Here is a 55,684-nt window from a genome sequence, read left to right as displayed (position 1 = left end):
GGACTAAAAGGACAGCTTGTCAGGATGGCAGCTCATGTTAGAAAGGACAGATAAACGGACTTTGTTTATACGGACATTTTTATAAAGACACTTTCTATAAGGATATAGAATAAAGGGATAACTCATCAGGATGTTGAGTCACTTCAATACGGATACTTGTTCGGGATGAACAATGCTAGGAAGCTTAAAGCGTTATCAGGTTGATATGACTTTATCGTGAGCGCGTATTTACAGGAGTATATTCATCAAGGTTGATGAGCGCGCACACCCACTTTACCTTATATTAATTACAGCAAAAAATTTTAAGGCCCCAATACGTTAACAACACCCCGCCTTACTCACAATAAAAATACAACTCAATTACAATACCAACAGAAAAGAAACAATCAAAACCTCAATACATAAAAATAGTTAAATGTATTAAATATTTAATGCTTATTATATAGGCAGACTCCCGTATTATTGATAGTATCAACTAACAGCTTTTCCCTTATATAACGGGGTTTTCCCCAAGGATTCCATCCAAATGCAACTTACTACAGCAGGTCAAGATTTAGTCAACAACCTAAGTCAAAGATACAATCTAAATACAGATAGTGTACTTCATATGTTAATTGCAGTTAATAACGGAGCCGGCAGTATGGCGCAGTTCAACTGCTACCAGTTGGGCGGTTCAGGCCAATGGATGCGAGGCGGCATGACGATGGTTGGGGATATGTTTAACAATGGTTTAAAAAATACCGTTGATAATTTATGCAACGAACTATCAAATGCGCTAGCTAACCAACAAATTTTTGTGCCGCCAGCTAAAAATTCACCATCGCATAATCAATGGTGGCCAGCAGGATTAGGCTCACCTTTTAGCAGTGGATCACAAAATAATACTCGATATGCTATTTTTCCTAATCGCTTAGCGATTGAATCAAACCAACACGTTACCGTATACGACACCTTAGATCACAATATAGGCGGCATAAGCCAGCAGCAAGGCGGAAATACCAATTTAACATTTAATAGCCAATATGGAACAATTGCGGTTAATAGCTTGCCGATAATAAACGGAAATGAAACCCAGCAACCAGAACCGATTAATACTAACTTTGCTGAAGCGCCACAGACTGAACCTGAAATAACATATCAGCAGCCTGCAGATATAACAACAGAACCCCAAGTAGACACGAATGCAAACTTGATGACCGAAAATCAAGAAAGCAGTAACGATATTATCAATTTGATTAAACAGCTTTCACAATTACACCAAGCAGGTGTATTGTCAGAACAAGAATATGGTGCTAAAAAAGCAGAATTATTAAAACGTTTATAATCACTCTCGATCAGTAGATACCTTATTTGAGCTATCTACTGATTTTTTATTCGTTACCTGATCGCTGAAGCCAATAAAGCAGTAAAATAAGCCCTCTTTAATCACCCTATTTAATAGCACCGTTATTTAATATTAATAATTTTCAAATCTTAAAGACTAATTCACTTGGTTAGTCGGTATATTTCTGCTATTTTTCAGAAAAATTAATGAGGATCCCCCATGCCAAAGGCAAGTGAAATAAAAAAGAATGCGGCAATCGAGTTTAATGGTCGCGTAATGATGGTTAGAGATATTGTGCGTTCTGTACCTCAAGGCCGTGCAGGTGGTAGTTTGTATCGCATGCGCTTATATGATGTTGTTACCGGTGGAAAAGTAGACGAGACATTTAAAGCAGAAGAAATGCTCAACTTAGCTGACTTAACCCGCCGTGATGCCACTTTTTCTTATATTGATGGTGAAGAATATGTTTTCATGGACAATGAAGACTATACGCCTTATCACTTAAATAAAGATTCAATTGCGGATGAAGTACTCTTTATTAATGAAGAGACTCAGGGATTACAAGTTATTTTAATCGAAGGTAGCCCTGTGGGTGTTGATTTACCGGCGATGGTTGAACTTGTTATTGAAGAAACAGCCCCGTCTTTAAAGGGCGCTTCAGCCAGTGCACGAACAAAACCCGCAACATTAACAACGGGTTTAGTTGTTCAAGTACCAGAACATATTTCACAAGGTGAAAAAATCAAGATTAATACTGCGGAAATTAAATTTACCGGCAGAGCTTAAATTATTAATCGTTATATTAATTTTTTCGTGTCATAAAGCAAAAAAGCGAGCATAGCTCGCTTTTTTAATACTTAAGTTAAAGATGCTTAACTTAGATATCAAACGGATTGCGTAAAACAATCGTTTCTACACGATCAGGACCCGTTGAAACAATATCAATTGGCGTTTCACAAATTTCTTCTAAACGTTTAATGTAATCACGCGCAGCTTGCGGTAATTCATCAAAAACTTTAACACCAAACGTATTATCACTCCAACCAGGCACTGACTCATATACAGGCTCAACTGCAGCATAACCTTCAGCATCTAACGGAGTCACATTAGTGATCGTTCCGTCTGCCAGTTTATAACCCGTACAAATTTTTATTTCTTCTAAACCATCAAGAACATCTAGTTTAGTTAAACAAAAACCGGTAATCGAGTTAAGCTGAATCGCACGACGCATTGCAACCGCATCAAACCAACCAGTACGACGTAAACGACCTGTTGTAGCACCAAATTCATGACCTTTGTCACCTAAATGCTTACCAACAGGGTCTTGTTTTAATAAACCATCGTATAATTCAGTCGGGAAAGGACCTTCACCCACTCGTGTTGTATAAGCTTTAACAATGCCTAACACATAATCCAAGTTACATGGACCAAAACCACAACCCGTCGCAACACCACCAGCCGTTGTATTTGAAGAGGTAACAAAAGGGTATGTACCGTGATCGATATCAAGTAATGTACCTTGAGCACCTTCAAACATAATCAACTCACCTGCACGGCGAGCTTGATCTAGTGTTTCAGTAACATCAATAACCATATCTTTTAATATAGGTGCTAGCGCCAGTGCGTCAGCTAATGTTTTTTCGTAATCAACGGCATCAACTTTATAATATTGTGTTAATGCAAAGTTATGATACTCCATAACTTCTTTTAATTTTTTCGCAAAACGTTTTTCGCAGAATAAATCGCCAACACGTAATCCGCGTCGAGCAACTTTATCTTCATACGCAGGACCAATGCCCCGACCCGTCGTTCCAATTTTATCATTACCACGTGCTTTTTCACGAGCTTGGTCTAAAGCAACATGATATGGCAAAATTAGTGGACAAGCTTCACTGATTTTCAAGCGTTCGCGAACCGGTACACCGCGCGCTTCCAGCATGGTCACTTCTTTCATTAATGCTTCAGGAGAAAGAACAACACCATTACCAATAATACAGGTTAACGAATCACGTAATACACCAGAAGGAATGAGGTGCAACACCGTTTTTTCGCCGTCAATAACCAAAGTATGTCCAGCATTGTGACCACCTTGGTAGCGAACAACGTATTTTGCTTTATCTGTAAGTAGGTCAACTACTTTACCTTTACCTTCGTCACCCCATTGGGTGCCGAGTACAACAACGTTTTTACCCATTTTTAAAAATCTTTTGTCAAAATAAGGGCGAGGATTCTATCAATTTGTTTGGATAAAATCATCAATTAAGGGCAAGAAGATCTGAATTTTTGGCGATAAAGTAGACGAAATAACGCTAGCAATTAGCTAAGCGATGTTTTTTTAGTAAAAAAACAACATTCTACTATTTATTTTTACAATTTTAACAACTGCAATCATGATGCTAAAACGCTTATTATTTTAATCTGTAAACAAAAAACGCATCAAAATTGATGCGTTTTTTAATTAATTTAGGCCTTAACCTAAATCATTTTTTACCATTTGTTTCTTTCAAGTAACGGAAGAAATCGCTATCAGGTTTAACGATCATAACGTCACTTTTATTATTAAAGCTCACTTTATAAGCGTCTAAGCTACGTAAAAATTTATAAAACTCAGGATCTTTACTGTAAGTATCAGCATAAATTTTTGCGGCTTCGGCATCACCTTGACCTCGAACAATACGCAAGTTACGTTCAGCTTCAGCAAGCATAATGGTCACTCGAGCATCGATGTCAGCTCGGATAAACTCAGCTTTCTCTCGACCTTCTGAGCGATGCTCTTTTGCAACAGCATGACGCTCTGAGCGCATACGCGCAAAGATGTAATTGCTGACTTCATTAGGTAGGTTAATACGTTTAACCCGAATATCGACAATGTTGATACCCAGATCCGAAGCGCTTTTCGACGTTTCAATTAATGCTTCTTCCATTAATTCATCACGCTCGCCCGAAACGATTTCAGCAATGGTACGACTACCAAATTCGCTACGTAAGCCATTGTTGATTTTCTTTTTAAGTAAAGCTTCGGCACGTAAGGTGTCACCACCGGTTTTCAAATAGAAAACTTCAAAGTTTTCTATTTTCCACTTTACATAAGAATCAACGATTAAATCTTTTTTCTCTGAAGTAACAAAACGATCAGCTTCATCATCCATTGTTTGAATTCGTGCATCTAATAGACGCACCGAATCAATAAACGGTATTTTAAAATGAATACCCGGCTGATAAACCACCGTTGTATTAGCATCATCACGTTTAACTTTACCAAACTGGATAACAATACCACGTGAGCCTTCATATATAACAAATACAGAGGTGTACACGACAAACAAAACAACAGTACTAAGGAATAATATTAAATTTCTCATTTTCTAGTTTCTCCCACTCGACTGACGACCCGTATTAAAACGTTCTGAGTTACGAGTTGCTTCTATCGACGTCGATTGTGGCGTACTATTTTGATTAAACGGCGACGTATTTTGAGTTTGAACATTATTATTTTGCTGTTGCATTATTTTATCTAAAGGTAAGTACATCATGTTGCCGCCGCCTTCTACATCAATCATAACTTTAGATGTATTAGCATAAACAGCTTCCATTGTTTCAATGTATAAACGTTGACGCGTAACTTCTGGAGCCGCTTGATATTCCGGTAGTAATTTTTCAAAGCGTGCAATTTCACCTTGCGCTTCTAAAATAACACGTTGCTTATAAGCTTCAGATTCTTGTTCCATGCGTCTAACTTTTGCACGCGCAGTAGGTTCAATTTCACGAGCATATGCATTGGCTTCATTAACAAACTTTTCTTCATCTTCTTGTGCGGCAATGGCATCATCAAAGGCTTCTTTAACCTGCTCAGGAGGTCGAGCAGGCAAGAAGTTAACATCAACAACTTCTATCCCTAAATTATAAGGTTCGATAGTCGCATCAAGTAGCTCACGCGTTTGCTGACGAACAACTTCACGACCTGTTGTTAAAATGTCATCCATATTGGTATGACCCACAACCTGTCTTAAAGCAGCATCGGTCGCTTGATGCAGACTGTAATCTGGATCAGTCACACTGAAAAGATAAGCTCTAGGGTCTAATATTCTGTATTGAATATCCATAGAAACGATAACGACGTTTTCGTCTTGCGTTAACATTTCACCACTTGCGGTCAATGATACGACAGACTCAACATCGACAGGAATTATCTTATCAACAAAAGCGGGCTGCCATTTAAGACCGGGCTCAATAATGCTATGAAACTCACCAAAACGTAAAACAACACCACGCTGAGCTTCTTTAATCGTTGCAAGGCCCATATAAGCCCATACTAATAGCACAACAATAAAACCAATAACTAAACCTGTACTACTCGCACCTGAGCTACCATTTGATGAGCCATTATTTGAGCCGCCGTTGCCGCCAAACGCTTTTTTCATTTTGGTAACCGTATCACGGTATATTTCATCTAGGTCTGGTGGTCCTTGATCTTTCCCACCTTTGTTATTATTACCCCAAGGGTCTTTATTATTACTATTACCCGGTTCATTCCAGGCCATAATTAGCTCCAATTCATAAATTAAAATATTATTTTTATTAAATATAATTTAAATAGTTTTCTAAATAAATCTATTTACCAGATTCGACGATGTAATTAATGAGGTTAGAATCTCGTTTTACAAGTCTTAGCCATTCAGTTTCACTCATGTTTACAGTAACAAGCCAACTACCATCATCACTGAAGTCTTCATCGACTATGCACTCAAGTTCATAAAACACGCCGCGCCATTGACTTTCAGCAGGCGGAATTTTCAATTGATAGCGAGCCATCTCCCTAGCTAAACGTTCGGATAATGCTTCAACAAGTAAATCAATACCTTCACCCGTATGTGCAGAAAGCCAAACTCGAATAGGGACGCCATCTTCATTTCTATCTATGTGAGGATGAATATCGTCAACCGCATCAATTTTATTGTAAATAAGCAATTGTGGCACTTCATCTGCCCCAACATCTTGTAAAACGGTCTGAACAGCATCGATATTCTCTGCTCTTCTTTCATCTGACACATCAACAACGTGCAACTGCAAATCAGCTTCACGCGTTTCTTGTAAGGTAGCTTTAAAAGCCGCCACAAGGTCATGAGGTAAATGTCGGATGAATCCTACCGTATCCGCGAGGATTATTGAGCCTACATTTTCTAAGGACATTTTTCGCAAAGTAGGATCTAATGTCGCAAACAACTGATCAGCGGCATACACATCCGCATTAGTGATGTGATTAAACAATGTTGACTTGCCTGCATTGGTATAGCCGACTAATGATACCGTTGGAATATCGTTACGCATACGAGCACGGCGGCCCTGGTCACGTTGCTTTTCCACTTTTTCTAAACGGCGTTGAATGTTTTTAATGCGACCGCGAATTAAACGTCTATCGGTTTCAAGCTGAGTTTCACCAGGTCCTCGTAAACCAACCCCACCTTTTTGCCGTTCGAGGTGAGTCCAGCCCCGTATTAAACGGCTCGATACATGTCGTAATTGTGCAAGTTCAACCTGTAATTTACCTTCATGCGTACGCGCACGTTGAGCAAATATATCTAAAATCAAACTAATGCGATCTAAAACACGACATTTAATTAATGTTTCTAAGTTTTTTTCTTGGGAAGGCGCTAAAGCATGATTAAAAATAACAACTTTTGCATCTAAAGCGGCAACAGTATCTGCTATTTCTTGTGCTTTACCTGAACCTACAAAAAATTTTGGATGAGGAGAAGACTTAGACGTAGTGATAACAGCAAGAGTTTCAACACCCGCAGAAGAAGCTAATAACTTTAACTCCTGCAGGTCCTCTCTTGCTACTTCGTCATCTAAGTCAACATGTACAAGTACAGCCTGCTCACCCGATTCATAACGATCAAACAAGCGGTATACCTCTCAAATAACGTTTACTCTGCAATATTGGTTTCACCTGGTTGAGGTTGGGCATTTGGGTTGGTTTGGAATGGACGCGAAGGAACCACTGTTGAAATGGCGTGTTTATAAACCATTTGAGAAACGGTGTTTTTCAACAAAATAACAAACTGATCAAATGACTCAACTTGTCCTTGTAGTTTTATTCCGTTTACTAAATATATAGATACAGGTATACGCTCACGACGTAATGCATTTAAAAACGGGTCTTGTAAAGACTGTCCCTTTGCCATAAAAGGCTCCTATTATTGTTATTAGACCATGGTTGTGAAAAAGTTAATTTGATTGTAAAAACAAATAGCTGTTTTTTTAGGCAAATCAATTATTTAATTATTCTGTGTTATAAACGAAACAACTTACATTCTACGTCAACAATAACGCTTGTTAGAGTGCAATAAACAAATTTTAGGAAAAATAGCGTAAAATGCTAGTCAAATTTTGCTTATTTTCACTTTCGAGCCAATTTAGATCTGACCAACCACGTAGCCAAGTAAGTTGACGCTTAGCAAGCTGCCTAGTAGCAACTATACCGCGAAAAACCATTTCGTCATAGCTAGATTTAGCCTCAATATAATCCCACATTTGTCGATACCCAACACAACGAATAGATGGCATCTCTACATTCAAATCACCACGAGCATGTAAAGCCCGCACCTCTTCTTCAAACCCTAATTGCAACATTTGATGAAAACGTAATTCGATGCGCTTATGTAAAACCGATCGATCATTTGGCACTATCGCAAATTGCGCAACTTTATAAGGCAGCGCATTTTCTTTACTTTGTGTTAATTCAGTTAGTGTTTTACCTGAAATTTTATAAACTTCAAGTGCACGATTAATACGCTGTTGATCATTTTCATTTATGCGAGCCCCTGCAATAGGGTCAATTTCGTTTAACATGGCATGCATAGCAGGCCAACCTAACTCGTCTGCTTGCTGTTTTAAAGCAGCCCGCACAATGGGATCCGATTCTGGTAAATCGTTTAAGCCATCAAGCAAGGCCTTGTGATACAACATGGTTCCGCCAACTAAAACAGGGATACGCCCTGCATCAATGCTTTTTTGCATCAACTGACGGGCATCGCGTTGAAAATCGGCGGCTGAATAAGCTTGGCTCGGATCTAAAAAGTCAATTAAGGCATGCGGTGCAGCAGCTTGCTCTTCAGCAGTTGGTTTAGCCGTACCAATATTCATGTCTTTATATACGAGAGCTGAATCCACACTGATCACATCACAAGGTAAATTTTTATATAACTCAATAGCTAAAGCCGTTTTTCCTGAAGCGGTTGGCCCCATTAAAAAAATAGCTTGTGGGTTTTCATCACTCATGTGTTTTATTCTTTATGTTGTTGGCTCAAATTGGTAATGAACTAGATGGCCATTTGTTTGCACAAATTCAGCAAAAGATTGATCACTTAAATTTTCAAACTCTTGCACCCAGGTATTTATATCTGACTGAGTAGGCGCAGCGTATTCGTTTGCAATAATATTAACTAACTCATTTAAAGCGGCTAATTCATTAATGGGGGTAGCAGGCATAAACATCAACCAATCGCTCACCACTTTAGCTAAATTTAAATTCCGCAATACCGCAGGTACTTTTTGAATGACGAGCGTGTCATGCCGTGGTTTTTGTATTTCAAATTGCAATTGTGACAATAGATCACGTGCATTATTCCAACAACAGAGCAAATCTTCATCTGTTTTTATCGCAACGGGTAACAATAAGGGTTGCGAGACCGCACTTTCATTATTTTTCACGTAGTGCAATTTAGCCAATAAAATAGCTTTAAGTAATACGCGGGCGGGTAAGTTATATAACCTGTCAGCAATTAAAATTAAAATATGCTGTTCGCCGACTAAACTAAGCACTCGAACGGCTGAGTCATCACTGAACGTATTAACACTCACCTTTTGCTTATCAAAGGTACTCGTGTTTTTATCATTTTTTGTATCAAAAACGTCTGTTACAGGCTGCATTAACTCAGTGTAATTGCCTAACTGCTCTGCAACGCCTTGAGCTGATTTTTTATCATATACAGGTGGCGCATAATGCTTATCGCGACTCGAACCAACCTGGTTAGATGATGAAAATTCTATGTCATGCTGATCTGTCCGTATTTTTTCAGTAGGCGAAGCTTGACGTTCACGTTCAAATTGCGTTTCAGTTATTTGACCGGCATATAATTCACTACTCTTGACTGGCGATTCAATAGGTTTAAATTGTGGATCATAAGCGTCTGCTACTGCATTATCGACCAGTTCATTATTCAACGCCGCATGAACCGCTTGATAAATAAAGTCATGAATAAGACGAGACTGATGAAAACGAACCTCATGTTTAGAGGGGTGCACGTTTACATCGACTTGCTTAGGGTCGACCGTAATAAATAAAACATAGGCCGCATGCTGCTCGTTTGTAATACGACTCTCGTAAGCTTGTCTAATCGCGTGATTGATTAATTTATCGCGCATCATGCGACCATTCACATAGCAATATTGAACATCACGTTGTGGTCTGGCTATTTTAGGCTCACCAAGCCACCCCGAAATAGAAACAATATCATAATCAATATCTAACTTTATTGTGTTTTCAACAAAGCTCGGCCCACAAACAGCACTAATGCGTTGTGCCTGAGCTCGATCATCTTGAGCTGCACGATAGTGTTTATATAATTTACCGTTATTGGTTAGTTTAATACTGACATCCGAACGACTCAGAACAATTCGTTTTATGACTTCTTCGATATGAGTAAACTCAGTTTTATCGGTACGCAAAAAACGACGGCGTGCAGGCGTATTAAAGAACAAATCGGCGACTTCAATCGTTGTGCCAACAGGGTGTGCTGCTGGTTTTAACGAGACAGCCATATCTCGCCCTTCGGCTTCGGCTTGCCAAGCTTCAGCTTGTTCAGCCGTGCGACTTGTCAGTGTTAAACGACTAACAGAACTTATACTCGCTAACGCTTCACCTCTAAAACCTAAACTGGTGATCGCTTCTAAATCTTGTAATGAGCAAACTTTAGAGGTTGCATGCCGACTTAAAGCCAACCCCAGCTCATCTTTAATAATACCAGTGCCATTATCTCGAATACGAATGAGTTGACTGCCGCCCGCTTCAATATCGATTTCAATACGCGTTGCACCGGCATCTAAACTGTTTTCAAGTAGCTCTTTAATAACGGAGGCTGGTCTTTCGACAACTTCACCCGCGGCGATCTGATTAGCTAACTGAGGTGGTAAAATTTGAATAGGCATTAAGATTGTGGAATTTTTAAGGTTTGGCCAATACGTAATGAGTCATTTTTTAAACGGTTTGCTTTTTTTAACTCTGAGATGCTAACGGCGTAACGTGCAGCTAATACTGATAAAGAATCGCCTTTACGAACCGTGTATTCACGACCTTGATATAAAGACGCATACAAAGTGCCATCGGGTGGATTAGTTCTAAAGTATTGAGTTATTGCCCGATAGAGGGCTGTCGCTAACTTTGTTTGATGTTCACGCTGATTTAATAACTTTTCTTCACTCGGATTTGAAATAAATCCCGTTTCCACCAATATGGAAGGAATATCAGGCGATTTCAACACGGCTAAACTGGCCGTCTGCGGTTGTGTTTTGTGCAACTTAGTTACACGCTTAAGCTCTTTAACCACTTTATTGCTCACATCAAAACTCGTCGCTATTGAATGCTCCATTGACATATCTAATAACGCTTTGGCTAAATAGCGCTCATTTTGGGTATCACCAATAATTTCCGCAGCACCACCCAGCAATTCAGAATGCTTTTCTTTTTGTTCAATCCAACGACCAATTTCGGTGTTCGCTCTTTTCATCGATAGCATCCAAACAGAAGCGCCACGAGGTTGTGGACTCGTAAAAGCGTCGGCGTGGATAGAAACCAACAAATCAGCCTTATGTTTACGTGCTAATTCTGAACGCGCATTTAGGCCAACATAATAATCGCCGGTGCGGATCATAACCGGTTTAATGCCTTTCTCTTTCGCTAAGATGTTATTTAGTTTTTGCGCTATTTGTAACGTTACTTTTTTCTCGTAATGACCTTTGGCACCAATAGAACCAGGGTCTTCTCCGCCATGCCCGGCATCGATTGCAATAACGAGATCTCGGTTTGTTGTATCAGCAACGGTTTTATAAGCATTCGAAACCGCACCTTCATTATTAATATCAATCACTAATCGATCGCCATAAGGAGAAGTCGGTAATAATGAAAATAAATTAGCCGTCGCTTTGTTGTTGAGCTCAATAACAATACGCCTAGCGTTTTTCTCTTTTGGCGTGCTGTATCTAATTTTTTTAACTAAATCGCCTTTTAAAACAACTGAATTTAAATCTAAACCTTTGCCTGTATTTAAAATATCGAGCACAAGCCGATCAGGCTTGGTTAAAAAGAAATAGCTAAAAGTGGGTTTTTCAGAAAGGTCAAATACAACTCGAGTCGAATCAGGTGACGGCCAAATACGCACACTGTTAATTTTATTGCTCGCAAAAGCAGAAAAATTAAAGCAAAAAATTAAAATAACGTAAAAGGCCAATCTATTTTTTTTCATGATTCGTCTAATTAGTTCACAACTTACGGCGTGAGATGAGTGAGAATTTTTCTCCCATGTTCACTTTTTGCCGTTAAAGTAATACGGCGATGCTGTTCAATATATTGCATATTAACCAGAATATCAGCAGGTTCCAACCACCCATCGCCCTTTTCTGGCCATTCAATCACACAAAGGTTAAGCCCCGCAAAATAATCTCTAATTCCCATAAATTCAAGCTCTTCAGGATCAGCAAGGCGGTATAAATCAAAATGATAAATATTAATAGAACCTAATTCATAAGGCTCCACTAGTGTGTAAGTGGGGCTTTTTACATTACCGCTATAGCCAAAACCCTGGATCAAACCACGACTAAATGTGGTTTTGCCAGCGCCTAAATCACCCACCAAATGTATTTGGCAAGGTAACTTAATAATACTTGATAAACGTTTACCAAAAGCAACCGTTGCTTCAGCATCGGTAAGTTCGAATGAATATGTTGTCATAAAAAATCTTAACTAGGGTTAACAAGGGTACGTATGTGATGAATTAAATCGCTGGCGATCATACCACGTTCCCCTTGTTTTGCAGCAAGATCTCCGGCTTTTGCATGCAAACAAACCGCTAATTCAGCGGCTTGAAACAAACTTAAACCTAAAGATGACTTCTGAGCCACAATCGCGGCAGTAATACCGGCTAACACATCGCCCATGCCTCCCGTTGCCATACCGGGATTACCGGCAGTACAAATATGAGTTTGCTGCGATGAGCTAATTAAAGAGCCTGCGCCTTTTAAAATACTGACACCACCATAACGAGCACAAATTTCAAAATTAGCCGAAAAACGGTCGAGCTCGATACTTTCACCGTTTTGAGCTAATAAACGAGCCGCTTCTCCAACATGTGGCGTTAAAATCCAATTACGGTTTTTATGCGGTTGATTGGCTAACCAATTTAAAGCGTCTGCGTCAATAATCATTGGCTTATCAAGCGTGACAATATGACTCATAAAACCATGAGCCCACCCTGAACGTCCCATACCGGGTCCTGCTAAAACCACATCGGCATTATCTAATAAAGTCAGCACGTCTTGGTCTAAGCCGTTAACACCGTACACCATCAGCTCAGGCCGGCCAGAAGCAACTTGTAATACATTATCGGGATGCGTTAACACCGTGACCAACCCAGCTCCAGCCCTTAAACAGGCTTCGCTCGCCATTTTAATCGCTCCAGCCATACCTTTGTCACCACCAATACAAACAACTTTACCAAATTGTGTTTTATAACTGGTTCGTTTACGAGTTGGTAATAATGAGCGTAGCGCATCCCAATCACTGCGATAATAATACGCTTTATTTTGCGCATCAAAAATATGATTAACATCTAATCCAGCAAAATATAAAACACCTATGTGATCGGCTGCTTGTGCCGTTAATAAACCCGATTTAAGCGCAATAAAGGTGACCGTATGATCAGCTTCAATTGCAGCGCCCATCATTGCACCGGTATAAGCGTTAAGACCCGATGGAATATCCAAACTAACGGTTAAAGCCGGCACCGTATTTATTTCATTAATAATGTTAGACCATTCTGCTGACAGTACACGCTCAGTTCCGGTACCCAGCACAGCATCGACAATGATCTCAAATGAACTTAAATCAATTTCGTCTATTGAATTTATCGTGGCTCCGGTATTGACATAAGCTTGCTGAGCTAACAATGCCTCTTGCTTTAATTGACTCACCCCTGGCATTTCGACAACAGTGACCGGCCAACCAGCCAACTTAGCTAAATAAGCAACGATATAACCATCTCCAGCATTATTGCCAGAGCCACAAACCACGCCAAGTCGACAGCCTAACGGATATATCGATTGTAAAAAATTAAAAGCAGCACCACCTGCAGCTTGCATTAATTCATATAAGGTTAACCCTGCTTGCTCAGCAGCTTTAGGCTCGTTTAACCTAACTTGCTCAGGCGTATAAACCGTTACTGGCAATACTCGTGTGAATTGACTTGTCGTGGTCATGACTATTCCTTTATACATTGATAACTCAGTTGTTTAATTGAACGCACTTTATTTAATTTATATAACATCTATATGACGATGAATAATTTTTATTCAGCAAAAATATTTAATCCATCATAACGCGAAAAAAACCAAAAGAATCAACCCAAATATAAAAAGTAAATATCCAAGCTAATCTCTTGCGACTAGGTTAAAATCGATACACAATCTAATCATAACGCGCCAGTATCATGTCACTAACGTCTGAACAATTAATCTCCCTAAAACAGCAAATAACAAGCTGGGCTGCCGAGCTCGGCTTTCAAGGTTTAGGTATAAGTGATATTGATTTAGCAAGTGAAGAACCTAAGCTCCAAGCGTGGTTAGATCAAAAATATCATGGACAAATGGACTATATGGCGAATCATGGCATGATGCGAGCACGTCCAGCTGAGCTTGTTCCTGGCACACAACGCGTGATCAGTGTAAGAATGGATTACCTGCCAGAAGATGCTAATTTTTCTCAAGATTTAAGTCATAAAACAACCGCCTATATTAGCCGATACGCCATGGGACGTGATTATCATAAGCTCATGCGTAACAGGCTTAAAAAACTCGGGCAAAAAATAAGTGATGCAGTCGAGCATAGTGTACAGTTTCGACCTTTTGTCGACTCTGCTCCGGTATTAGAAAGACCGCTAGCTCAAAAAGCGGGGTTAGGTTGGGAAGGAAAACACACACTTATTTTAAATGAAAATGCAGGCTCTTGGTTTTTTCTTGGTGAATTATTCATCGATTTACCTTTACCAATCGATGAACCGGTTGAAGATAAATGTGGCAGTTGTGTTGCTTGCATCACGATGTGCCCGACACAAGCTATTGTTGCTCCACACACGGTAGACGCAAATCGTTGTATTTCATATTTAACAATCGAACTAAACGGTGCAATTCCAATCGAATTTAGGTCACTCATTGGCAATAGAATTTATGGCTGCGATGACTGTCAATTAGTTTGCCCTTGGAATCGTTATGCCGAACTCAGTTGTGAAGACGATTTTCAAAAACGAAAACAAGTCGATGGTCAAGCGTTACTCGCCTTATGGCAATGGGATGAAGCTACATTTTTGAAGCAAACAGAGGGGTCAGCGATCCGCCGAATTGGATTTGAGCGCTGGCAACGAAATATTGCAGTTGCTTTAGGCAATGCGCCTTATCACACGGATATTATCCAGCAGCTGAAGAGGCAATTAACCGCAGCTTCGGACCTCGTGAAAGAACATATCCTTTGGGCTGTTGAACAACAGCAAAATAAAAAAGACGCAACAACTAGCGACAGTAAAAACAAGCGCTTGATTAGGATTATAGAAAAAGGTTTACCTAGAGACGCTTAATTAAATTAAACTCGCCATTAATTATACCGACCTTTATGCCGACAAACCTGAGTCATGCGAAATTGATAATAATGTAAAACTGAAAGGCGACTGATGTTAAAAGAACAATTAGATAAAATTAAAGTGCAATTAAAGGCGAATAAAAATCAGAATGGTATCGTCAGTCACTTACAATATCATCCTAGCTTTGTGACTCAATCTGAGCAGCTTGACGATTACTTTGCTGAAACAGATTGCATACTTAGTCGCATCGATTTAGATGCCACAACCCCCAGCGATGAGCAATTACGTATAGCGCAAAAATTAATAGACCAAGTGTCAATCTATACCAAGCTAACCTTAGATAAGGTCAATACCAGTACAACTCAAAGCAAAGAAAAAGAACAGACATCTATCGGTAAAATGCATTCAACTTTAGCTCAGTACCGACAATACCTAACCCAATTTGATGATAAACTGCGTCAGCTTGAGAATAGCAATCAAGCATTTGAAATAAAAAAAATTGAACAACGTCGAAAAAACTGTGTCAGAGCTATTGAGCAACTTGAATTCAAAATCACAAAATACGAACAAAGTATGTTTACTAAAAGAAGACGCTAGGGCGTGTTTTATTAATAATTAAAGGTTAAACCAGAGTAGATTTAGGTTTATTGAATATTTTCAGCTAAGTTTACTGTATACGATTTATAAAAAGTTATTCATTTATGAAAAAAATAGCGGTTTTACTTTTAACATTAACATCTTTGCTTAGTTTTGCTTGTTTTGCTGAGTTTGATATTCCAGGTAAAGCAACAATAACTTACCCTACAGGAGTCACTAAAAATGTTAACTTTAACTTTTCATTAAAACCCACTAACGGAGAAATGTATTTTTCTGCGGGGCCTTATAAAATGGCAACATCACAAGCCCCTGAACGATATTCAATTGCGGTTTTACTACAAAAAAATGATTTTGCTTGGGTGCAAGAGTTTGGTCAAGGTTACTTCAAAGAATTTGATTACCAACTAGGCGAACATAATATCAAACTGACTAAAGCCCCAAACCGTAATATTAAAGGACATTATGAATTATCGCTTAATGGGAAAAAATATTTATTTGAAAACAAAACAGTGCAAATCGTTATTAAATTTAACGATAATGGCATAGAAACAATTAACTTCGAGGGTGCAATTAAAGATCTCGCCCTTGAAATGTAATAACGGATGACGCATGAATAACTTCATTAATCCGTCTAACTTCGCTATTATCCAGCGCAAGTTATAACAAGTAGACCGAATCACTTATGAAATCAATTAAAAACATCTGTATGACTTTCGCTTTAGCTATTTTATTAAGCGCATGTGCATATAAAATTAACGTTCTACAAGGAAACTTTTTAGAGCAAACCGCTATCGATAAATTGCGTGTGTCTATGTCATACGAACAAGTTATCTTCGTGTTAGGCAAACCCGTCATAAGTGATGCTTTTAAGCAAGATACTTGGTATTACATTTATGAAGTACGTTATGGCAACGGTGATAATAAGCGTAAAGAACTGATATTAACCTTTAAAGAGGGTTTATTACTCGATTTAAAAGGTGATTACACAAAACCAGAAGAGTTTGACCAACCTTTAAATATATAAAAACAAACAATAAATCAGCCAGGTTACCTTGGCTGATTTATTAAAATGAACTAACCATGTATTTATCCACGGCTACCTATTACGCTCCCCATACGCATTCCCAAAAAATAGATTGCTCCCGCTACTTTGATCATTAATCTAAAACATAAATAGCTAAGAAGATGCTGTGCAAAGCGCAAATTTAAGATAAACTTCAGCTTTCGGTTTAAGGGATAGATAATGAGCCCAGCACAAAAATTAATTCAAGCTCAAAAATTATGTGAGAGCCGAGGCGTAAGATTTACGCTTGCACGCGAACAAGTATTCAACTTATTAGCAAAAACAGATCGTGCCATTGGTGCATATGATTTACTGCAGCAATTACAATTACTCGATCCTAAAGCTAAGCCACCCACCATTTATAGAGCACTTGAGTTTTTAATGACTCAAGGGTTTGTGCATAAAGTAGAATCAGACAACGCATTTGTTATGTGTAATCACTTTTCTGAGCAACACCCAGCACAATTACTTATTTGTGATGAGTGTGGCGATATAAAAGAGATTGATTCAAGCCAAATTGAAGCCAAAATAGATGAAGTAGCCGCAAGTTTAGGCTTCGTGGTTAAGCACCCGACAATAGAATTACATGGTTGTTGTAAAAATTGCGCTAAAGAAACGGATTAAACTAAAAGCGAATATACCCAAGTCACTTGGGTATAAGTATGAATAAGTAATACGCAGTATCAGCTCCAAGTTAACGACATTCGTTATGTTCAGACTGACAGAGCTTTTTTCGCACACGCCAAAAGCGGGGAAAACGCGGTAAACCTTTAGCGGTAAACCCAGAATAACGATACGTTATTACTGTACCGATGGCTGGTGGATTAAGCCTGTTTTCATCCGTTAAACCAGAGCCAACCTTAAACGTTAAACCTTGCGCATTTTTAACCAATAACGAACCCACTTGCCCTTTGTATTTGCCTTTAGCGGCAATATAACCAATAACAACCGCTTCAGCATCGTCATGCCGCTTTAATTTAAGCAAACTGTCATGACGCCCAGCGTGATAATCGGCATGGATATCGCGTAACATGAGTCCTTCACCGCCCAATAAAATGACATTATCAAGCCATTGATATAACTCGGTTTGATCATGTAATTTTTTTTGTTCGACAACACGTAAAAATGGAATGTTTATGTCTTCAATGATGGTTTTATATTTAAGATAACGTTGATAAAAATCACCCGATATATCCGGTGCATCAAATACCCGATATTGCACAAATTGCCATTCAATTAATGTACTTTTATGTCGACGAACCAACCCTGATATTTGATCAAACTGGTTGTAACCTAACCAAAGCTCGCCATCCAACGTGACTTCAGGCATAGACTTTATTAATTCGCTTGGTACATTTATTTTATGCCCGTTACGGGTCGTAAAATATTCGCCATTCCAAAATGCTCTAACCCCATCATATTTTTCACTCACTAAATAATGACCGATAGGGTTTTGCTTTGCATATTTTTTTGCCAGCGTTACGGGTGCGGGCTGTATTGATTTTGCTAACAAGGATGACGAGACTAAAAAAGCCATCGTACCCAAAAACAAAACAAACAAATTAAACGATGTATAAGTACGCATGTTATTCCATATTTAAATCCCTTTACATATACAGTTTAGTCGACATAAATCTTTCATGATAATTTTTTTTTTTGCTGATATAGTCTATTAGATATGTGATTTGATACTCACATAACAATAGAAAAATTAATTGCTGAATAGTGACGTATAGTCAGTTCACTTTTAATTTAAAGCAGGCCAAAAAAATCCATTCGACTCTTTTGGTAAATAGGTTAGGACATATATAAAGGAATCCTATAATGAGCAATAAAACCCAAAAAATCAGAAAAGCAATTATCCCTGTGGCCGGTTTAGGTACACGCATGCTACCGGCATCTAAAGCAATCCCAAAAGAAATGCTGACCATTGCAGATAAGCCGCTTATTCAATACGTGGTGACCGAGTTAATTGCGTCAGGCATTAAAGAAATAATCCTTGTGACCCACTCAAGTAAAAATTCAATTGAAAATCATTTTGATAAAAGTTTTGAATTAGAGTCAATTCTAGAAAAACGTGTAAAACGTCAATTACTTGAAGAAGTACAAAACATTTGCCCTAAAGATGTAACGATAATGCACGTGCGTCAAGGCGAAGCTAAAGGCTTAGGGCATGCAATTTCATGCGCTCGCCCTCTTGTGGGTAAAGCCCCTTTTGTTGTTGTATTACCGGATGTACTTATCGACGACGCGGCATCAAACCTTAAAACAGACAACTTAGCTGAAATGGTTCGTTTATATAATGAAACGGGCGTTAGTCAAATTATGGTTGAAGCCGTGCCAGAAGCCGATGTTAATAAATACGGCGTTGTGGATTTAGATGGCGCGAGTTTAGCCGCTGGCGAATCAGTAAAAATGATTGGTATGGTAGAAAAACCCGATTTAGAAGATGCACCTTCAAATTTAGCGGTTGTTGGACGTTATGTGTTATCAGCCGATATTTGGGATATTTTAGAAAAAACCCCCGTTGGTGCAGGTGATGAAATTCAATTAACCGATGCGATTGCGACGTTAATGGACTGGGAGTCAGTTAATGCATACTACATGACCGGTAAGAGCCATGATTGTGGAAACAAATTAGGCTACATGACCGCCTTTGTTGAATACAGCATGCGTCATAAAGTTTATGGTGATGCATTCACTCAATATATCCAATCAGTAAAATTATAAGCTAAACTATAATTATCAGCTAACACGATGAACCGTGCTTAGCTGATAATGTATCAACTAAATAACTTAAATAAGCCACTCTTTAATTATTCCCTAACACTCGCAGCACCATACACTAACAAGCATACATTAGTACTTCGCAAATATCGCACCATCTACTTAACCTCAACTATAGATTATAAATCCACTGCTAATAACTCTTTTCGCCTAAGACTGCATTAGGTATGGGTTTAAGAATACAATAATTAATCGATTAAACTTAACGCTTCAGCATAACCTGTTACTCGGTTAGCACCTGCATTAAAAAGCTGACTTGCTTCAGTATTAGATAACTGTTGAGAAAGTTGTAATGCTTGTTGAGGAGACAACTTTGAACCTATATTTGAGTTTATAGGCGAAGCTGTTGAATGATCAGACTCGCGAGTAGCAGATGAGGGTGAAGTTGACGATTGCGAGATAGCAGGCTGAACAATGCTAGAAAAAGGGTTGTTTGTCTGTAAATTAATCATACTTTACCTCTGGTTCAATATTTTGACAGTAACGATAGTTATCATTAGCTAAGCAAATAAAGTACCAGTTGAGCAATAAAATTAATGTGACGAACACTCAACTATGCTATTCAACCCTAAACAAGCGTTATTTAACAAATGAACGAGATTGCTCATCCGTATCTGCTTCGTCTTTGGTAGAGTGAAAAATAAAATCCAATTCGTCTTCTGTTTCATCAATCAAACTGACACCGTTGAATAAAACATCCCAGATGCGATCATCGCCATCTAAAGACAAGTCATCTTTATTTATTTTATTTGAAAACCACATAGCACATCCCCTTGTAAAAGTAATCTTGCGTTTACACGCACCCTGATTAACAGCATCATTAACGGTACAATAATCTAACAAATTAAAAGATTGTTATTTATTGCCGGATTAACTCAGACCTGTTTTACGTCTATATTCTCATTTTCCCAAAATGGTTCTTGTTTAAAATAAATAATTAAGTTAATAGAAAATAATGACATAAACATGAATATTACAATGCAAAATACATACATTGCGAAATAATTTAGTTTGAAGCAAACATTCAGTCTGTAATAGCTAACTTCAATCATTTTACTTAATGTCAAAATAAAATGAAGTCGACCTTGTCACAATTACTGTAAGACATACGCTATTTATTTTTCGATTCGGCAGCAATAAAATAAAAATACAAAATAGCCGCACACATCACTAAAAGCCCGCCAACATTAATAGCAAAAACAGGGGCGATCAAGGCAACTAAACCGCCCAACATTGCCATCACAACGTTGGCCAAACAAAAAGTAGCCGTCAGTAAGCCCATTAAACGCCCTTGCGCATTTTGGTGAAAATGCTCTGAAAAATATACCGGTATCAAGCCATTAACTAACGCAATAACAACTCCGGTAATTGGAAATACAAACCAAAATGTAAACGCATAACCAAACCACCCCATTGATATTAATAACACGCTTAAAATGAACAGACTAAGTGGAATGCCAAACTTAAAACCCAAAGCAACTTTAAATTTAGGGACAAAAAAAAGACTTGATAACACCATTGAAAAAGTTAAAACAGCGGTGGTAATACCGATTTGCATGCTAGATATAGAAAAATCAGTCACTAACCAAAGTGGGAAATATTGGTACAGACTATTAATACCCATCCCCAATAAAAAATAAGCGATAATAAAAGGCCTTAATGACAAATCATTTAACAAACCAAATGAGTGTGTTGAATAAATTTTTTGTCGTAACTGCAGCCAACTAAATGAGCACTTAGATTCCGTATTAGACATTAATACTCGAACCACCGTCATCGCGAGCAATACCGTGCACCCCGCAAATAAAAAAGCGATATCAGCACCAAATTGCATTAAATAACCACCTAATAAAGGGCCAAGTAAATAGCCACTGTAAATGGAGGCATTAATGAAAGACATCGAACGTGTTTTATCTATTTGGGGATGAAGATCTAAAGCAATAGCTCGACAAACCGCCATATTGCCTTCACACACACCCGTTAATAATCGCGCTAAAACAAACAAGCCATAATGCTCAATATAAATAGCCCAAGCACTAAACAAATACCCTATTGCGGCTAAACATAATGATACGGTTAAAATGGATTTGCGACCAAAAACATCTGACAAAGCACCGATAAATGAGCTACCGAACAACACACCTAAAGGATAAACGGCTAGCGCAATGGCTAATAAGATTGTTGGCGGAAAACCATAAAATTGAGTCAATGCATTATCTGAAAATTCAGAAAAAAGCGGGGCTAAAATAGGATAAGGTAACGCAATACCTAATATGCTAATAAAAGTAACCAGCAATGTAACGATTAATATTTTATAAGCATCAGTAGAGGTTGAGCTATTCAAAAGCGCTAACCTAAACCTTTTTTGATTAAATACAAGAAGGGTTTTTCATCGGTTTGCATGGCAACTAACTCATGATCCATAAACCGACAAAAACTTGGAATATCACGAGTAGTAGAAGGATCATCAGCTTTAACAAGTAACGTATTACCGGTTTTTAATTGGCGCATCGAAACTCGTACCATCATAACCGGTTCTGGGCAACGTAAACCCATTGCATCCAGATCATGATCGGCTTGAGAAAATAAAAGAGAATGTAATGACATAACAACGACGACTATTAATTTATAACCGCCATTGTAAATCTATTTACACTATAGGCAAATATTAATAAACGTAATAAATTTAACTATTCAACACCGGATAAACTTGAATAGTAAATATCAATTAACGAAATACTCGAGTTGCCCCATTTATCATCATGTTGTTGATAGTATTGTTTGATAAACGTCTCATTATCAGTCGAAAAACGACTAATATGTTTAGGAACCGCTTGAGCCGCTTTTAATAAATCGAGGGCTACGATTTTATTTTCTGTTCCTCGTAATACTTTACGAGCATGAGCAACAGCCTCGTTAATAACCGCAAGGTGAGCTTGTGCAATAGTGTTCATAATTATTATTTTTTTATTATGTAAACCAATTAATCTACGTGAATAAATTGGCTCACTTATTGTCGTTAAGAATTTATCTTACTCTTCAAAATAAGTATAACCTTGTATACCTTCCTGCAAGTAAGCAAAGCAACTAGCCTGCTCGTCTTCAGACAAGCCAGATTGTTTTAACAATGTTTGATAATTGTTATTTAATCGCAAAATGTCATAATGTACGATATCGAGCACATCTGCAACCGTTTCACCATTTATTATATCCGTTACTTGCCAGGTTCCATCAGCCGCTAACTCAACATGAGCAGAATCAGTGTCGCCAAATAAGTTATGATAATCACCTAAGATTTCTTGATAAGCTCCAACCATAAACATGCCTAAGTAGTAATCACGTTCGCCCTGATAAGCAGGCAAAGGCAAAGACGTATCAACCCCCATTTCATCGGTATACTGTTTAATTTGCCCATCTGAATCACAGGTAATATCTTGTATAATAACCCGCATTGATAAAGGTTGCGCTAATCGAGACAACGGGACAACAGGAAAGATTTGCTCAATTCCCCACGCATCAGGTAAAGATTGAAACAGTGAAAAATTACAAAATAACTTATGGGCTAGTTTTTCATTTAACTCATACAAAACATCACGATGCGCATTCGACTTTAAAGAGAGTAAAGGTTTTATCTTTTGCAGCAAGCTTAAGTAAAGCGCTTCTAAATCAGCCCACTCATGCATTGAAAGCAAGCCTAGAGAAAACATATTTTGGCCATCCACAAAATAATGTACCGCATCATGGAAACATTCTAGCGCCGTTTTAGTATTTAAACGTGTAGTTAAAGCCACCAAGTCTTTTGTCACTAAAGGCGCATCATCAGCACAGGCTATATCCACTTTTGGCGGTGATTCAATATCAATAACATCCGTAATCAATACCGCATGATGAGCCGTTAATGCTCGTCCTGATTCACTAATAATATGTGGGTGACTTAATTCTTCTAAATCACAAATTTCAGCAAAACCAGACAAAACATTACGTGCGTATTCGTCAACTTTATAATTCATTGAGCAAGAAGAACGAGAACCATTGCCTTCATAATCAACACCTAAACCACCGCCAACATCAACCGTCGTGATCGGAATACCGGTTTTTTTTAACTCACAGTAATAACGCGCACATTCTCTAATCGCGATTTGAATATCGCGTATGTTCGCTATTTGAGAGCCTATATGAAAATGGATAAGGTTAAGTAAGTTTAATAAACCCGCCGCTTTTAGCTTATCAATAGCTTGCAACACTTGACGAGCGGTTAAACCAAACTTGCCTTTCTCTCCGCCCGTGTTTTGCCATTTACCCTTACCGACCGAATGCAAACGAATACGGATACCAATATTAAGCGTTTTGCCAGTGGATTTTATTTCACTAATTAAAGTGTCTAGCTCAGATAATTTCTCAACAACAATAGTGACATCATGACCCATTTGCTGGCCAATCAAAGCAAGTTTTAAAAATTCTGCGTCTTTATAGCCATTACAAATAATAGATAGCGTTTGAGTTGTCGCCCCCAGAATAGCCAACAGCTCAGGTTTACTGCCAGCTTCTAATCCAATACGCGGAGTCGCTTCTAATAAATGCTCAACAACGCTGTGTTGCTGGTTAACTTTAATGGGATAAACTAAAGTATAATCGCCTTGGTATTTAAGTTGCTCTTTAGCTTGATTAAAGGCAGTGTAAAGTCGTGAAACGCGATGTTTCAGTATGTCAGTAAACCGTACTAAAATGGGTAATCGTAATCCAGATTCTTTTAACGATTCAACCAATTCATTAAGAACAAAGGCTTGCGATTGAGTGCCTGCTTGAGGTTGTGCCGTTAAATAACCTCGCTCATCAATCGCAAAATAACCCTCACTCCAACCTTCTATATTATAAACTTCGTAAGCATCGTTAATAGCCTGCACCTCTAATCTCCTTCAAAACATCAAGTCCATCAAACTCTATTAAAAAGATCAGAGTTCAATAAAGCCGCGATAATAAGTCTAGATGACGTTAAAAACAATAATCTATATTTTTTAATTGCGGGCACGTTAAAACATAGGCAAAATTCGCGCATGAGTAAGTTACCCATTTAACTTAAATCACACTCACTTAGATCAACCATGGTTTTGATTACAATTAAGCAATAATTTAAACATTATAGAGAATACAAGATGTCACAACTTGACCCTAACAGCTGGTTTACTGAAATTCATCAAGGCTGCGGTAGTGCTTTTTCATTGCAGATAAAAAGTAAACTAGAAGAAGTGCAATCACCTTTTCAAAAAGTGACGATGTACGACACAACCGACTTTGGCAAGTTCATGGTTATTGACGATTGCACGATGGTAACAACACGTGAAAACTTTATTTATCATGAAATGATGAGCCACCCTGCATTATTCACTCACCCTGCACCAGAGAATGTAGTGATCATTGGCGGTGGGGATTGCGGAACCTTAAAAGAAGTTTTACGACATCCGACGGTTAAATCCGCTCAGCAAATTGATATTGATGAAGTCGTGACACAAATGTCACTTAAATACTTCCCTGAATTATGCGAGCGTAACCAAGATCCACGCGCTGATGTTATGTTTGATGACGGCATTAAATTTATGGCAGAAGTAGCCGAATCATCACTCGATGTCATTATTGTTGATTCGACCGATCCTATCGGTCCAGGTGAAGGCTTATTTAATCATGCATTTTATAAAAATTGCTTACGCGCATTACGTACAGGGGGGATTTTAGTTCAGCAAAGTGAATCACCTATTTTGCATCAAAAATTAATGAAAGAAATGCGTGATGCCATGTTAGATTCGGGTTTTGCGGCTTTGCAAACACTTACATTTCCGCAACCCATTTACCCTAGTGGATACTGGTCTTGTACCTTAGCCAGAAAAGGGGCTTCGTTTAACGGCTTTAGAGACGAAATTAAGACGCTTGATAGCGAACTTGCTTATTATTCGGCAGACATTCACAAAGGCGCAGCCGCATTACCTAACTTCCTAAAAAAAGCGTTAGCTTAACCTTTAGCTAAAAAATGCGACTTACCATGTATAAATGTGGATACAATTTAGCTAAAAATAAAAAGGGGATACAACATGTATCCCCTTCATAGTTAATAACTAAGCTTGATTTATTAATCCAATAGTGGCTTTAAAAAACGTGCTGTATGCGATCCACAATCACTAGTACATAGATCTTCTGGCGTGCCACTAAATAAAATTTGACCACCGCCATTGCCGCCTTCTGGGCCTAAATCAACAATCCAATCGGCGGTTTTAACGACATCCAAATTATGCTCAATAATAACAATTGTATTGCCATGATCACGTAAACGATGAAGAACCGTTAATAACAATTCAATATCGGCAAAATGTAACCCGGTTGTCGGTTCATCTAAAATATATAATGTGTCACCGGTATCACGTTTTGACAATTCACGCGCCAACTTAACACGCTGAGCTTCACCACCTGAAAGTGTCGTCGCAGATTGACCTAATCGAATATAAGATAACCCCACATCCATTAAGGTTTGTAACTTCCTCGAAATAGCCGGCACCGCTTCAAAAAAACGATTAGCTTCTTCTACCGTCATATCCAATACTTCGTGAATACTCATACCTTTGTAGGTAATTTCTAACGTTTCACGGTTGTAGCGCTTACTTTTACAGACATCACAAGGTACATAAACATCAGGTAAAAAGTGCATTTCAACTTTAATTAAACCATCACCTTGGCAAGACTCACAACGTCCACCTTTTACATTAAAGCTAAATCGTCCCGGCTTATACCCCCGAGAACGCGCTTCTTGTGTACCGGCAAATAATTCTCGAATAGGCGTAAAAATTCCCGTGTAAGTAGCAGGGTTGGAGCGCGGCGTTCGACCAATTGGGCTTTGATCAATATCAACCACTTTATCCATGTAGTCTAACCCTGAAATCGCGGTATGTGGTGCAGGGTCATTCGTAGTCGCTCTATTTAACTCTCTTTGCGCGATAGAATAAAGCGTATCATTAATCAGCGTTGATTTACCTGAACCAGAAACCCCAGTAATGCATGACATTAAACCAATAGGCAGTTCCAAAGTCACATTTTTTAAATTATTACCCGTTGCGCCTTCTAATTTTAGCCAGCGATCACTCGGTTGATGACGCTTCTCAGGTATGGCTATTTTTTTAACACCCGACAAATACTGACCTGTTAATGAGCGTTCTGCGGCCATCACGTCGTCTACAGAGCCACAAGCAACAACTTCGCCACCGTGCACACCAGCGCCGGGGCCAATATCGACAACATAATCAGCACTACGTATCGCATCTTCATCATGCTCAACCACAATAACCGTATTTCCAAGATCACGTAGATGATTAAGTGTGCCTAATAATCGTTCATTATCGCGCTGGTGCAAACCGATTGAAGGCTCATCAAGCACATACATAACGCCAACAAGCCCGGCGCCAATTTGGCTTGCTAACCGGATACGCTGCGCTTCACCACCCGATAACGTATCAGCACTACGAGAAAGCATTAAATAATTTAAACCGACGTTAACTAAGAAACCTAAACGATCGTTAATTTCTTTTAATATTTTATCCGCTATTTGTGCGCGCTGGCCTGTTAAGGTTAATTCTTGAAAAAATTGCAACGCGTCAGCAATTGAAAGATCAACAACATGAGGTAAATTAGTATTGTTAATAAAGACATTGCGTGCTTCTTCACGAAGACGTGCGCCACCACAAGCGCCGCATTTAGCATCATTTAATAATTTAGCTAATTCATCTCGCACCGCACTTGATTCGGTTTCTTTATAGCGGCGATCCATATTAGGGATAACACCTTCAAACGCATGATGGCGCTTAATTACATCACCCCGATCATTCATATATTTAAAATCAAGTTCGGTTTCACCACTACCATATAAAACAACTTGCTGCAGATCAGTCGGTATATCTTGCCAAGGTGAATTAATATCAAAACCATAATGTTCTGATACCGTTTTTAACATCGTAAAATAATAAAAACTGCGTTTATCCCAGCCGCGAATAGCCCCACCAGACAAACTTAATTCTTCATTAGTTATAATTCGATCAGGATCAAAATATTGTTGATTACCTAAACCATCACAGGTTTTACAAGCCCCTGAAGGACTATTAAAAGAAAACATTCTCGGTTCAACTTCCGCCATGCTATAACCACACTGCGGACAAGAAAAATTAGCCGACAGAATAATTTCTTCTTTGTCTGGTTCGTCCATCCAAGCGATAACGGCAATGCCGTTAGCTAGCTCTAACGTGGTTTCAAATGATTCAGCTAAACGTTGTGATAAATCATCGCGCACTTTAAAGCGGTCAACAACAACTTCGATTGTATGCTTTTTATGTAAATCAAGCGTTGGTGGATCACTCAAGTCACAAACATCGCCATCAATACGGGCGCGAATGTAACCTTGCGCGGCCAAATTCTCTAATGTTTTAACATGTTCACCTTTGCGGTTTTGTACAACCGGCGCCAGCAACATTAATTTGCTCCCCTCTGGAATTGCCAATACCTGATCAACCATTTGACTAATCGTTTGTGCAGCCAAAGGGACATCATGATTAGGGCATCGCGGCTCACCTACACGGGCGAATAACAAACGTAAGTAATCATATATTTCAGTGATGGTACCAACGGTAGAGCGAGGGTTATGCGATGTCGACTTTTGCTCGATAGAAATAGCAGGAGATAAACCTTCAATATGATCAACGTCAGGCTTTTCCATTAAGGATAAAAATTGACGAGCATAAGCCGAAAGTGATTCAACATAGCGTCTTTGTCCTTCAGCATACAAAGTATCAAATGCTAAAGATGATTTACCTGAACCAGAAAGCCCCGTAATGACAATTAACTTATCTCGAGGGAGTTCAATATTAATATTTTTCAGGTTGTGCGTTCTTGCGCCACGAACTTCAATACGATCCATTTAACAGACTTACCCATGTTGAATAAAGCAAACCCCGAGTATGGCATTTATCTGCGCAGTTTTGAATGTTAACTGAACAAAATAACAGTATGAATTTGTATGAAGTTTAAATGAAATTTAATTTATGGATTAATATGTGTAAAAAACGAACAGGTTTAAGAAGTGACTGTAAATTATGTATAAAGGAACGTTAAGCTGAAATTATTAATATGTAAATTATTGGGATGATGGACGTTTAAAATGAGATGAATTTAAAATGGTGCCCAGAGGCGGAATCGAACCACCGACACGGGGATTTTCAATCCCCTGCTCTACCGACTGAGCTATCTGGGCATTACAGGTACATGATTAAATAATATAGGAAGATTAGTCATGATTTTTTGAAGACCATCTCTATGAAAAGAGATGGTGCCCGGGGCCGGACTTGAACCGGCACGTCCTTACGAACGAGGGATTTTAAATCCCTTGTGTCTACCAATTCCACCACCCGGGCGACACAATTACTTTCTTATCTTACAATGTAGAATGGTGCCGACTGCCGGAATCGAACTGGCGACCTACTGATTACAAGTCAGTTGCTCTACCAACTGAGCTAAGTCGGCACTATAAAGTGCTACACCATAAAATGGTGCCCAGAGGCGGAATCGAACCACCGACACGGGGATTTTCAATCCCCTGCTCTACCGACTGAGCTATCTGGGCGTGTTGGTTTGCAGAACAGTTGCCCTGTGCTGCGGGGCGTATTAAACGGATTTTGGCCCTCCAAGTCAACGCTTTTTTTAATTTATTTTAAATTATTTGCTAAATCCACATTTGAGGCTTAGAAAAGTAGTAACCTTGACCAATATCCGTACCCAAAGCGGTTACAATTTCAACTTCCTCAATTCTTTCCATTCCTTCGGCAACCGTTCTTAGCCCCATCGACTTAGCAATATCAACCGTACTTTTTATAATTGCTTGCTTTTCTACACTCAAATCACAGTCTTCTACGTAACGTCGATCGAGCTTTACTTCTCTAAAAGGCAAATCGCATAGTTTATCTAAAGTAGAATATCCGGTGCCAAAATCATCAATGGCTAACATCACCCCCATGATACGCAAGCGAATTAATACCTCTTTTGCTTTTTGCATATCATTGGCAAGGCGAGATTCGGTCACTTCAACGGTTATACGGTCAAGCCCAACATTGTATTTATACGCACTTTGACAAACTAGCTTTGGTACATCTTGTGTATCGATCGTCGTCATGGATAAATTAATGGAATATTTCGCGTCAGACGTATCTTCTGATATTTTTCTCATCGCGAGTTCAAATAATTGCTCTTGAAACTGAACAATTTCGCCGCTGTCTTCTAACTTTTCAATAAATATAGCAGGGGGGAGTATCGCACCACATTTATTGCGCCAGCGAGATAACACCTCATAAGAAAGAATAACACCGGTTTTCAAACAAATTTGTGGTTGCCGAGTTAAAACTAATTCGCCGTTAGCCAGATTGAAATGATGTTCAACCTCTGCTTTGGGCTCGATAATGTCATCAATTTGATGGCAAACAAGTAATTGATTTAACTGTTCACAAGTGAAGGGCTTAGGCAATGAGCCGAGAATTGTTAAATTATTTTCACAAGCAATCTGTTCTGCAAGGGCCAGTACTTTAGCCTCAAAACCACTGTAAATAATAATAGCGCCTTTAAACGCAATATCCCCTAAATGATTTAACAAAGTAATGCCATCCATTTGTGGCATCTGCAAATCAAGTATGAGTAATTCGGGGGTAACGCGCCCTTGTTTAATCTGTTCTAGCGCTTCTAACGGATCATGAAAATCATCAACCGTTTCGATTTTGGCTTTAGACAACTGCTCCTTAATAAAATTTAAAGAAAAACTGTCATCGTCAATCGCAACTGCGCTACGATACGTCAGCTTCATAAGCTTCCTTGTGATTAAACTATTCTATATAGTAAATTTATATGTTAACTATAGAACAAGTCTATTTAAATTTTCAATTCTGTTGTTAAAATGAGCAATAGGTAAAACACACAATACAAAAAAGAGCTAACATGCCATCTCGATATCATGAACGTGCACCCATTGGGCAGCGTATATCTACTTACTTAATTTTAGCATTATGTGGTTTTGCTGTTTTACAGCAAGTCGCCAGCTATTTTCTCAACTCTTCATCATTAAAAGATAACGCTAAAGCATCGACTGAGTTTTTTGCTCAATCTGTTGCTTCATCATTATCAAGCCATGTTGAAAAAAACTTAATGTTAACTCGTAAAAATACCATGCTAACATCAATTACCGATGCAGCCCCCAATATTGCGGTTATGGCCTTTAGGTTACAAACAGACGGTAAACTTGGCTTATATGGACACTCAAGTGCAGTTGGGATCGACATCCCAAAGAGTCCTAGTTTAAATGAAACGTTTTTAACAACTGCTGATTACTATCAATCAAGCCGGATCATCAAATCAAGTGCCGATAAGCCAATTGGTCTCATCATGGTACGTTATTATTTAAATCAGCAAAGTGCTAAAAATTTGAAATGGATTGTCATTGGCTTAATTAATTTAGTCATCGCTGTTATCTTAGGTTGGCTAATTTCAAAAACGCTAAACCGTTCAATTGTAAAGCAGTTTGAAAAATTTCAAGAGACCGCTAGCACCATCATTAAGAAAAAAGATTGGAGTTTACGTTATACCGAAAATGTGGACAGAGAATTATCAAAGCTGGCTAACTCGATTAATAAATTAATGGAAGAAGTTGAGTTACAAGCCAACAGCCAAAACTCTACACAAATACAAATAGCGGAATTAAATCAAACACTTGAGCAAAGAGTTAAACAAAGAACACAAGAGCTAACATCAGCGAAAGAAGCCGCTGAAAAAGCAAGTGAATCTAAGTCAACTTTCTTAGCGACCATGAGTCATGAAATCAGAACCCCGATGAATGGCATCATAGGAACACTCGATTTATTAAGAAAAACCGTTTTAGACCGTCCGCAATTTAGAATGACGGATACAGTTCGAGAGTCCGCATTTTCGCTATTACGTATCATAGATGACATCCTCGACTTCTCTAAAATAGAAGCAGGTAAAATGGAGATTGAAAAAATCCCCGTCTCAGTTGCAGAAATAGTTGAAGCCGTTGCGCGTGTTTTACAGCCGATGGCAACCGAGCGAAAAATTGCGTTAAAAGTCTATGTTGACCCTAATGTTCCGAATGGGTTAAATACGGATCCAGTTCGTATTCGACAAATTTTATACAACCTAACAGGCAACGCACTTAAGTTTACTGAAAGTAAAGATGGAAATTTAGCGCAAGTCGTTTTAACTGCTGAAGTATTGAATGAAACATTAGATTTTGCAGACATCCGTTTTACGGTCACTGATACCGGCCGTGGAATGAATAAACGTCAAACTCAAAGTATATTCCAACCTTTCAGTCAAGGTGATAGTACAATCACGCGCCAATATGGCGGTACAGGTTTAGGTTTATCTATCTGCCAACGTTTAACCGAATTGATGTACGGTAAAATTCATTTAGATTCAACACCAGGTCAAGGAACAAAGTTTACCGTTGATATTCCAATGTATCTATCAGAAGAAGCTGCGAAACCAGATCAAAATATGTTTAAAGACACAATGATTTGGTCTGTTTTTCCTGACAAAGAAGACAGAGCACATGCCGCACGCTATTTAACCTATTTTCAATCGACTTACCGTATTTTTGAAAGTGATGGTGAATTGCAAGATCGGATCACCAATTACGCCAATGAAGCAGCTAAACTTAATGTATTAATGCTTGATGCACGTTATTCAGTTCAAGAAACGAAAGATTTATTACGCTGGGCGCAAGAAGGCCGTTATTTAAATAACTGTAACTTTGTTTTGATTACGACAGATCCAAGTTTATTTAACGATATAAACTCAGATAAAGTAGTCTTCTTAATTGCATCGCCTCTTAGTCGGTCAAACTTTATCGAAGCCACCGCGATTGCAACCGGCCAACAAAGCCCAACGCCTGATTATAAGTTTGATGAAGCCAGTAAAATTGAAGTGTGTAAAGCACCAACGATTGAAGAATCCCGCAAACAAGGTAATTTAATCTTACTTGTTGAAGATAATCCATTAAACCAAAAAGTCTTGCTCGATCAACTCAATATTTTAGGTTATGCCGCCGAAGTCGCGAATGATGGTGAAGAAGGCTTACAAATGTGGAAAAAAGAAAGCTACCCACTTGTCTTAACTGATATTCACATGCCACACATGACAGGGTATGACTTAACTAAAGCAATCAGAGAAGAAGAGCGAATTTCAGAATATGAGCGTAGTAGTTATATTATTGCTATAACGGCTAACGCACTGAAAGGCGAAGCTCAGAAATGCTTTGCGCTGGGTATGAATGACTTCATTACTAAACCAGTAGAGCTCGTCACGCTTGATAAGCTATTGAAAAAATGGATGCCAATTGACAAGTCTTCATTAAAAGTCGCTAAACCTAAAATGCCACAAGTTGAGTTTTCAGAAGATGCGGTTTGCATTCGAACAATGAAAAGCTTCTTAGGCGATGATAGTGCCAAACACCGTGAATACTTACATACTTTTGTTGATCATGGATCAGAGCTCATTGAGCAAATAGCACAACATTTATCAATGTGGGACAAACCCGCAATACAAGGCATAGCACACCAATTAAAATCAGCGTCTAAAACCGTCGGTGCATTACCGTTAGCCAAATCAGCTGAAACCTTAGAACTGGCAATAAAAAATGAGCGAGAATTAAAATTAGAAACCCTAATCGATGATATCAAGCTTAAATTTGAGCAAGTGCAGCTTTACGTAAAAGAAAGAGTATAAAAGAACAAAGGGCTGTTATTCATGCAATAACAGCCCTTTATTTATAAAATAACAAGCAATACGATAAAATGAACCCTAAAGCTTATTTACTCGGCGGTGTATAACCTTCAATAACAACATCTTGGCCTTCAAACAAAAATGCTACCATAGACTCTTCTAAAACTTTACGATCATCTACATTCATCATGTTTAATTTTTTTTCATTTATCAGCATAGTTTGCTTCGCTTGCCATTGTCCCCAAGCCTCTTTACTAATACTGTCAAAAATACGCTTACCTAATTCACCAGGGTATAATTGAAAATCTAAGCCATCAGCTTCTTTTTGTAATAATTGACAAAATACGGTTCTAGCCATCTTTTTAATACCTTCTTAAATAATGGACAATAGCTTTTCGGTGGGAGCCGAAATGCCAAAAGTTCGCGGTTCGTTTAAATCAAACCAAATATCTTGCCGATCATTCACTGTTGTCGGCATTTTTTCAAGCTCTATTTTATAAGGTGCAATATCAAGGTGGAAATGAGAAAAAGTATGCCTGAACGTTTGCATCGCCGTTTTTTCAATAACAGCCAAACCATGTTCTTCACACCATGGGTCTATATCTTGAATTCCATCCACTTCAGGAAACGCATAAAGCCCGCCCCAAATTCCAACACTCGGTCGTTTATATAATAAAATGCGATCATTAAACTGACATATCAACATGCATGTTTGCTTTTCTGGGATCACTTTTTTGGGTTTAGGTGTCGGCAATTTACTTTGTAAGTTATTCGCTTTGGCAAAACACGTGGCGTGAACGGGGCATTCATCACAAAGCGGTTTGCCACGTTTGCAAATAGTCGCACCGATATCCATCATCGCTTGATTAAAGACATCCGTTTCTTTTTTAGGCGTAACAGCCTCGGTCACCTCCCAGAGTTTGTCTAAAACTTTTTTATTACCCGACCAACCTTCTATCATATGATGACGCGCTAATACCCGCTTAACATTGCCATCTAAAATAGGAATAGGTTGCCCTTCAGTTAAAGACAAAACCGCGCCAGCGGTTGAACGGCCTATCCCTGGTAACGCTAAAACCTGATCAAAGTCATTCGGAAAACCATTAAACTGCTCGATCATAACTTGTGCTGCTTTTAATAAGTTACGGGCTCGAGCGTAATAACCTAACCCTGTCCATAAGTTAAGTACGTCATCTTCATTAGCTAAAGCCAGACTATGCAAATCAGGGTACTGCTGCATAAATCGCTCAAAATAGGGGATCACCGTACTCACTTGCGTTTGCTGTAACATTATTTCAGATACCCATACGCGATATAACGTTTTATTTTGTTGCCAAGGTAAATCTTTGCGACCAAATTGTTTATGCCAAGCAATAACACGTTCAGAAAAACTAGCGCTCATTCAGGGGGTCCTATTTGGCATCAAATAATAGATGCTGTTTTTTGATAATGTAATACTCACTAATTTGAGTAAAGTGCTGATATAGCCATAATGGCGAAAGACAAGAAATGAACAATCAACAGTAATTAAGAATTCTATGCAGGATACAAGATGCATAAACGATTGTCAGTTTGCATTAAGACCTATGATATAAAGCTTTAGCCTTGTACCCCAGCCTAAATTGTAGATAATAGCCACAGTGCAATTTAATTTGAAAAGATAATGAGCGAAACTCCGCAAGAGCGATTACAACGCGCCATCGATGGTGGCCGAAAAATACGAGAAGTTAAAAGCTTTGTTTTAAGAGAAGGCCGTTTAACTAAAGGGCAAGAACTCGCATTAGCCGAATTTTGGCCATCCATGGGCATTGATTATCAACCCACGTTGTTAGATTTTGACACCACATTCACGAATAAAGGCCCCGTTGTACTCGAAATAGGTTTTGGCATGGGAGCTTCCTTAGTCGAAATGGCCAAAAACGAACACGAAAAAAACTTTATTGGTATCGAAGTTCATAAGCCAGGCGTTGGCGCTTGCTTAAAATTAGCGGCAGAAGAAAGCGTATCGAATTTAAAGTTATTTGAACATGATGCGGTTGAGGTACTAAAACATATGATTGCAGACAATAGCTTAAGTCGTGTGCAATTATTTTTCCCTGACCCTTGGCATAAAAAGCGTCACCATAAACGTAGAATAGTGCAGCCTGAATTCATTGAATTACTGAGGCAAAAACTCGCTGTTGGGGGCGTATTTCACATGGCGACCGATTGGGAGAACTATGCAGAGCACATGTTAGACATGATGAATGCTGCCGAGGGTTACAAAAACCAATCAGAGCAAGGAAATTATGTACCTAGACCTGAACGCCGGCCTTTAACTAAATTTGAGCAACGCGGGCAAAATTTAGGTCACGGTGTATGGGATTTAATGTTCGAAAAGCTTTAAAACAGAACTTTTTATTTGTCACCAATGCCGCTTACAAGCCGCATGAAATCAAAAACGTCATGCGGCCTGTAAAAAACCAGTTTATTTATTTAAATAGCCTTGAGCTTTTAAATAATCAACAACTTGAATAGCGCATTGCTCGACGGTGATATCAGCGGTTTTCACCACGACTTCTGCATTGCTCGGTGCTTCATAAGGCGAATCAATACCCGTGAAATGCTTGATTTCACCTTTGCGCGCTTTTTGATATAAACCTTTAGGATCACGTTGTTCACAGACTTCAATGGGCGTATCAATATACACTTCAACAAATTCATCATCAGCAACTAAACTGCGCACTAAATCACGATCAGCTTGAAAAGGCGATATAAATGCAGTTAACACTAGCAAGCCAGAATCAATAAATAATTTGCTGATCTCACCAATACGACGGATGTTTTCAATTCTGTCTTCATCACTAAACGTTAAGTCTTTATTAATACCATGACGTACATTATCGCCATCAAGTAAATATGAATGGCAACCGATTTCAAATAACTTTTTTTCAACTGCATTTGCGACTGTCGATTTGCCAGAGCCACTTAAACCGGTAAACCATAAAATACAAGGTTTTTGTTTTTTCTGTTCCGCACGTTCTGTACGGCTAACTGAAGTTTGGTGCCAAACGATATTTTCATTCATATTGAGAACCTACCTATAAAGGGTAAAAGTATGGAATTAATAAGGCACATGTCATGATGTACACTACAGTAATAGGCATACCAAATTTAATAAAATCGGTAAATTTGTAGCCTGCCGTATTAAACACTAACAAATTAGTTTGATAGCCATACGGGCTTAAAAAACAAGCACTTGCACCAAAAGCAACTGCCATAACAAAAGGTAATTCGTTCACATTAAAACTTTGTGCCAAACTAATCGACAACGGAAACATTAACGCAGCAGCTGCCGTATTGGTAACCACTTCAGTGAATACAATAGTTAATATTAATAATCCTATCAGTGCCGCTGTAGCCGAATAATCATGAAAAACATGATGTATTTCAGCTGCGATCAGCTCACTTAGCCCTGTCACGGTGATCGCTTGTGCTAATGTTAATGCCGCCGTAATGATCAACCAGATATCAAACGGAAAAAGTCGTTTTAATTCATTCGATTTAAGAATGCGAAATGCAAGGCAAGCCGAAATAAATAAACATAAACAAGTAAATAAACTCGCCACTTCCGCAATACTAAACCCAAGTGTCGCGATAAATCCGGCAATAATACCGATGTTTTGCTTTTTAGTTAGCGGTAAGTCGACCACGACATCTGAAATAACAAAAAAATGTTTCGCTAAATTTTTACGTTGTTTAAAATCAGAGCCGGCAGCTAAGAGCAAACTGTCGCCTTCTCTCAACGATATTTCACCCAACTTACCCGGTATGTTTAAGCCATTGCGTTTTAAGCCAACAACGGCCGCATCAAACATGGCTCTAAAGCCGCTACTTTTTAATGTATTGCCAACGAGGGATGAGCGTTCGGCAATAACCACTTCAACTAAATTTTCGCTCATTAAACCAGTATGGTCAGCAAAAATTTTAGCACCTTGGATCTGTTGTAACTCTTCGATATTTTTCACATCGCCAGTAAAAACGAGGCGATCACACTCTTGTAAAACGGTACTCGGCGGCACTGGTGTTAATGAGCGACCATCGCGTAATAACTCAACTAAATAAAACGAGTGTAAATTTCGTAGCCCCGCAGCTTCGATGGTTTTACCATTTAAAACAGAGTTGTCATGTAATTTAATATCAACAAAATAGTTGTTTTGAACCGGCTGTAAATCGGTTTGTGGCAATTTATTACGGCGCAATAATATAACCGCAATACCTAAAACCACTAAAATTAAGCCCAATGGCATAAATACAAAAAAGCCTAGTGATTCATTACCTTCATTCATCCAAAAGCTATTAACAACCATATTGGTTGATGTGCCAATTAAAGTTGTCGTGCCACCTAAAATAGCAGCATAACTCAGCGGCATTAACAAACTAGAAGGTGAGAATTTAGTTTGTGATTTAATCGGACGAATTAATGTAGCAACAATGGCGGTGTTATTTAAAAATGAAGAGAAAAATGCAGCAAGTCCGGTTAACTTTAACAAAGATCCAGTATGTGAACCTTTTAGCGAAAAACGTGCGATAAATTTTAATAATGAGGTGCGTTCTAACGCCCTTGATGCCAACAGCAACGCAATAAGGGTTGCAACACCGGGATTAACCGCATTAATTAATGATTGTTCAGGTGTCAAAATACCTGACACAAATAAACTCAGTAATGTCGCAGTAAAAATAAGTGTAGGACGAATATGTGTGCAAATTAAAGCAGCAATAGTCGCAACAAAAATTGTTGCGACTATAATTTGGTCAAAGCTCATCAATTATTTTATTAAATCTTTTAAATCAATGGCTTGCCAATGAGGGAAGTGTTTACGTACAAGTTGGTTGAATTCAAGTTCAAATTCACTTATTTGTGAAGTTGTTGCCTCTACCGCATTGATATCTTGAATCATACCCGCACCCACCGTTACATTCGTTAAACGATCGATAATAATAAAACTACCTAAGTATTTATTATCTCGGTAACGATCGACAGCAACAGGCGCATTAAACGTAGCATCACATAACGCGATTTCATTCAATGCTAATTCATCAATCGCTTCATGCTCAAGTGTATTAACATTGATGCGGTATTCAACATTATTAACTTGGCCAACCGTTGTTTTAGTGCCTAATTTAAAGTCGTACGCTTTACCAACTTCCATTGGCTTTTCGTCCATCCAGACTATATGTGCGCTAACCGCATTCGTTATTTTAGGCTCGTTACCCACAGGCACAATAACATCACCACGACTAATATCGATTTCGTCTTCTAAGGTTAACGTAATGGCCATTGGCGCAAAAGCTTCTTCTATATCACCATCAAATGTAACAATGGATTTAACTTTTGACGTTTTACCTGATGGCATTGCCTTAATTTCGTCACCAACTTTAATACAACCAGAAGCGATGGTGCCGGCAAAACCGCGGAAATCAAGATTAGGTCGATTAACATATTGTACCGGCATACGGAAATCAGCCATATTACGGCTTGCTGATACTTCTACATTTTCAAGCACTTGCATTAATGTTTCACCCGTGTACCAAGGTGAAGCTTCACTGCGATTAACCACGTTATCGCCTTTTAATGCCGACATCGGCACAAAACGAATGTCATTAATGTTAAGTTCTTGAGCAAATTCTAAGTAATCTTTTTTGATTTGTTCAAATTTTTCTTCGCTAAATTCAACTAAATCCATCTTATTAATAGCAACAACAACATGCTGAATGCCTAATAACGAAACAATATAGCTATGACGACGAGTTTGTGTTTGCACACCATAACGGGCATCAATAAGAATAATGGCTAAATCACAAGTTGAAGCGCCTGTTGCCATATTGCGTGTGTATTGCTCATGACCCGGCGTATCTGCAATGATAAATTTACGTTTCGAAGTAGAAAAATAACGATAAGCAACATCAATTGTAATGCCTTGCTCACGCTCAGACTGTAAGCCATCAACCAATAAAGCTAAATCAACCTCTTCGCCTGTGGTTCCACTTTTTTTACTGTCTTTAGTAATAGCAGCAAGCTGATCTTCATAAATCATTTTAGTGTCGTGTAATAGACGACCGATTAATGTGCTTTTTCCATCATCAACGCTACCACAGGTTAAAAAGCGTAAAAGCTCTTTGTTTTCATGCTCTTTTAAGTAAGCGTGAATATCTTGTTCAATCAAGTCAGATTGATGTGACATGAGTTATCCTCTCGTTACACAAACGTTTCTTCAAACGTTGTAATAAATCTATCTAATTCGTTTTCAGGAAGATGATTAATGCCCGCTGCGGCTTTTCGTCCACCGCCGGTATTAAATTGACGGCATAAATCATCTGCCCCTACGGCATTTTTCTTAGGTGATCTGACCGATACAAGGTAGCCACCTTCAGCTAATTCGGTAAACACGGCATGGGCTTTATTGGGTGATTTATTAGCTAAATCATTACCCCAAACACCGGATATGCGACGTGCCCATTTTTCATTTGGTAAACTATAAATAGTACCAACACAACTATCATGCAGCATTTCAGCTTGTTCAACTTGCACTAAATCAGCTTGGTAATTAGCGATCAAATCACGATAAATGGCATGATTTTGAGCAATCAGATCAAGTGGGTTATTGAAATCGAGCAGCTGTTCAAACAACGTGCTTGGCGCTATATGTAAATCGCTTTCATTTGCGCCGTAGCCATTATAATTAATCGCAATACCGAGTGCTTTTAAATTCGACTTTTCTGTTTTAGTCAATTTTAAGCTATCAGCTAATTGTTCAGCAGCTGTCAGCATGTTATCGCCATAAGCCGCAACGACAGCCCAATGCGCATAAGCACCGTCTAAATATTGATTAACTAACAAACTGGTACAAGTATCAGGCGCAGTATCTATGATGTGCTCTAAATAAGCTGATGCTGGAATGTCACCTGCATAATGGTGATCACAATAAAAAACATTCACTTGCTTAGCTAATAAAGCCTGTAAAGGTTCTTTATTTTTATCCATTGAAATATCAAGCACAGTTACTTGTTTTGCTTTTTCAACGTCAACTTGGCTAAGCAATTTGATATCCCGCTTAACACCGGTGACTAATTTAGCATCTAAAGGTTGGGCAAGCCTCAGTTGTAATAACGCACAGATACCATCCGCATCGCCGTTAAATACATCATAATTAGCCATTTTAGAAGTAACCTTCCATTTTTTTCTTTTCCATCGAGCCTGAAGAGTCGCTATCAATAACACGACCTTGGCGCTCTGATGTGGTTGCCAGTAGCATTTCTTGAATAATTTCAGGCAAAGTCGCCGCATCTGAATTAACCGCACCCGTTAATGGGTAGCAACCTAATGTACGAAAACGTACATTTTCCATCGTCGGCACTTCATTCGGTTTTAATGGCAAGCGATCATCATCAACCATGATTTTAACGCCATCACGCACAACAACAGGTCGTTTTTTCGCAAAATACAAATCCGGAATTTCAATCCCTTCTAAATAGATGTATTGCCAAATATCAAGCTCAGTCCAGTTTGATAATGGGAAAACACGAATACTTTCGCCTTTATCGACTTTACTGTTGTATACGTTCCATAATTCTGGACGTTGATTTTTAGGATCCCAGCGATGGTTTTTATCACGGAATGAATAAACACGCTCTTTCGCACGTGATTTTTCTTCATCTCGGCGGGCACCACCAAATGCAGCATCAAAGCCATATTTGTTTAATGCTTGCTTTAAACCTTGGGTTTTAGTGATATCAGTATGTTTAGCACTGCCGTGTACAAAAGGGTTTATGTCCATTTCGATCCCTTCAGGGTTCTGATGAACAAGTAAATCAAAATCATACTCTTTAGCAACGCGGTCGCGAAACTCAATCATCTCTTTAAATTTCCATCGAGTATCAACGTGCAATAATGGGAATGGAATTTTGCCTGGATAAAAGGCTTTGCGCGCCAAATGCAATAGCACTGACGAATCTTTACCGACAGAGTAGAGCATCACAGGATTATCAAATTCTGCTGCGACTTCTCTAAAAATGTGGATGGACTCAGCTTCAAGCTGTTTCAAATGGGTCAATCTATGTTCTGACATAATTGGCTGCTTCTATGTTTTCTTCTGGCGACATAACGGATAACTATCGAGAAGTGTTTTTACAAAGTTATAAATTTACGTTCTTTTATAATAAAACAGTATACTGTAAATATATAAACCAAATGGTTATGTGATATTTCTGCTGTGTATTAATCAATCGAAAACGCGGTATTATATACTTGTTCCAGCATAATGTGCAGATATCCGCACAATATTTAATTTATCGAAAAGGTCATCCATGCAATTCCCTGTTAATCAGCTTCTTATTAAAGAAATTTCTAACTTCAACGCAGGTTCAACCTTATTAGTTGACCCGCTCTACGAAGATGACTTTTATCCTGATGATTGGCCTAATACGCATATTTGGTCATTTAGATCACAAAAATTTAATGCCAATATACCTCATTACACTTGGCCGCAAAAACCAGACAGCCAATTTGATAATATTGTTGTCTACTTCCCTAAATCTAAAGACAAACTCGCTCTTTTATTAAATACGCTTTATGAATTAACTCATGAAGACACGATTATTTATATTATTGGAGAAAACAAAGGCGGGATAAAAAGCTGCGCTAAACTTACCCATGGTCAATTAAAGCATGTAAACAAGCAAGCGAATGGTAAACATTGCATTATGTTTTCCGCTTTATTTGAAGCAAACTTCCAACCAAAACCACTCGCATATGAAGAAGTGACAATAAAAATCAACGACAACGCTCATACCATTGCGAGTTTGCCCGGTGTATTTTGTCATGGACGATTAGATGAGGGCACTCAACTATTACTTGAAAACATTCCAAACGATGTGTCAGGCCATATTTATGACTTTGCATGTGGCTCGGGTGTCATTGGTAGTTACTTAGGTAAGTACTTTCCTTATAAGCAACTGGTCTTATCAGATGTCGATAGTTTTGCACTGCAATCCAGTCAAAAAACCTTAGAATTGAACAATATTCAGGCAACTTGTGAGCTAAGTGACGGTTTAACGAAAATTTCATCGAAATTTGATTGGATTTTTACCAATCCCCCCTTTCACACTGGGGTCAAAATCGACTACGATATAGCTGTGGCATTTTTTAGGGACTGCAGAGCCAATCTAAAACCAAATGGTAAATTGGTTGTTGTCGCAAATAGTTTTCTTAAATATCCACCGCTTTTACAAACACACTTTAAACACGTCAATGTATTGGCTGAAACAACTAAGTTTAAACTATACATTTGTTCGTGATTAATTAAATATTTGATTCAACTCATGGTCGTTAAATCAAAAATATAAAATATTTATTAAACTAACAAAAAAAGGGCATCAATAATGGCAGGGATCTTATCTATGATTCTCGCTGGCGGTGCGGGTACTCGATTATTTCCATTAACCGAAACTCGTACCAAACCAGCAGTTCCGTTCGCAGGTCAATATCGTTTAATTGACTTCGTACTCAATAACTTCGTTAATTCTGATTTATTAAAGATTTACGTATTAACTCAGTTTAAATCTCAATCCCTTAACATACACCTCCGTCAAGCTTGGCATTTATCGGGGCTAACCGACCAATTTATTGATCCTATTCCTGCACAAATGCGCATGGGTAAACGTTGGTACGAAGGCACAGCAGATGCCATTTATCAAAATTTACGTTTAATCGAAATCCATCAACCAGAGTTAGTTTGTGTATTTGGCTCTGATCACATTTATAAAATGAATGTGCGTCAGATGACGGATTATCATAAGCAAAAGAAAGCCGCTTTAACAGTAGCGGGGATTCGTGTGCCAATTGAAGAAGCTCACCAATTCGGCGTAATCGAAATTGATGAAGCAGGTAGAATGGTCGGTTTCCAAGAAAAACCTGCCAATCCTAAATCTATTCCAGGTAACCCTGATGTTGCTCTTATTTCAATGGGTAACTATGTATTTGACCCTGATGAATTATACAAAGCTTTAAAAGAAGATGCTCAAGATCCAAACTCAGACCATGACTTTGGTAAAAATATCATTCCTGGCTTAATGGCTGAAGGCAATGTATATGTTTACGACTTCACCAATAATGAAATCCCAGGTGAAAAAGGTGATGCTTTCTATTGGCGAGATGTTGGAACGATTGATTCATATTGGCAAGCAAATATGGATTTACTCGCGAAAGACAGTACATTTGATTTATACAATCCTAAATGGCCACTGCGTACATACCACCCAACAGTTCCACCCGCTCAAGTACTTGAAACATCACAAGGCACGCAAACAACCATTGTCAATTCTTCTATTGCATCGGGTTGTTTACTACGCGGCGCAAAAGTTGAAAAATCAGTACTCGGTTTTAATGTTAATGTTGAACCACGTTCAGAAATAACAGAAAGTGTAATCATCGGCGATGCCATAATTGGTAAAGGCTGTATTTTAAAACGCGCTATTTTAGATAAAAATGTGCAATTAGCACCGGGAACAACGATTGGTGTTGATCGTGAACTAGATGAAAAACGCGGATTCACAATTTCAAAAAGTGGTGTTGTAACCGTACCTAAAGGTACAAAAATTGGATTTGACGACTAATATATGAACATTTTATTCATTTCTTCTGAAGTAGAAGATTTGGCTAAAACGGGTGGATTGGCAGACGTAGCAAAAGCGCTGCCAATAGCTCTTAATAAAAAAGAGCAAAACATAAAAGTTGTCACGCCGTTTTACCGAACGACTGCAAATGCAGAAAACGCTAAACTCATTTTTGAAAACTTAGAAGTTATCGCGGGTGATCAACGCTACTTTTATTCAGTGCGTGAAATCAATTTGCATGGCGTTACAGTATACGGCATCGATCAGACTGATTTTTTTGACCGTGACGGCATCTATAGTGATGGTTATGAAGCTTATTCTGATAACGGTGAACGCTTTGCTTTTTTCAGCATGGCTGCGCTTCATTTAGCACACGTGCTTAAATTTACTGTTGATGTTGTGCATTGTAATGATTGGCACACTGCGTTAATACCTTATTTTCTAAAAAAACATTGGTCTGCTGATCCTTATTTAGCGAATGCTCGTTCTGTTTTTACCGTACACAACGGTGCATTTCAGGGTGTGTTTAATCTTGAGCAAGTCCCTTTCTTATTAAAAAGTGGCATTGATCACCAATATATACATCATGGGTTAGTTAATTTTGTTAAAATTGCGATCAGTCATGCCGATAAAATAGTCGCAGTGAGTCCAAGTTACGCCCAAGAACTGCAAACAGATTTAGGCTCTCATCATTTAGGTGACCTATTTAGAAGCCGGAGTGCTGATATTTCAGGCGTACTAAACGGTTGTGATTACAGCCAGTGGGATCCTGCTACAGATGACTTTTTGCCAACAACTTATACCGCTGAAAATATGTCAGGTAAAAGTTTCTGTAAAGCGACATTACAGCAACAAAGTCATTTACCCGTAGATGAAAAAATCCCCGTTATTGGCATGGTCTGTAGAATTACCGACCAAAAAGGTTTTCACTTTTTACTGCCTGTATTAGAAAATATATTGCACCATAACGTACAAATTGTATTGGTTGGTACTGGTGATCCACATTTTGCAGAACAGCTCGCGTATTTAAGTGAAAAATATCGAAATAAATTTTATTTCTTAAATGATTTTAGCTTAAGCTTTGCGCATTTAGTAACGGCAGGAAGTGACTTTTTCTTAATGCCCTCCTTGTTTGAACCTTGTGGTTTAAACCAAATGTACTCTTTAGCTTACGGTACATTGCCAATCGTTAGAGCGGTTGGTGGTTTAAAAGATACAATCATAGATTATGAAGCGAATGCTGAAACGTGTAATGGTTTTGTCTTTCAACATCCTGAGCCTGAAGATTTACTCAACTGTGTGTTAAAAGCGTTATTATTTTATTATGAATATCCAGACGTATTTAATAATGTTAAACAACGCGCGATCAATACACGCTTTAGTTGGGATGAAGCAGCACAACATTACTTAAACGTATACGAATCCGTTAAATAATATAGAAAATAGAGTCGCGTCTATTCTAGATTTAGCACTCTACACTCCCTGAGACCAAGTGACTTTAAGTTCAACATTTAAAGTCACAAGGTTATATTAAGCAAACATCAAATCTACTGCTCTCACTTCTGTCAAACAATGATGACTCGATGTAATTAATCGCTCTTTAAACAAGCCTAGATGCACTTCTGATTCGGTGGTTAATAAACAAGGAACTAAATATAATTGGCCTTGCTCAACCCAAAAAATAGCATTTTGCTCATATTTTATAGCTAATTGGATCGCTGCTATTTTATCTATTCCAACAAGCCAGCTTTTTTCATGAAAATCAAGTGAAGGAGAGCAACCATAAACGCTACGATAAATAGCATCAAGATGATAAATATCATTTTGCAATGCTTTATCTCGAATACGATTGTGGCTCGACGTTAATATTTGCCCACGTGGATTGCAGGCAGAAATAATAGCAAAGTCAATTTCGCTTGAAACCGTCTGCTGAAACACAAATTTAGTCGATTTATATAGTTCCCAAAATGTAGGCATTTTTTTAAAAATTAGATTAACAAACCTAAAATCAAAATAGCCTAAATTTACAATTTGTCTATTATTTTTTTATAACAATAATAGCAATGCTGACCATTTAGAATTATTTACGAATAAGCGCATAAAACTTGTTTAAAACTAAGCTTCTACATACACTGTAATAGTCATTTAATTTTAAGCACCAGTGGGTATTTTCAATAATATTTATGCCAACACAACGCCCAACATCATCAATCAAAAACACGATAGTATTAATGGTGATGCTCATCGCTGCACTTTCATTAACATCTGCCTTTTTAATCAATGGCTGGTTAGAAGTTAAACAGCAAAAGTTAAACCATGAAACAGAAGCAAAGTCTTATGCTGATATTATCGCTTTTAACGCAAGCTCAAGCATTTTACTGGATGATCCTAAAAACGAAGCAAGTCGATTAAAAGCACTTGAACTAACGCAATTTGTCGAAAATATACACGTTTATAAAATAGACGACTTCAGTGGCGAATTAGAATTTTTTGCTAGTTACAATAAAAAAGGCATCCCCCCCGTGCCGGCAAAATTTACTAAACTGGAAAGCTTAATTGAACCTAAGTTTGGAGAAAGCCATTTAGAATTAATTCGCCCGATTACTTATGATAGTAAAATCATTGGCTACCTATATCTTAGGGGTTCTTTAAAAGCACTAAACGATCGAATATACAATTCACTATATTTGAAAATTGCCGTCTTAATCGCCTCTTTGTTAGTCTCTTTTATGCTGGCATTAAAATTCCAAAGAAACATTACCGCACCACTAGAAGAGTTAGTTCAACTATTTAAACGTGTCGCAAACGAAAAAGACTATGCCGTACGAGCGCCAAAACAAACCTTACAAGAATTAAGCACGCTAAGTACATCGTTCAATACCATGCTCGATCGAATTCATTCAACAATTGAAAAACAACAAACAGCTGAAACAGAAATACGTCAACTAAATCAAAATTTAGAAGATAAGGTAAGTCAGCGGACAATTGCTTTAAAAAATGCGAATTCCGAATTAATGAATACGTTGGAAAAACTACATCAGTATCAAAATCAACTCGTTGAAAATGAAAAGATGGCATCACTGGGAGATATGGTTGCCGGTATTGCCCACGAAGTAAACACCCCCATAGGCCTTGGTGTTACCGCTTCAACGTTATTGATGGATCGACTTAAAGAAGTACAAAATAAATTAGCCGATAAAAAATTAACCGCTCAGCAATTAAATAAGTTTTTAAATGATGGTGAAGAAAACTTAGCGATTATTTATCGAAATTTAAATAGAGCAGCAGAATTAATCAGTAGCTTTAAACAAGTAGCTGTCGATCAAAGCAGTGAAAGTAATCGAGAGTTTGGCGTTTACCAACTCATCCAAGAAGTTTTATTATCTTTACGTCCCAAACTAAAAACACAGCAACATGAAATTATTGTTGAGTGTGATGAGACATTAATAATTGAAAGTAAACCGGGACCATTAAATCAGATTTTAATTAATCTCATAATGAATTCATTAATCCATGCATTTGAACAAACAGAAACAGGACAAATTAAAATAAATATTAAATATTTAAGCGGAAAATTGAATTTCGTCTATTCTGATAATGGTAAAGGTATAAATGACCAACTGAGAAAACGTATTTTTGACCCTTTTGTTACAACCAAAAGAGGCGAAGGTGGCAGTGGTTTAGGTATGCATTTAGTCTACAATTTAATTACTCAAGCACTAGCAGGTAATATCTCTGTGACGAGTAAAGAGGGTGAAGGCATCCAATTTGACATAAATTTTCCTGTAAATGTCGTTCGAATGAAAGAAATTGATATTAAATAGGTGACTATTTGAGCTTTCCCATTGAGCTAATAGCAATAGATCATTATAATTAACAATTAGTTACTTTACGTATTTTAGCCCATTAAGCAAAGAACCCAAACCATGCAAACACAGAAAATCCTGATTGTAGAAGATGAAGCAGTTACGCGCAGCACACTAGAAAGTTTATTTGAAGCGGAAGGCTATCAAGTATTTTGTGCCGAAAACGGGGACGAAATGCACCAGCTTCTGACTAACGAACCTATAAACTTGGTTATTATGGACATTAATTTGCCTGGTAAAAACGGTTTAATGTTAGCAAGGGAATTGCGCGATAAAAACAATATCGGTTTAATATTTCTAACAGGTCGCGACAATGATGTTGATCGTATCTTAGGCTTAGAAATTGGTGCTGATGATTATCTCGTTAAACCTTTTAACCCTCGTGAATTAACTATCCGTGCACGTAATATATTAGCTCGTTCTGGTGAGCCAGCTAAAACGGATAACCAAGAATCAGTGTCAGAGTATCGTTTTAATTTATGGACATTAGATTGCGACAGTCGTTCTTTAATATCACCTTCTCAAGAAAGCATTCGTTTACCTAAAAGTGAATTCAGAGCGCTTAAACTTTTATTAGATAATCCTGGTAAAATATTAACGCGTGATCAACTGATTAAAGAAATGACAGGGCGAGAGTTAAAAGAGAATGACCGCACAGTTGATGTAACCATACGTCGTTTACGTAAACATTTTGAAGATGTACCTGAAACCCCAGAGATCATCTCAACGATCCATGGTGAAGGTTATCGTTTTTCAGGTCAATTAGATTAATCAATCTAAAGCGAGTTAATGTATTACAAAAAAATAAAAAGGTAATGTTTACATTACCTTTTTTTGTACCTGCGATTTACTGACTATCAAACTGTTCTAACCAAGTAATTAAAACGGCAAGATCGTCCACACACGCTTTTTTCATTAAATTAACCCGAGGCTCAAGATTATCCCACCAAGCTGGAGTTTCTGTTTCTTGAATTTGATTGGCTAATTCTTGAATATTTTTGAGTCCCATCGAAGCGGCAGCCCCTTTTATTTTATGAGCCTGAGATGCAATTTCCACTTGGTCACCAGCACATAAATTTGAATCAAGAACGGCTAAATACTCACTTATAAGCTGTTGAAATAAAACTAAATTTTGTTCAATTCGCTCGCTACCGATAGTCTCTATTAGTTGACTCATAAAAGCCGTGTTAACCACTTTATCCACCGCACTGGATGGCGCTAGGTTAGAAGGTGTCGGTAAGGCCGTAGTATTAGTATTGTTTTTATCAAACAATGATGCAAATACAGATTTTAATTGGCTTAACTGAATAGGCTTAGCAATTACATCTTGTAAGCCCTTATCGGTATAAGCTTCTTTACTTTTAACAACATTCGCAGTTAAAGCAACGAGTGGCGGTAATTCTTCGTAATTATCCATATAATGCTTAGCAACATCGAAGCCCGTCATGTCAGGTAAACGAATATCGAGTAAAACTAAATCAAACTCAGGCCTGAACATATCAATAGCTTCTTGGCCCGTGCGTGCGACTTCGATGGTGTGTCCCATTTTTTCAAGTAACGCTTGGGCAACCTGAACATTCAATTCAACATCTTCTACCAATAAAATATTCAGCGGTGGTATATCAATATTACCCATAGGCTCAGCCGGTTTTTCTGCTAGCTGAATTTTAATCGATACGGTAAAAACACTGCCTTTGTTCATTTCACTAAAGACTTCTATTTGACCGCCCATCGCATCTACCAATATTTTAGAAATAGCAAGGCCAATCCCGGTGCCAGAGCTAGCACTGACCTCTTTGCGATCAACTTGATAATACATAGTGAAGATATTATCGACTTCGTTTTCATCAATCCCGATCCCGCTGTCTTCTATTTCAAAATCAATCCATGCGGTATTATTATTTAATTGGCAATCAACTCTTAATTCAACAACACCTTTTAAAGTAAATTTAACCGCATTAGCGAGTAAGTTCCACAGTACCTGTCTCAAACGAGTTGGGTCGGCGACAGACCAAAGCTCAGTTGGTAAATTGTGTTTAAAATTAAAAGTTAAACCTTTTTGCGAAGCTTGTAGTTCAGTAACCGTGGCCAGCTCATCTGTTAAGTTTGCAATATCAATAACTTGGTTGTTAATTTCTAAACGGTCACGTTCAATTTTATCTAAATCAATAATATCGTTAAAGATATTACCTAACGTTACGGCACAAGCATAAATTGTTTTTACTTGTTTTGTTTGTTCTGATGATAATAAGCTTTCTTGTAGCATACGACTAATGCCAACAATACCATTCAAAGGGGTTCGTAATTCATGGCTTATTGTTGATATAAAAGATGTTTTATCTCGACTTGCTTTTTCAAGGGCATCTTGAGCTAACTTACGCTCCATAACATCACGGCCAAAGCCGAGTAAACCTATCCGTTTGCCATCTTCATTGAAGAAAGGTACTTTTTTAAATTCATATAAACGTTTCATACCATCTGGAAACGTAAGCCAAATGTCATAAGATAAGCTCGTATTACTCGCAAAACACTCTTCATCAGAATCAACAACTTGCTCAGCAACTTCCTTCGAGTAAACATCCCAAGGTGTTAAGCCAATCATTTCACGCTCAGTCATGCCGGTTAACGCTTCTAAAGACTTATTGCAGCCTGCAAATCGACCATTTTCATCACGATAGTAAATGATATCGGGTGAGCAATCGAAGCTTGAACGCAGAAGCACACTTTGCTCGTATAAATGTCGCTCTGTTCGTTTTCGTTCTTCTATTTCTTGCTGTAAAAGTGCAATGGCCTCTTCACGTTGCAATTCGGCACGTTTACGCTCTTCAATCTCGTAATTAAGCTTTTCAATATTTTTGCGTAAGTATTCGGTCGATAAACGATCTTGTGTCCGTAAATCTTCTAGCTCGAAAATGGCTTGAGTGAGTTCTTCTCTTGAATCTTGCAATCGAGTGATAAGTTCGAATACAAAAAAGAGTAACCAAGGTGCAATAACCAAAGTCAAAATCATGCCTGATATATAGTCACGAAAACGATTATCTTCCGGTAACCAAAAATTGACTAAACTCGTTTCTGTTAAAGTCAGCATTATGGCGAGAGCGATAAAAATCAAACTTGTTTTAACCGGTCCAAATTGTTTGATTATTTTTGCTATATTTTCAGGCCAACGAGACCCTTTTCTTTTTTGAGCCATAAAAGACGATACCAATAAACGATTTATATAATGAAGTTTAACCTTTGTTGCTTATTGATGGTAGTTTTTGGTTAATCAATTAATTCCAAACGATAAAAACATTAACTGTACTTAAATTAATCAGTCTGCATTTATTGCTAAAATTAAATACGCACAAAAAAATGCCTAATATTTGATAAATGATGAGAGTAACATGTGTAGTTTTTAATAAGAAATGCTATACTCGCGCGGTTTTTATTCACTAACTTATTATTAGAGCAGAGCTATGTCATCAGACTTATCAAAATACAGAAATATTGGTATATTCGCTCACGTTGATGCTGGTAAAACCACAACAACAGAACGAATTCTAAAACTTACAGGTATGATCCATAAAATTGGTGAAGTTCACGATGGTGAATCAACTACAGATTTCATGGAACAAGAAGCTGAGCGCGGTATTACTATCCAATCAGCAGCTGTTACTTGTGAATGGAAAAAGCATCGTTTTAATGTAATCGATACTCCTGGTCACGTAGATTTCACAGTAGAAGTTTACCGTTCATTAAAAGTTCTTGATGGTGGTATTGGTGTATTCTGTGGTTCTGGTGGTGTTGAACCTCAATCAGAAACTAACTGGCGTTATGCGAACGACTCTAAAGTAGCTCGTTTAATCTTCGTAAATAAATTAGACCGTTTAGGTGCTGATTTTTATCGCGTTACGGCACAAGTAGAAAAAGTACTTGGTGCAAACCCATTAATCATGACTTTACCAATCGGTGAAGAAGACGATTTTGTTGGTGTTGTCGACGTATTAACACAAAAAGCATACATTTGGGATGATTCTGGTCAGCCTGAAAATTATGTAGTAGAAGATATCCCAGCGGATATGGTTGATAAAGCAGCTGAATACCGTGAGCAATTAATCGAAACAGCTTTAGAAGCTGATGACGATTTATTAATGGCCTATATGGAAGGTGAAGAACCAACTGAAGAGCAAGTTAAAGCTTGTATCCGTAAAGGTACTCGCGAATTATTATTCTTCCCAACCTATTGTGGTTCTGCATTCAAAAACAAAGGCATGCAATTATTACTTGATGCTGTTGTTGATTATTTACCAGCTCCACATGAAGTTAACCCACAACCGCTTACAGATGAGTTGGGTGAGCCGACTGGTAAATTTGCTATTGTTGATAATAAAGAAACATTTAAAGCATTAGCATTCAAAATAATGGATGACCGTTTTGGTGCATTAACATTTATCCGTGTTTATTCAGGTGTGCTTAACAAAGGTGATACCGTATTAAACTCATTTACAGGTAAAACTGAGCGTATCGGCCGTATGGTTGAAATGCAAGCAGAAGACCGTACTGAGTTAACATCTGCTCAAGCCGGTGACATTCTTGCGATTGTTGGTATGAAAAACGTTCAAACAGGTCACACTCTTTGTGATCCTAAAGATGAATGTACTTTAGAAGCAATGGTATTCCCAGAGCCAGTAATCTCGATTGCTGTAGCGCCTAAAGATAAAGGTGGTTCTGAGAAGATGGGTATCGCAATTGGTAAAATGGTTGCTGAAGATCCAACGTTCCAAGTTGAAACTGATGAAGATTCAGGTGAAACAATCCTTCGTGGTATGGGTGAGCTTCACTTAGATATCAAAGTAGATATCTTGAAACGTACATATGGCGTTGAATTAAACGTAGGTAAACCACAAGTTGCTTACCGTGAAACCATCACTCAAGCCATTGAAGATTCTTATACACATAAGAAACAATCAGGTGGTTCTGGTCAGTTTGGTAAAATTGATTATCGAATCCGTCCTGGTGAGCCAAACTCAGGCTTTACTTTTAAATCTTCAGTTGTTGGTGGTAATGTACCTAAAGAATTCTTCCCTGCTGTTGAGAAAGGCTTTAAATCAATGATGGATACGGGTGTATTAGCTGGTTTCCCTGTATTAGATGTTGAAGTTGAATTATATGATGGTGGCTTCCACGCGGTGGATTCATCAGCTGTTGCTTTCGAAATTGCAGCTAAAGGCGCTTTCCGTCAATCAATTCCAAAAGCAGGTGCTCAATTAATTGAACCTATCATGAATGTTGATGTATTTACTCCTGAAGATCACGTTGGTGATGTAATCGGTGATTTAAATCGTCGTCGTGGCATGATTAAAGATCAGGAAGCGGGTACTTCTGGTGTTCGAATTAAAGCTGACGTACCACTTTCAGAAATGTTTGGTTATATCGGAACATTACGTACAATGACATCAGGTCGTGGTCAATTCTCTATGGAATTCTCTCACTATATGCCTTGTCCTAACAACGTAGCTGAAGAAGTAATAGCAGAAGTTAAAGAACGTAACGCTAAAAAATAAACTTACTTTCTTTAACCATAAAAACCCGCAGTTTTTATAACTAGCGGGTTTTTTTATGCCTAAAATTCAGTACATATTCTAGGGCGTGTTTATCTTTGTCGTATAGATTTTGTTCAATTCCAAAGCGTTTTGATCGCGGCATTGGCTTGATGACATAGTGGTTCTACGTCAAAAGCCAAAAACAAAGAGCAAAACGTTTTGGATTGAACCCAAAGGGCAGCGCATTTGCACTATTTCTACTATGTTGCCCCACATGGATGTGGGGTAAGGTGACTTTGCAGGAGCATAAAGTCTTTATCGCTCTTTTATGTAGATTAACTACACCGCAATCGCTATACCTTGTATAAATAGTGCAAATACTGCTGCAAAAGCATACACAAAAGATAAACACGCCCTGGGTAGCAAATATATAGCCGACATCAGCAGAAACCTTTCTAATAACCACTCAAATTCTCATAGTCCAAATACAGGGTTAACTATCTATAAAATAAGACTAGATCCAACAAGTATTAATATAGTCTTCTATCCGTTTAATAATATGGTGCTATTGAAGCCCAGCCCTAAATTATACCAATTCATATAAATAAGCGATCTCTCAGAGTGGGCACTTATTATTAAGGATTGGAATTATTCAACACCACTAAATACAGGTAAAGTATTAGAGTTATTATATATAGTCTTCTCGCTCAGGTTTTATGGTTCATTGTCAGCGCTTACTCGCCCCAATCACATAGTAGAGCATATGCTCATGGCGTCTCGAAGCTTGACGGCTTTGCTTACATGGATGTAAGTACTTCGGTTTCGTCTGGAACTAGAAACCTGCCCCTAAAACCCGATCGCTTTGACTATATACAGTGTAAATGTGGCAAAATCACAAGAGGATAAAACGAATGGAGTTCACTTTCGTCAGATATAGAATTATTTATAAGAAACACGGATGAATGATATATATCAGATTTAAGGTATAAAAAAAGCGCCCTAAGGCGCTTTTTAAAATAGAATAGTTTTAATTATTCTATGATGCTTGCAACTACACCAGCACCAACAGTACGACCACCTTCACGGATAGCGAAGCGTAAACCTTCATCCATCGCGATTGGAGCAATTAGCTCTACAACCATCTTGATGTTGTCGCCTGGCATTACCATTTCTACGCCTTCTGGTAACTCTACAGCACCAGTTACGTCAGTTGTACGGAAGTAGAACTGTGGACGGTAACCTTTGAAGAATGGAGTATGACGGCCACCTTCATCTTTAGAAAGTACGTATACTTCTGATTCAAACTTAGTATGTGGAGTGATTGAACCTGGCTTACATAATACTTGACCACGTTCTACATCATCACGCTTAGTACCACGTAATAATGCACCAACGTTCTCACCTGCACGACCTTCGTCAAGCAACTTACGGAACATTTCAACACCCGTACACGTTGTCGTTTGTGTTTCACGGATACCAACGATGGCGATTTCTTCACCAACTTTTACGATACCTGATTCTACACGACCTGTTACAACTGTACCACGACCTGAGATTGAGAATACATCTTCAACAGGCATTAAGAAAGGCTTGTCGATGTCACGCTCTGGTTCTGGGATATATGAATCTAGTGCTTCACCTAACTCAACAATCTTATCTTCCCACTCTTTTTCGCCTTGAAGCGCTTTTAAAGCAGAACCTTGGATTAATGGTAAGTCGTCACCTGGGAAGTCATATTCTGAAAGTAACTCACGTACTTCCATTTCAACTAATTCTAATAACTCTTCATCATCTACCATGTCACATTTGTTCATGAATACGATGATATATGGAACACCAACTTGACGTGATAATAAGATGTGCTCACGTGTTTGTGGCATTGGGCCATCAGCAGCAGATACTACTAAGATAGCACCATCCATTTGAGCAGCACCAGTGATCATGTTTTTAACATAATCAGCATGACCTGGACAGTCAACGTGTGCGTAATGACGGCTAGGCGTATCATATTCAACATGTGAAGTTGAAATAGTGATACCACGCTCGCGCTCTTCTGGAGCGTTATCGATTGCTGCGAAATCTTTAGCTTCACCACCATATACTTTTGCAAGTGTAGTAGAGATTGCTGCAGTTAATGTAGTTTTACCGTGGTCAACGTG

General features: G+C 38.2%; 46 protein-coding genes and 4 tRNA genes. 17 read left to right on the top strand and 33 right to left on the bottom strand.

What is annotated here, in order from left to right; translation table 11 throughout:
* Nucleotides 1-526 precede the first annotated feature (526 nt).
* Together DPX34_RS18380 and efpL are read left to right on the top strand one after the other, a co-directional pair.
* Complete coding sequence (locus DPX34_RS18380; RefSeq protein ID WP_111979904.1) at nucleotides 527-1,324, top strand: SHOCT domain-containing protein; 798 nt, start codon at nucleotides 527-529, stop codon at nucleotides 1,322-1,324.
* A gap of 219 nt (nucleotides 1,325-1,543) precedes the next feature.
* Nucleotides 1,544-2,110 (top strand): elongation factor P-like protein EfpL, encoded by a 567-nt coding sequence (gene efpL / locus DPX34_RS18375; protein WP_111979903.1) that lies wholly within the window; start codon nucleotides 1,544-1,546, stop codon nucleotides 2,108-2,110.
* Between the two features lie 91 nt (nucleotides 2,111-2,201).
* On the opposite strand, the gene DPX34_RS18370 is transcribed toward efpL, so the two are convergent.
* From DPX34_RS18370 to DPX34_RS18325, 10 genes are all read right to left on the bottom strand, one after another.
* Complete coding sequence (locus DPX34_RS18370) at nucleotides 2,202-3,518, bottom strand: adenylosuccinate synthase (RefSeq protein ID WP_111979902.1); 1,317 nt, start codon at nucleotides 3,516-3,518, stop codon at nucleotides 2,202-2,204.
* Between the two features lie 286 nt (nucleotides 3,519-3,804).
* Nucleotides 3,805-4,686 carry a protease modulator HflC gene (hflC, locus tag DPX34_RS18365; protein ID WP_111979901.1) on the bottom strand — a complete coding sequence of 294 codons (882 nt, stop codon included), beginning with the start codon at nucleotides 4,684-4,686 and terminating at the stop codon, nucleotides 3,805-3,807.
* A gap of 3 nt (nucleotides 4,687-4,689) precedes the next feature.
* Entirely contained in the window at nucleotides 4,690-5,865 is a 1,176-nt protein-coding gene (gene hflK, locus DPX34_RS18360) for an FtsH protease activity modulator HflK (protein WP_111979900.1), read from the bottom strand.
* Nucleotides 5,866-5,935: 70 nt separating this feature from the next.
* Nucleotides 5,936-7,228, bottom strand: coding sequence for a ribosome rescue GTPase HflX (gene hflX, locus DPX34_RS18355; RefSeq protein ID WP_111979899.1), 1,293 nt, complete (start codon nucleotides 7,226-7,228; stop codon nucleotides 5,936-5,938).
* Between the two features lie 23 nt (nucleotides 7,229-7,251).
* Nucleotides 7,252-7,509 carry an RNA chaperone Hfq gene (hfq, locus tag DPX34_RS18350; protein ID WP_111979898.1) on the bottom strand — a complete coding sequence of 86 codons (258 nt, stop codon included), beginning with the start codon at nucleotides 7,507-7,509 and terminating at the stop codon, nucleotides 7,252-7,254.
* Nucleotides 7,510-7,681: 172 nt separating this feature from the next.
* The gene (gene miaA / locus DPX34_RS18345; protein ID WP_111979897.1) at nucleotides 7,682-8,605 is read right to left on the bottom strand and encodes a tRNA (adenosine(37)-N6)-dimethylallyltransferase MiaA; all 924 of its coding nucleotides are present in this window, start codon (nucleotides 8,603-8,605) and stop codon (nucleotides 7,682-7,684) included.
* Nucleotides 8,606-8,617: 12 nt separating this feature from the next.
* Complete coding sequence (gene mutL / locus DPX34_RS18340) at nucleotides 8,618-10,534, bottom strand: DNA mismatch repair endonuclease MutL (RefSeq protein WP_111979896.1); 1,917 nt, start codon at nucleotides 10,532-10,534, stop codon at nucleotides 8,618-8,620.
* Nucleotides 10,534-11,847: an N-acetylmuramoyl-L-alanine amidase gene (locus tag DPX34_RS18335; protein ID WP_111979895.1), complete on the bottom strand. Its 1,314-nt coding sequence runs from the start codon at nucleotides 11,845-11,847 to the stop codon at nucleotides 10,534-10,536. The genes mutL and DPX34_RS18335 overlap by 1 nt, the downstream gene beginning before the upstream one ends.
* Nucleotides 11,848-11,870: 23 nt before the next feature.
* Nucleotides 11,871-12,332 (bottom strand): tRNA (adenosine(37)-N6)-threonylcarbamoyltransferase complex ATPase subunit type 1 TsaE, encoded by a 462-nt coding sequence (tsaE, locus tag DPX34_RS18330; RefSeq protein WP_111979894.1) that lies wholly within the window; start codon nucleotides 12,330-12,332, stop codon nucleotides 11,871-11,873.
* Between the two features lie 8 nt (nucleotides 12,333-12,340).
* Nucleotides 12,341-13,855, bottom strand: a complete 1,515-nt coding sequence (locus DPX34_RS18325; protein WP_111979893.1) for an NAD(P)H-hydrate dehydratase — start codon at nucleotides 13,853-13,855, stop codon at nucleotides 12,341-12,343.
* A 230-nt stretch (nucleotides 13,856-14,085) separates the two neighbouring features.
* Between DPX34_RS18325 and queG the strand changes: the two genes are divergently transcribed.
* The 5 genes from queG (at nucleotide 14,086) to DPX34_RS18300 (ending at nucleotide 17,512) form a co-directional block, all read left to right on the top strand.
* Complete coding sequence (gene queG, locus DPX34_RS18320) at nucleotides 14,086-15,225, top strand: tRNA epoxyqueuosine(34) reductase QueG (RefSeq protein ID WP_111979892.1); 1,140 nt, start codon at nucleotides 14,086-14,088, stop codon at nucleotides 15,223-15,225.
* Between the two features lie 93 nt (nucleotides 15,226-15,318).
* Nucleotides 15,319-15,825, top strand: a complete 507-nt coding sequence (gene priC / locus DPX34_RS18315; protein WP_111979891.1) for a primosomal replication protein PriC — start codon at nucleotides 15,319-15,321, stop codon at nucleotides 15,823-15,825.
* 104 nt (nucleotides 15,826-15,929) lie between these two features.
* Nucleotides 15,930-16,421, top strand: a complete 492-nt coding sequence (locus tag DPX34_RS18310; protein ID WP_111979890.1) for a hypothetical protein — start codon at nucleotides 15,930-15,932, stop codon at nucleotides 16,419-16,421.
* Nucleotides 16,422-16,507: 86 nt separating this feature from the next.
* Complete coding sequence (locus DPX34_RS18305) at nucleotides 16,508-16,849, top strand: outer membrane protein assembly factor BamE (protein WP_111979889.1); 342 nt, start codon at nucleotides 16,508-16,510, stop codon at nucleotides 16,847-16,849.
* A 219-nt stretch (nucleotides 16,850-17,068) separates the two neighbouring features.
* Nucleotides 17,069-17,512, top strand: coding sequence for a transcriptional repressor (locus DPX34_RS18300; RefSeq protein WP_111979888.1), 444 nt, complete (start codon nucleotides 17,069-17,071; stop codon nucleotides 17,510-17,512).
* Between the two features lie 70 nt (nucleotides 17,513-17,582).
* Here DPX34_RS18300 and DPX34_RS18295 read toward each other — a convergent pair whose 3' ends face one another.
* The gene (locus DPX34_RS18295; protein WP_111979887.1) at nucleotides 17,583-18,473 is read right to left on the bottom strand and encodes a DNA ligase; all 891 of its coding nucleotides are present in this window, start codon (nucleotides 18,471-18,473) and stop codon (nucleotides 17,583-17,585) included.
* 239 nt (nucleotides 18,474-18,712) lie between these two features.
* Between DPX34_RS18295 and galU the strand changes: the two genes are divergently transcribed.
* Nucleotides 18,713-19,618, top strand: coding sequence for a UTP--glucose-1-phosphate uridylyltransferase GalU (galU, locus tag DPX34_RS18290; RefSeq protein WP_111979886.1), 906 nt, complete (start codon nucleotides 18,713-18,715; stop codon nucleotides 19,616-19,618).
* Between the two features lie 245 nt (nucleotides 19,619-19,863).
* Here galU and DPX34_RS18285 read toward each other — a convergent pair whose 3' ends face one another.
* The 6 genes from DPX34_RS18285 to speA all read right to left on the bottom strand — a co-directional run bounded on the left by DPX34_RS18285 (nucleotide 19,864) and on the right by speA (nucleotide 24,579).
* Nucleotides 19,864-20,127 (bottom strand): hypothetical protein, encoded by a 264-nt coding sequence (locus DPX34_RS18285; RefSeq protein ID WP_111979885.1) that lies wholly within the window; start codon nucleotides 20,125-20,127, stop codon nucleotides 19,864-19,866.
* 127 nt (nucleotides 20,128-20,254) lie between these two features.
* Nucleotides 20,255-20,437, bottom strand: coding sequence for a hypothetical protein (locus tag DPX34_RS18280; protein ID WP_111979884.1), 183 nt, complete (start codon nucleotides 20,435-20,437; stop codon nucleotides 20,255-20,257).
* Between the two features lie 349 nt (nucleotides 20,438-20,786).
* The gene (locus DPX34_RS18275) at nucleotides 20,787-22,019 is read right to left on the bottom strand and encodes an MFS transporter (RefSeq protein WP_111979883.1); all 1,233 of its coding nucleotides are present in this window, start codon (nucleotides 22,017-22,019) and stop codon (nucleotides 20,787-20,789) included.
* A gap of 5 nt (nucleotides 22,020-22,024) precedes the next feature.
* Nucleotides 22,025-22,282, bottom strand: coding sequence for a sulfurtransferase TusA (gene tusA / locus DPX34_RS18270; protein WP_111979882.1), 258 nt, complete (start codon nucleotides 22,280-22,282; stop codon nucleotides 22,025-22,027).
* Between the two features lie 83 nt (nucleotides 22,283-22,365).
* Nucleotides 22,366-22,629 carry a hypothetical protein gene (locus DPX34_RS18265; protein WP_111979881.1) on the bottom strand — a complete coding sequence of 88 codons (264 nt, stop codon included), beginning with the start codon at nucleotides 22,627-22,629 and terminating at the stop codon, nucleotides 22,366-22,368.
* Between the two features lie 78 nt (nucleotides 22,630-22,707).
* Nucleotides 22,708-24,579 (bottom strand): biosynthetic arginine decarboxylase, encoded by a 1,872-nt coding sequence (speA, locus tag DPX34_RS18260; protein WP_111979880.1) that lies wholly within the window; start codon nucleotides 24,577-24,579, stop codon nucleotides 22,708-22,710.
* Between the two features lie 249 nt (nucleotides 24,580-24,828).
* Between speA and speE the strand changes: the two genes are divergently transcribed.
* Nucleotides 24,829-25,683: a polyamine aminopropyltransferase gene (gene speE, locus DPX34_RS18255; protein ID WP_111979879.1), complete on the top strand. Its 855-nt coding sequence runs from the start codon at nucleotides 24,829-24,831 to the stop codon at nucleotides 25,681-25,683.
* A gap of 113 nt (nucleotides 25,684-25,796) precedes the next feature.
* On the opposite strand, the gene uvrA is transcribed toward speE, so the two are convergent.
* From uvrA to DPX34_RS18225, 6 genes are all read right to left on the bottom strand, one after another.
* Nucleotides 25,797-28,622 (bottom strand): excinuclease ABC subunit UvrA, encoded by a 2,826-nt coding sequence (uvrA, locus tag DPX34_RS18250; RefSeq protein WP_111979878.1) that lies wholly within the window; start codon nucleotides 28,620-28,622, stop codon nucleotides 25,797-25,799.
* A gap of 257 nt (nucleotides 28,623-28,879) precedes the next feature.
* A tRNA-Phe gene (locus DPX34_RS18245) sits at nucleotides 28,880-28,955 on the bottom strand.
* 73 nt (nucleotides 28,956-29,028) lie between these two features.
* Nucleotides 29,029-29,115, bottom strand: a tRNA-Leu gene (locus DPX34_RS18240).
* Between the two features lie 33 nt (nucleotides 29,116-29,148).
* Nucleotides 29,149-29,224: transfer RNA gene (locus tag DPX34_RS18235), tRNA-Thr, on the bottom strand.
* A gap of 24 nt (nucleotides 29,225-29,248) precedes the next feature.
* Nucleotides 29,249-29,324: transfer RNA gene (locus tag DPX34_RS18230), tRNA-Phe, on the bottom strand.
* Between the two features lie 99 nt (nucleotides 29,325-29,423).
* On the bottom strand, nucleotides 29,424-30,551 hold the full coding sequence (locus DPX34_RS18225) for an EAL domain-containing response regulator (RefSeq protein ID WP_111979877.1): 1,128 nt from the start codon (nucleotides 30,549-30,551) through the stop codon (nucleotides 29,424-29,426).
* 131 nt (nucleotides 30,552-30,682) lie between these two features.
* Here DPX34_RS18225 and DPX34_RS18220 point away from each other — a divergent pair, with 131 nt between their 5' ends.
* A complete protein-coding gene (locus DPX34_RS18220) occupies nucleotides 30,683-33,484 on the top strand; it encodes an ATP-binding protein (protein WP_111979876.1) in 2,802 nt (933 codons plus the stop codon).
* Between the two features lie 82 nt (nucleotides 33,485-33,566).
* Here DPX34_RS18220 and DPX34_RS18215 read toward each other — a convergent pair whose 3' ends face one another.
* Together DPX34_RS18215 and mutY are read right to left on the bottom strand one after the other, a co-directional pair.
* Entirely contained in the window at nucleotides 33,567-33,839 is a 273-nt protein-coding gene (locus DPX34_RS18215; protein ID WP_111979875.1) for an oxidative damage protection protein, read from the bottom strand.
* A 15-nt stretch (nucleotides 33,840-33,854) separates the two neighbouring features.
* Nucleotides 33,855-34,883 carry an A/G-specific adenine glycosylase gene (gene mutY / locus DPX34_RS18210; RefSeq protein WP_111979874.1) on the bottom strand — a complete coding sequence of 343 codons (1,029 nt, stop codon included), beginning with the start codon at nucleotides 34,881-34,883 and terminating at the stop codon, nucleotides 33,855-33,857.
* Between the two features lie 261 nt (nucleotides 34,884-35,144).
* On the opposite strand from mutY, the gene trmB reads away from it, so the two are divergent.
* Nucleotides 35,145-35,867: a tRNA (guanosine(46)-N7)-methyltransferase TrmB gene (gene trmB, locus DPX34_RS18205; RefSeq protein WP_111979873.1), complete on the top strand. Its 723-nt coding sequence runs from the start codon at nucleotides 35,145-35,147 to the stop codon at nucleotides 35,865-35,867.
* Nucleotides 35,868-35,948: 81 nt separating this feature from the next.
* Here the strand turns inward: trmB and cysC are convergent, their stop codons facing one another.
* Genes cysC through cysD form a run of 5 tightly spaced genes read right to left on the bottom strand, consistent with a single transcriptional unit; the run spans nucleotide 35,949 to nucleotide 41,589 of the window.
* Nucleotides 35,949-36,548: an adenylyl-sulfate kinase gene (cysC, locus tag DPX34_RS18200; protein WP_111979872.1), complete on the bottom strand. Its 600-nt coding sequence runs from the start codon at nucleotides 36,546-36,548 to the stop codon at nucleotides 35,949-35,951.
* Between the two features lie 13 nt (nucleotides 36,549-36,561).
* Complete coding sequence (locus DPX34_RS18195; protein WP_111979871.1) at nucleotides 36,562-38,286, bottom strand: SLC13 family permease; 1,725 nt, start codon at nucleotides 38,284-38,286, stop codon at nucleotides 36,562-36,564.
* 3 nt (nucleotides 38,287-38,289) lie between these two features.
* Complete coding sequence (gene cysN / locus DPX34_RS18190) at nucleotides 38,290-39,705, bottom strand: sulfate adenylyltransferase subunit CysN (protein ID WP_111979870.1); 1,416 nt, start codon at nucleotides 39,703-39,705, stop codon at nucleotides 38,290-38,292.
* A gap of 14 nt (nucleotides 39,706-39,719) precedes the next feature.
* Nucleotides 39,720-40,679: a DHHA1 domain-containing protein gene (locus DPX34_RS18185; protein ID WP_111979869.1), complete on the bottom strand. Its 960-nt coding sequence runs from the start codon at nucleotides 40,677-40,679 to the stop codon at nucleotides 39,720-39,722.
* Nucleotide 40,680: 1 nt separating this feature from the next.
* Nucleotides 40,681-41,589, bottom strand: coding sequence for a sulfate adenylyltransferase subunit CysD (gene cysD, locus DPX34_RS18180; protein WP_111979868.1), 909 nt, complete (start codon nucleotides 41,587-41,589; stop codon nucleotides 40,681-40,683).
* A gap of 238 nt (nucleotides 41,590-41,827) precedes the next feature.
* Here cysD and DPX34_RS18175 point away from each other — a divergent pair, with 238 nt between their 5' ends.
* The 3 genes from DPX34_RS18175 (at nucleotide 41,828) to glgA (ending at nucleotide 45,568) form a co-directional block, all read left to right on the top strand.
* Nucleotides 41,828-42,817, top strand: a complete 990-nt coding sequence (locus tag DPX34_RS18175; RefSeq protein ID WP_111979867.1) for a class I SAM-dependent methyltransferase — start codon at nucleotides 41,828-41,830, stop codon at nucleotides 42,815-42,817.
* 84 nt (nucleotides 42,818-42,901) lie between these two features.
* Nucleotides 42,902-44,134: a glucose-1-phosphate adenylyltransferase gene (glgC, locus tag DPX34_RS18170; RefSeq protein ID WP_111979866.1), complete on the top strand. Its 1,233-nt coding sequence runs from the start codon at nucleotides 42,902-42,904 to the stop codon at nucleotides 44,132-44,134.
* A gap of 3 nt (nucleotides 44,135-44,137) precedes the next feature.
* Nucleotides 44,138-45,568 (top strand): glycogen synthase GlgA, encoded by a 1,431-nt coding sequence (glgA, locus tag DPX34_RS18165; protein ID WP_111979865.1) that lies wholly within the window; start codon nucleotides 44,138-44,140, stop codon nucleotides 45,566-45,568.
* A gap of 96 nt (nucleotides 45,569-45,664) precedes the next feature.
* Here glgA and DPX34_RS18160 read toward each other — a convergent pair whose 3' ends face one another.
* Nucleotides 45,665-46,111: a DUF3293 domain-containing protein gene (locus DPX34_RS18160; protein WP_111979864.1), complete on the bottom strand. Its 447-nt coding sequence runs from the start codon at nucleotides 46,109-46,111 to the stop codon at nucleotides 45,665-45,667.
* A gap of 206 nt (nucleotides 46,112-46,317) precedes the next feature.
* Between DPX34_RS18160 and DPX34_RS18155 the strand changes: the two genes are divergently transcribed.
* Nucleotides 46,318-47,958: a HAMP domain-containing sensor histidine kinase gene (locus DPX34_RS18155; RefSeq protein ID WP_232824799.1), complete on the top strand. Its 1,641-nt coding sequence runs from the start codon at nucleotides 46,318-46,320 to the stop codon at nucleotides 47,956-47,958.
* A 102-nt stretch (nucleotides 47,959-48,060) separates the two neighbouring features.
* Entirely contained in the window at nucleotides 48,061-48,771 is a 711-nt protein-coding gene (arcA, locus tag DPX34_RS18150) for a two-component system response regulator ArcA (protein WP_111979862.1), read from the top strand.
* A 76-nt stretch (nucleotides 48,772-48,847) separates the two neighbouring features.
* Here arcA and arcB read toward each other — a convergent pair whose 3' ends face one another.
* Nucleotides 48,848-51,193, bottom strand: coding sequence for an aerobic respiration two-component sensor histidine kinase ArcB (gene arcB, locus DPX34_RS18145; RefSeq protein WP_111979861.1), 2,346 nt, complete (start codon nucleotides 51,191-51,193; stop codon nucleotides 48,848-48,850).
* 265 nt (nucleotides 51,194-51,458) lie between these two features.
* Between arcB and fusA the strand changes: the two genes are divergently transcribed.
* Nucleotides 51,459-53,546 (top strand): elongation factor G, encoded by a 2,088-nt coding sequence (fusA, locus tag DPX34_RS18140; protein ID WP_111979860.1) that lies wholly within the window; start codon nucleotides 51,459-51,461, stop codon nucleotides 53,544-53,546.
* Between the two features lie 1,010 nt (nucleotides 53,547-54,556).
* On the opposite strand, the gene tuf is transcribed toward fusA, so the two are convergent.
* The coding region (gene tuf, locus DPX34_RS18135; protein ID WP_111979859.1) for an elongation factor Tu at nucleotides 54,557-55,684 on the bottom strand (1,128 nt) is incomplete at its 5' end.

This window comes from Algibacillus agarilyticus (assembly GCF_003286125.1).
Classification (GTDB): Bacteria; Pseudomonadota; Gammaproteobacteria; order Enterobacterales; family Alteromonadaceae; genus Algibacillus; species Algibacillus agarilyticus.
Note: the sequence above shows the minus strand (reverse complement) of the source record. Positions and strands in the feature narration are given on the sequence as shown.

What these genes read in the sequence shown, in the direction of transcription:
- DPX34_RS18380 (WP_111979904.1), top strand. Translation starts at nt 527, where the DNA reads ATGCAACTTACTACAGCAGGTCAAGATTTAGTCAACAACCTAAGTCAA.
- efpL (WP_111979903.1), top strand. Translation starts at nt 1,544, where the DNA reads ATGCCAAAGGCAAGTGAAATAAAAAAGAATGCGGCAATCGAGTTTAAT.
- DPX34_RS18370 (WP_111979902.1), bottom strand. Translation starts at nt 3,518, where the DNA reads ATGGGTAAAAACGTTGTTGTACTCGGCACCCAATGGGGTGACGAAGGT.
- hflC (WP_111979901.1), bottom strand. Translation starts at nt 4,686, where the DNA reads ATGAGAAATTTAATATTATTCCTTAGTACTGTTGTTTTGTTTGTCGTG.
- hflK (WP_111979900.1), bottom strand. Translation starts at nt 5,865, where the DNA reads ATGGCCTGGAATGAACCGGGTAATAGTAATAATAAAGACCCTTGGGGT.
- hfq (WP_111979898.1), bottom strand. Translation starts at nt 7,509, where the DNA reads ATGGCAAAGGGACAGTCTTTACAAGACCCGTTTTTAAATGCATTACGT.
- miaA (WP_111979897.1), bottom strand. Translation starts at nt 8,605, where the DNA reads ATGAGTGATGAAAACCCACAAGCTATTTTTTTAATGGGGCCAACCGCT.
- mutL (WP_111979896.1), bottom strand. Translation starts at nt 10,534, where the DNA reads ATGCCTATTCAAATTTTACCACCTCAGTTAGCTAATCAGATCGCCGCG.
- DPX34_RS18335 (WP_111979895.1), bottom strand. Translation starts at nt 11,847, where the DNA reads ATGAAAAAAAATAGATTGGCCTTTTACGTTATTTTAATTTTTTGCTTT.
- tsaE (WP_111979894.1), bottom strand. Translation starts at nt 12,332, where the DNA reads ATGACAACATATTCATTCGAACTTACCGATGCTGAAGCAACGGTTGCT.
- DPX34_RS18325 (WP_111979893.1), bottom strand. Translation starts at nt 13,855, where the DNA reads ATGACCACGACAAGTCAATTCACACGAGTATTGCCAGTAACGGTTTAT.
- queG (WP_111979892.1), top strand. Translation starts at nt 14,086, where the DNA reads ATGTCACTAACGTCTGAACAATTAATCTCCCTAAAACAGCAAATAACA.
- priC (WP_111979891.1), top strand. Translation starts at nt 15,319, where the DNA reads ATGTTAAAAGAACAATTAGATAAAATTAAAGTGCAATTAAAGGCGAAT.
- DPX34_RS18310 (WP_111979890.1), top strand. Translation starts at nt 15,930, where the DNA reads ATGAAAAAAATAGCGGTTTTACTTTTAACATTAACATCTTTGCTTAGT.
- DPX34_RS18305 (WP_111979889.1), top strand. Translation starts at nt 16,508, where the DNA reads ATGAAATCAATTAAAAACATCTGTATGACTTTCGCTTTAGCTATTTTA.
- DPX34_RS18300 (WP_111979888.1), top strand. Translation starts at nt 17,069, where the DNA reads ATGAGCCCAGCACAAAAATTAATTCAAGCTCAAAAATTATGTGAGAGC.
- DPX34_RS18295 (WP_111979887.1), bottom strand. Translation starts at nt 18,473, where the DNA reads ATGCGTACTTATACATCGTTTAATTTGTTTGTTTTGTTTTTGGGTACG.
- galU (WP_111979886.1), top strand. Translation starts at nt 18,713, where the DNA reads ATGAGCAATAAAACCCAAAAAATCAGAAAAGCAATTATCCCTGTGGCC.
- DPX34_RS18285 (WP_111979885.1), bottom strand. Translation starts at nt 20,127, where the DNA reads ATGATTAATTTACAGACAAACAACCCTTTTTCTAGCATTGTTCAGCCT.
- DPX34_RS18280 (WP_111979884.1), bottom strand. Translation starts at nt 20,437, where the DNA reads ATGTGGTTTTCAAATAAAATAAATAAAGATGACTTGTCTTTAGATGGC.
- tusA (WP_111979882.1), bottom strand. Translation starts at nt 22,282, where the DNA reads ATGTCATTACATTCTCTTTTATTTTCTCAAGCCGATCATGATCTGGAT.
- DPX34_RS18265 (WP_111979881.1), bottom strand. Translation starts at nt 22,629, where the DNA reads ATGAACACTATTGCACAAGCTCACCTTGCGGTTATTAACGAGGCTGTT.
- speE (WP_111979879.1), top strand. Translation starts at nt 24,829, where the DNA reads ATGTCACAACTTGACCCTAACAGCTGGTTTACTGAAATTCATCAAGGC.
- uvrA (WP_111979878.1), bottom strand. Translation starts at nt 28,622, where the DNA reads ATGGATCGTATTGAAGTTCGTGGCGCAAGAACGCACAACCTGAAAAAT.
- DPX34_RS18225 (WP_111979877.1), bottom strand. Translation starts at nt 30,551, where the DNA reads ATGAAGCTGACGTATCGTAGCGCAGTTGCGATTGACGATGACAGTTTT.
- DPX34_RS18220 (WP_111979876.1), top strand. Translation starts at nt 30,683, where the DNA reads ATGCCATCTCGATATCATGAACGTGCACCCATTGGGCAGCGTATATCT.
- DPX34_RS18215 (WP_111979875.1), bottom strand. Translation starts at nt 33,839, where the DNA reads ATGGCTAGAACCGTATTTTGTCAATTATTACAAAAAGAAGCTGATGGC.
- mutY (WP_111979874.1), bottom strand. Translation starts at nt 34,883, where the DNA reads ATGAGCGCTAGTTTTTCTGAACGTGTTATTGCTTGGCATAAACAATTT.
- trmB (WP_111979873.1), top strand. Translation starts at nt 35,145, where the DNA reads ATGAGCGAAACTCCGCAAGAGCGATTACAACGCGCCATCGATGGTGGC.
- cysC (WP_111979872.1), bottom strand. Translation starts at nt 36,548, where the DNA reads ATGAATGAAAATATCGTTTGGCACCAAACTTCAGTTAGCCGTACAGAA.
- DPX34_RS18195 (WP_111979871.1), bottom strand. Translation starts at nt 38,286, where the DNA reads ATGAGCTTTGACCAAATTATAGTCGCAACAATTTTTGTTGCGACTATT.
- cysN (WP_111979870.1), bottom strand. Translation starts at nt 39,705, where the DNA reads ATGTCACATCAATCTGACTTGATTGAACAAGATATTCACGCTTACTTA.
- DPX34_RS18185 (WP_111979869.1), bottom strand. Translation starts at nt 40,679, where the DNA reads ATGGCTAATTATGATGTATTTAACGGCGATGCGGATGGTATCTGTGCG.
- cysD (WP_111979868.1), bottom strand. Translation starts at nt 41,589, where the DNA reads ATGTCAGAACATAGATTGACCCATTTGAAACAGCTTGAAGCTGAGTCC.
- DPX34_RS18175 (WP_111979867.1), top strand. Translation starts at nt 41,828, where the DNA reads ATGCAATTCCCTGTTAATCAGCTTCTTATTAAAGAAATTTCTAACTTC.
- glgC (WP_111979866.1), top strand. Translation starts at nt 42,902, where the DNA reads ATGGCAGGGATCTTATCTATGATTCTCGCTGGCGGTGCGGGTACTCGA.
- glgA (WP_111979865.1), top strand. Translation starts at nt 44,138, where the DNA reads ATGAACATTTTATTCATTTCTTCTGAAGTAGAAGATTTGGCTAAAACG.
- DPX34_RS18160 (WP_111979864.1), bottom strand. Translation starts at nt 46,111, where the DNA reads ATGCCTACATTTTGGGAACTATATAAATCGACTAAATTTGTGTTTCAG.
- DPX34_RS18155 (WP_232824799.1), top strand. Translation starts at nt 46,318, where the DNA reads ATGCCAACACAACGCCCAACATCATCAATCAAAAACACGATAGTATTA.
- arcA (WP_111979862.1), top strand. Translation starts at nt 48,061, where the DNA reads ATGCAAACACAGAAAATCCTGATTGTAGAAGATGAAGCAGTTACGCGC.
- arcB (WP_111979861.1), bottom strand. Translation starts at nt 51,193, where the DNA reads ATGGCTCAAAAAAGAAAAGGGTCTCGTTGGCCTGAAAATATAGCAAAA.
- fusA (WP_111979860.1), top strand. Translation starts at nt 51,459, where the DNA reads ATGTCATCAGACTTATCAAAATACAGAAATATTGGTATATTCGCTCAC.